Annotated in this window: 51 protein-coding genes, 4 tRNA genes and 1 pseudogene (2 of these 56 only partly in view); 24 read left to right on the forward strand and 32 right to left on the reverse strand. The window is 56.5% G+C overall.

The genetic code is table 11. The features are described from left to right. Positions 1–487: the start of a sodium-dependent transporter gene (locus QQX03_RS08470; RefSeq protein ID WP_285975315.1), read on the reverse strand. The gene continues 914 nt to the left of window position 1, outside the view; 487 of the gene's 1401 nt are visible here — the first part of the coding sequence; the start codon lies at positions 485–487; the stop codon falls past the left edge of the window. 131 nt (positions 488–618) lie between these two features. Between QQX03_RS08470 and panB the strand changes: the two genes are divergently transcribed. Both panB and QQX03_RS08480 read left to right on the forward strand, forming a co-directional pair. Then, positions 619–1491: a 3-methyl-2-oxobutanoate hydroxymethyltransferase gene (gene panB / locus QQX03_RS08475; RefSeq protein WP_285975316.1), complete on the forward strand. Its 873-nt coding sequence runs from the start codon at positions 619–621 to the stop codon at positions 1489–1491. A gap of 6 nt (positions 1492–1497) precedes the next feature. Further along, positions 1498–2580, forward strand: a complete 1083-nt coding sequence (locus QQX03_RS08480) for a DUF475 domain-containing protein (RefSeq protein ID WP_285975317.1) — start codon at positions 1498–1500, stop codon at positions 2578–2580. On the opposite strand, the gene QQX03_RS08485 is transcribed toward QQX03_RS08480, so the two are convergent. The 3 genes and pseudogenes from QQX03_RS08485 to QQX03_RS08495 all read right to left on the reverse strand — a co-directional run bounded on the left by QQX03_RS08485 (position 2555) and on the right by QQX03_RS08495 (position 5370). Continuing rightward, positions 2555–3517 (reverse strand): bile acid:sodium symporter, encoded by a 963-nt coding sequence (locus QQX03_RS08485; protein ID WP_285975318.1) that lies wholly within the window; start codon positions 3515–3517, stop codon positions 2555–2557. The two genes, QQX03_RS08480 and QQX03_RS08485, sit on opposite strands and share 26 nt — an antisense overlap. A 65-nt stretch (positions 3518–3582) precedes the next feature. Next, positions 3583–3747 (reverse strand): annotated as a pseudogene (locus QQX03_RS08490) (sigma 54-interacting transcriptional regulator); the annotation flags it as partial. 231 nt (positions 3748–3978) lie between these two features. After that, positions 3979–5370: a helix-turn-helix domain-containing protein gene (locus QQX03_RS08495; protein WP_285975319.1), complete on the reverse strand. Its 1392-nt coding sequence runs from the start codon at positions 5368–5370 to the stop codon at positions 3979–3981. A gap of 149 nt (positions 5371–5519) precedes the next feature. Here QQX03_RS08495 and QQX03_RS08500 point away from each other — a divergent pair, with 149 nt between their 5' ends. Further along, positions 5520–7118: an isocitrate lyase gene (locus tag QQX03_RS08500; protein ID WP_285975320.1), complete on the forward strand. Its 1599-nt coding sequence runs from the start codon at positions 5520–5522 to the stop codon at positions 7116–7118. 11 nt (positions 7119–7129) lie between these two features. Continuing rightward, the gene (locus tag QQX03_RS08505) at positions 7130–7297 is read left to right on the forward strand and encodes a hypothetical protein (RefSeq protein ID WP_285975321.1); all 168 of its coding nucleotides are present in this window, start codon (positions 7130–7132) and stop codon (positions 7295–7297) included. Positions 7298–7441: 144 nt separating this feature from the next. Here the strand turns inward: QQX03_RS08505 and QQX03_RS08510 are convergent, their stop codons facing one another. Next, the gene (locus QQX03_RS08510) at positions 7442–9244 is read right to left on the reverse strand and encodes an SLC13 family permease (RefSeq protein ID WP_285975322.1); all 1803 of its coding nucleotides are present in this window, start codon (positions 9242–9244) and stop codon (positions 7442–7444) included. Positions 9245–9362: 118 nt separating this feature from the next. On the opposite strand from QQX03_RS08510, the gene QQX03_RS08515 reads away from it, so the two are divergent. Next, entirely contained in the window at positions 9363–10412 is a 1050-nt protein-coding gene (locus QQX03_RS08515) for an alcohol dehydrogenase catalytic domain-containing protein (RefSeq protein WP_285975323.1), read from the forward strand. A gap of 13 nt (positions 10413–10425) precedes the next feature. Here QQX03_RS08515 and QQX03_RS08520 read toward each other — a convergent pair. The 3 genes from QQX03_RS08520 to efp all read right to left on the reverse strand — a co-directional run bounded on the left by QQX03_RS08520 (position 10426) and on the right by efp (position 11980). Further along, positions 10426–10510, reverse strand: a tRNA-Leu gene (locus tag QQX03_RS08520). 81 nt (positions 10511–10591) lie between these two features. Continuing rightward, on the reverse strand, positions 10592–11410 hold the full coding sequence (locus tag QQX03_RS08525) for an inositol monophosphatase family protein (RefSeq protein WP_285975324.1): 819 nt from the start codon (positions 11408–11410) through the stop codon (positions 10592–10594). A 6-nt stretch (positions 11411–11416) separates the two neighbouring features. Next, positions 11417–11980: an elongation factor P gene (gene efp / locus QQX03_RS08530; protein WP_285975325.1), complete on the reverse strand. Its 564-nt coding sequence runs from the start codon at positions 11978–11980 to the stop codon at positions 11417–11419. A gap of 126 nt (positions 11981–12106) precedes the next feature. Here efp and QQX03_RS08535 point away from each other — a divergent pair, with 126 nt between their 5' ends. After that, positions 12107–12454 (forward strand): elongation factor P, encoded by a 348-nt coding sequence (locus tag QQX03_RS08535; RefSeq protein ID WP_285975326.1) that lies wholly within the window; start codon positions 12107–12109, stop codon positions 12452–12454. On the opposite strand, the gene thiE is transcribed toward QQX03_RS08535, so the two are convergent. The 5 genes from thiE to tkt all read right to left on the reverse strand — a co-directional run bounded on the left by thiE (position 12451) and on the right by tkt (position 18312). Further along, positions 12451–13089 (reverse strand): thiamine phosphate synthase, encoded by a 639-nt coding sequence (thiE, locus tag QQX03_RS08540; RefSeq protein ID WP_285975327.1) that lies wholly within the window; start codon positions 13087–13089, stop codon positions 12451–12453. The genes QQX03_RS08535 and thiE overlap by 4 nt on opposite strands. Positions 13090–13098: 9 nt before the next feature. Beyond that, positions 13099–13989 carry a fructose bisphosphate aldolase gene (locus QQX03_RS08545; protein WP_285975328.1) on the reverse strand — a complete coding sequence of 297 codons (891 nt, stop codon included), beginning with the start codon at positions 13987–13989 and terminating at the stop codon, positions 13099–13101. 87 nt (positions 13990–14076) lie between these two features. Continuing rightward, complete coding sequence (locus tag QQX03_RS08550) at positions 14077–15276, reverse strand: phosphoglycerate kinase (protein WP_285975329.1); 1200 nt, start codon at positions 15274–15276, stop codon at positions 14077–14079. A 12-nt stretch (positions 15277–15288) separates the two neighbouring features. Then, entirely contained in the window at positions 15289–16296 is a 1008-nt protein-coding gene (gene gap / locus QQX03_RS08555; RefSeq protein ID WP_285975330.1) for a type I glyceraldehyde-3-phosphate dehydrogenase, read from the reverse strand. A gap of 15 nt (positions 16297–16311) precedes the next feature. Beyond that, complete coding sequence (gene tkt, locus QQX03_RS08560) at positions 16312–18312, reverse strand: transketolase (protein WP_285975331.1); 2001 nt, start codon at positions 18310–18312, stop codon at positions 16312–16314. A 231-nt stretch (positions 18313–18543) separates the two neighbouring features. Here tkt and QQX03_RS08565 point away from each other — a divergent pair, with 231 nt between their 5' ends. From QQX03_RS08565 to QQX03_RS08585, 5 genes are all read left to right on the forward strand, one after another. Then, a complete protein-coding gene (locus QQX03_RS08565) occupies positions 18544–18738 on the forward strand; it encodes a hypothetical protein (protein WP_285975332.1) in 195 nt (64 codons plus the stop codon). Beyond that, complete coding sequence (locus tag QQX03_RS08570; protein WP_285975333.1) at positions 18735–19223, forward strand: cell division protein ZapA; 489 nt, start codon at positions 18735–18737, stop codon at positions 19221–19223. The genes QQX03_RS08565 and QQX03_RS08570 overlap by 4 nt, the downstream gene beginning before the upstream one ends. A 312-nt stretch (positions 19224–19535) precedes the next feature. After that, entirely contained in the window at positions 19536–20105 is a 570-nt protein-coding gene (locus tag QQX03_RS08575; protein WP_285975334.1) for a 5-formyltetrahydrofolate cyclo-ligase, read from the forward strand. Continuing rightward, on the forward strand, positions 20105–20329 hold the full coding sequence (locus QQX03_RS08580; RefSeq protein WP_285975335.1) for a DUF2842 domain-containing protein: 225 nt from the start codon (positions 20105–20107) through the stop codon (positions 20327–20329). Before QQX03_RS08575 ends, QQX03_RS08580 begins: the two co-directional genes overlap by 1 nt. A 24-nt stretch (positions 20330–20353) precedes the next feature. Beyond that, positions 20354–21412 (forward strand): MBL fold metallo-hydrolase, encoded by a 1059-nt coding sequence (locus QQX03_RS08585; protein WP_285975336.1) that lies wholly within the window; start codon positions 20354–20356, stop codon positions 21410–21412. A gap of 14 nt (positions 21413–21426) precedes the next feature. On the opposite strand, the gene QQX03_RS08590 is transcribed toward QQX03_RS08585, so the two are convergent. The 5 genes from QQX03_RS08590 to thyA all read right to left on the reverse strand — a co-directional run bounded on the left by QQX03_RS08590 (position 21427) and on the right by thyA (position 26287). Then, a tRNA-Asp gene (locus QQX03_RS08590) sits at positions 21427–21503 on the reverse strand. 75 nt (positions 21504–21578) lie between these two features. Next, the gene (locus tag QQX03_RS08595) at positions 21579–22850 is read right to left on the reverse strand and encodes a dihydrolipoamide acetyltransferase family protein (protein ID WP_285975337.1); all 1272 of its coding nucleotides are present in this window, start codon (positions 22848–22850) and stop codon (positions 21579–21581) included. 4 nt (positions 22851–22854) lie between these two features. Then, positions 22855–23913 (reverse strand): alpha-ketoacid dehydrogenase subunit beta, encoded by a 1059-nt coding sequence (locus QQX03_RS08600; RefSeq protein ID WP_285975338.1) that lies wholly within the window; start codon positions 23911–23913, stop codon positions 22855–22857. Beyond that, a complete protein-coding gene (locus QQX03_RS08605; RefSeq protein ID WP_285975339.1) occupies positions 23910–25214 on the reverse strand; it encodes a 3-methyl-2-oxobutanoate dehydrogenase (2-methylpropanoyl-transferring) subunit alpha in 1305 nt (434 codons plus the stop codon). Before QQX03_RS08605 ends, QQX03_RS08600 begins: the two co-directional genes overlap by 4 nt. Positions 25215–25318: 104 nt before the next feature. Then, positions 25319–26287, reverse strand: a complete 969-nt coding sequence (gene thyA / locus QQX03_RS08610; RefSeq protein WP_285975340.1) for a thymidylate synthase — start codon at positions 26285–26287, stop codon at positions 25319–25321. A gap of 103 nt (positions 26288–26390) precedes the next feature. Between thyA and QQX03_RS08615 the strand changes: the two genes are divergently transcribed. Beyond that, positions 26391–26467 (forward strand) — tRNA-Pro (locus QQX03_RS08615). 1 nt (position 26468) lies between these two features. Here QQX03_RS08615 and QQX03_RS08620 read toward each other — a convergent pair. Further along, complete coding sequence (locus QQX03_RS08620; protein WP_285975341.1) at positions 26469–26921, reverse strand: DUF3429 domain-containing protein; 453 nt, start codon at positions 26919–26921, stop codon at positions 26469–26471. A 92-nt stretch (positions 26922–27013) separates the two neighbouring features. Between QQX03_RS08620 and QQX03_RS08625 the strand changes: the two genes are divergently transcribed. Next, positions 27014–27772 carry an SDR family NAD(P)-dependent oxidoreductase gene (locus tag QQX03_RS08625; RefSeq protein ID WP_285975342.1) on the forward strand — a complete coding sequence of 253 codons (759 nt, stop codon included), beginning with the start codon at positions 27014–27016 and terminating at the stop codon, positions 27770–27772. A gap of 63 nt (positions 27773–27835) precedes the next feature. Then, positions 27836–29170: an ABC1 kinase family protein gene (locus tag QQX03_RS08630; RefSeq protein WP_285975343.1), complete on the forward strand. Its 1335-nt coding sequence runs from the start codon at positions 27836–27838 to the stop codon at positions 29168–29170. Here QQX03_RS08630 and QQX03_RS08635 read toward each other — a convergent pair. Then, a complete protein-coding gene (locus QQX03_RS08635) occupies positions 29167–30963 on the reverse strand; it encodes a DUF885 domain-containing protein (RefSeq protein ID WP_285975344.1) in 1797 nt (598 codons plus the stop codon). The two genes, QQX03_RS08630 and QQX03_RS08635, sit on opposite strands and share 4 nt — an antisense overlap. 67 nt (positions 30964–31030) lie before the next feature. On the opposite strand from QQX03_RS08635, the gene QQX03_RS08640 reads away from it, so the two are divergent. Further along, the gene (locus tag QQX03_RS08640) at positions 31031–31504 is read left to right on the forward strand and encodes a low molecular weight protein-tyrosine-phosphatase (protein WP_285975345.1); all 474 of its coding nucleotides are present in this window, start codon (positions 31031–31033) and stop codon (positions 31502–31504) included. Here QQX03_RS08640 and recG read toward each other — a convergent pair. Then, complete coding sequence (gene recG, locus QQX03_RS08645; RefSeq protein ID WP_285975346.1) at positions 31487–33547, reverse strand: ATP-dependent DNA helicase RecG; 2061 nt, start codon at positions 33545–33547, stop codon at positions 31487–31489. The genes QQX03_RS08640 and recG overlap by 18 nt on opposite strands. 52 nt (positions 33548–33599) lie before the next feature. On the opposite strand from recG, the gene QQX03_RS08650 reads away from it, so the two are divergent. From QQX03_RS08650 to QQX03_RS08680, 7 genes are all read left to right on the forward strand, one after another. Beyond that, on the forward strand, positions 33600–33878 hold the full coding sequence (locus tag QQX03_RS08650) for an FAD assembly factor SdhE (RefSeq protein ID WP_285975347.1): 279 nt from the start codon (positions 33600–33602) through the stop codon (positions 33876–33878). 14 nt (positions 33879–33892) lie between these two features. Continuing rightward, positions 33893–37372 carry a transcription-repair coupling factor gene (mfd, locus tag QQX03_RS08655; protein ID WP_285975348.1) on the forward strand — a complete coding sequence of 1160 codons (3480 nt, stop codon included), beginning with the start codon at positions 33893–33895 and terminating at the stop codon, positions 37370–37372. A 66-nt stretch (positions 37373–37438) separates the two neighbouring features. After that, positions 37439–38227, forward strand: a complete 789-nt coding sequence (locus tag QQX03_RS08660; protein WP_285975349.1) for an NAD kinase — start codon at positions 37439–37441, stop codon at positions 38225–38227. Between the two features lie 104 nt (positions 38228–38331). Next, positions 38332–38406 (forward strand) — tRNA-Asn (locus QQX03_RS08665). A gap of 122 nt (positions 38407–38528) precedes the next feature. Beyond that, positions 38529–38708 (forward strand): hypothetical protein, encoded by a 180-nt coding sequence (locus QQX03_RS08670; protein ID WP_285975350.1) that lies wholly within the window; start codon positions 38529–38531, stop codon positions 38706–38708. After that, positions 38708–39202, forward strand: a complete 495-nt coding sequence (locus QQX03_RS08675; RefSeq protein WP_285975351.1) for a hypothetical protein — start codon at positions 38708–38710, stop codon at positions 39200–39202. Before QQX03_RS08670 ends, QQX03_RS08675 begins: the two co-directional genes overlap by 1 nt. A 1161-nt stretch (positions 39203–40363) precedes the next feature. Next, on the forward strand, positions 40364–40696 hold the full coding sequence (locus QQX03_RS08680) for a hypothetical protein (protein WP_285975352.1): 333 nt from the start codon (positions 40364–40366) through the stop codon (positions 40694–40696). Between the two features lie 86 nt (positions 40697–40782). On the opposite strand, the gene QQX03_RS08685 is transcribed toward QQX03_RS08680, so the two are convergent. The 4 genes from QQX03_RS08685 to QQX03_RS08700 all read right to left on the reverse strand — a co-directional run bounded on the left by QQX03_RS08685 (position 40783) and on the right by QQX03_RS08700 (position 46109). Continuing rightward, positions 40783–41568: a hypothetical protein gene (locus QQX03_RS08685; RefSeq protein ID WP_285975353.1), complete on the reverse strand. Its 786-nt coding sequence runs from the start codon at positions 41566–41568 to the stop codon at positions 40783–40785. Between the two features lie 627 nt (positions 41569–42195). Then, positions 42196–42954 (reverse strand): sulfite exporter TauE/SafE family protein, encoded by a 759-nt coding sequence (locus QQX03_RS08690; RefSeq protein WP_285975354.1) that lies wholly within the window; start codon positions 42952–42954, stop codon positions 42196–42198. A 32-nt stretch (positions 42955–42986) separates the two neighbouring features. After that, positions 42987–45737, reverse strand: a complete 2751-nt coding sequence (secA, locus tag QQX03_RS08695; RefSeq protein WP_285975355.1) for a preprotein translocase subunit SecA — start codon at positions 45735–45737, stop codon at positions 42987–42989. A gap of 96 nt (positions 45738–45833) precedes the next feature. Further along, entirely contained in the window at positions 45834–46109 is a 276-nt protein-coding gene (locus QQX03_RS08700) for a hypothetical protein (RefSeq protein ID WP_285975356.1), read from the reverse strand. 86 nt (positions 46110–46195) lie between these two features. On the opposite strand from QQX03_RS08700, the gene argJ reads away from it, so the two are divergent. After that, positions 46196–47425: a bifunctional glutamate N-acetyltransferase/amino-acid acetyltransferase ArgJ gene (argJ, locus tag QQX03_RS08705; protein WP_285975357.1), complete on the forward strand. Its 1230-nt coding sequence runs from the start codon at positions 46196–46198 to the stop codon at positions 47423–47425. 29 nt (positions 47426–47454) lie between these two features. Beyond that, positions 47455–48216, forward strand: coding sequence for an inositol monophosphatase family protein (locus QQX03_RS08710; RefSeq protein ID WP_285975358.1), 762 nt, complete (start codon positions 47455–47457; stop codon positions 48214–48216). Between the two features lie 6 nt (positions 48217–48222). Here QQX03_RS08710 and trxA read toward each other — a convergent pair whose 3' ends face one another. From trxA to QQX03_RS08745, 7 genes are all read right to left on the reverse strand, one after another. Continuing rightward, positions 48223–48543, reverse strand: a complete 321-nt coding sequence (gene trxA, locus QQX03_RS08715) for a thioredoxin (RefSeq protein ID WP_285975359.1) — start codon at positions 48541–48543, stop codon at positions 48223–48225. Positions 48544–48622: 79 nt separating this feature from the next. Beyond that, positions 48623–52090, reverse strand: a complete 3468-nt coding sequence (gene addA / locus QQX03_RS08720; RefSeq protein WP_285975360.1) for a double-strand break repair helicase AddA — start codon at positions 52088–52090, stop codon at positions 48623–48625. Next, positions 52087–55104 (reverse strand): double-strand break repair protein AddB, encoded by a 3018-nt coding sequence (addB, locus tag QQX03_RS08725; RefSeq protein ID WP_285975361.1) that lies wholly within the window; start codon positions 55102–55104, stop codon positions 52087–52089. Before addB ends, addA begins: the two co-directional genes overlap by 4 nt. Continuing rightward, positions 55097–55813 (reverse strand): nucleotidyltransferase family protein, encoded by a 717-nt coding sequence (locus tag QQX03_RS08730; RefSeq protein ID WP_285975362.1) that lies wholly within the window; start codon positions 55811–55813, stop codon positions 55097–55099. The genes addB and QQX03_RS08730 overlap by 8 nt, the downstream gene beginning before the upstream one ends. Continuing rightward, entirely contained in the window at positions 55810–56799 is a 990-nt protein-coding gene (locus QQX03_RS08735) for an aminoglycoside phosphotransferase family protein (RefSeq protein WP_285976991.1), read from the reverse strand. Before QQX03_RS08735 ends, QQX03_RS08730 begins: the two co-directional genes overlap by 4 nt. After that, positions 56796–57233: a tRNA (adenosine(37)-N6)-threonylcarbamoyltransferase complex ATPase subunit type 1 TsaE gene (gene tsaE, locus QQX03_RS08740; RefSeq protein ID WP_285975363.1), complete on the reverse strand. Its 438-nt coding sequence runs from the start codon at positions 57231–57233 to the stop codon at positions 56796–56798. The genes QQX03_RS08735 and tsaE overlap by 4 nt, the downstream gene beginning before the upstream one ends. Further along, positions 57230–57671: the end of a PAS domain-containing sensor histidine kinase gene (locus tag QQX03_RS08745; protein WP_285975364.1), read on the reverse strand. The gene runs 1898 nt beyond the window's last position; the window shows 442 of its 2340 coding nt (coding positions 1899–2340); its start codon lies off the right edge, out of view — the gene reads right to left on this strand; it ends in the stop codon at positions 57230–57232. Before QQX03_RS08745 ends, tsaE begins: the two co-directional genes overlap by 4 nt.

A 57671-nucleotide genomic window follows, 5' to 3' on the forward strand; every position in this document is an offset into this window, starting at 1 on the left:
CTACCATCAGCCCACCATTGCCGAATAATCCCGGCAGCAGACCTTCAACATCACTCGCTGCGCGACCTTCAAACGCACCGCCAGCAAGGCCGGTCTGGAATAGATCACCAACAAAAACGCCGATGTAATAGACAACCCAGCCGCCCACGACGCAGTAGAAGCTGAGGATCAGGAAAGCGCCGAGAACGCCCAGGGAAGCAAGAATACTCCAGCCTTCATGTGCATTGGAATCGCGCGCGACGCGGCGCACACTTTCCGGCGCATTTGCCTGGCCGTGTCGACCAATCAGAACTTCCGACAACAAAACCGGCAAGCCGATCAAAAGCACGCAGAAAATGTAGAACAGAACAAAGGCCCCGCCGCCATTCTCTCCGGCTTCTGCCGGGAAGCGCCACATATTACCAAGGCCCACGGCCGAGCCAACTGCTGCCAGAATGAATGCGCTACGCGATGACCAATTCTCGTGGGTCTTGCCTGTTGCTGCCATAGTTTAAGGATTTTCCCTCTAGCGCACGTTCCCCGACGTGCTCTCTTGTGGAATGCCTTCTGCAAGAAAATTACGCCCGCGCCAAGTGGCTTAGCTTTGCCTTATCCCCACAGCACCGCTAAAGCGGCGACATGTCTACGACTTTTCAACTCGATACGAGCACGAGCAGGGCAACGCCCACACCAAAGCCACGCAAGCGGCTGACTGTTCCAAAGATTCGCGATCACAAGAAAGACGGCCAGACTAAAGAGCCGCTGGTCATGCTGACCGCTTACACGGCGCGGCAAGCGCAACTGCTCGACACGTATTGCGACATTCTGCTTGTGGGGGATTCACTGGGGCAGGTGATTTACGGGCTTGATTCCACCTTGCCAGTAACGGTCGATATGATGATCGCACACGGCGCCGCCGTCGTGCGCGGCAGTTACCACGGCGTTGTCATCGTCGATATGCCATTTGGATCCTACGAAGGTTCAAAAGAGCAAGCATTCGAGACTGCAAGCCGCATCATGGCGGAAACAGGCTGCGCTGCTGTAAAGCTGGAGGGTGGTCAAGCGATGGCGGAGACGATTTCATTTCTGACCAACCGTGGCATTCCCGTGATGGCTCACGTCGGGCTGACGCCTCAGGCCGTGAACGTCTTGGGCGGCTATGCGGCCCGCGGACGTTCACAACAGGAACATGACAAGATCCTGGGGGACGGTAAAGCCGTTCAGGATGCCGGTGCGTTTTCTGTCGTAGCCGAGGGGGTTTTGGAGCCGATTGCAATCGCACTCACCAAATCACTCGAAATCCCGGTCATTGGCATTGGCGCGTCTGCACAATGTGATGGCCAAGTGCTGGTAACCGAGGACATGCTGGGCATGTTCGAACGCGTGCCTCGCTTTGTGAAGAAGTATGATGACATTGCAGGAATGATCGACAGGACGGTTGCGCAGTACGCAGAGGAAGTACGCGCACGTAAATTCCCGACTGCGGACCAGACCTATCATCCGAAAAGCTAAGAACTGATGCAGACCTTGCTTCGATATTACAGCTTCTCGCTGGCATTTTCAGCCGCCAGCCTTGCACTTGCGGTTTGGTACGGCTGGGCGAGCACGGGAAACGTAACCGCGACGTTGGGCATCCTCTGGATTGTTCTCGTACTTTCCATCCTCGAAGTCTCGTTGAGCTTCGACAATGCGGTCGTGAACGCCACAGTGCTGCGCAATATGGATCCGGTTTGGCAGCGACGTTTTCTAACTTGGGGGATCCTGATCGCCGTGTTCGGCATGCGGATCATTTTTCCGATCGCAATTGTCGCCATCGCGGCGCAAGTCGGTCCGGTCGAGGCGATCAATCTCTCCCTCAATAACCCGGACGAATACCAGCGTATTGTCTCTGACGCTCACGTCGGCATTGCCGGCTTTGGCGGCGCGTTCCTTGCGATGGTGGGCCTGACATTCTTCTTTGAAGAAGACAAGGAAGTGCATTGGATCGCAATGCTTGAACGCAGTATCAATCGATTCTCCAGTGCTCCCGCGATTGAGATCGGACTGGTGTTGAGCGTGCTCTACGGCGTGTCGACGCTGCTCTCGCCGGAGGACACGATCACATTCCTCACCGCAGGCATCCTTGGCCTTGTCACTTTCATCGGCGTGCAGGCAATCTCTTCCCTGCTGGAAGAAGCAGAAGCGAAGAAGCGCGCGGCAGGCATTGTGGTCAAGTCCGGCCTAGGCGGTTTTCTTTATCTTGAAGTGCTGGATGCCAGCTTCAGCTTTGACGGCGTAATCGGTGCATTTGCGCTTTCGAACAATATGGTGATCATCGCGTTGGGCCTGTCTGTTGGCGCGATATTTGTGCGTTCGATTACGATCCATCTGGTCCAGACCGGTACGCTCAACCAGTATCGCTATCTTGAACACGGGGCATTCTGGGCAATCATCGTGCTCGGCGGCATTATGTTGTTCTCGGCCAAATTCCATATTCCAGAAACAATCACTGGTCTGCTCGGCGCAACCCTGATCGGATTGAGTTTCTGGTGGTCCGTACGACACAATCGTCGCGAAGGCAGTGAGAAGATCGACCTCAACTCTGCGCCGCTAGACGGTTAGCAATAGGTGCCGCTATCACTAGCTGTATGAAGTGATATGCGATCAGCGGAATCAAAACCACGCCAGCTATTGCCGGGTCGAACATCAGCGTTGCCAGCGGCGCGCCCATAGCCAGGCTTTTCTGGGTTCCGGCAAACAGGAACGCGATACGGTCTTCGCGTGTCTTGGTGAGCAAGCCACCCGCGCTCCAGGAACCGACAATGGCATAAACGAGATAGATACACACAGCGGAGAGCGCAAACAGCCACGCTGTGCCGTCTATTCTGTTCCATATCCCTTCGCTCACCGCACCGCTCATCGCGACATAGACCGCGATGGCGATCGGAACTCTATCAGTCCATTTAGTCAGCGCTGGGTTCTGGGTAACAATTTCGCCAACGCGGGGCTGAAGGAGCTGACCCAAAGCAAACGGTAGCAGCAAGACCGTTGCGATCTTGACCAGCGCTTCGCTGTGAAATGCAACCACCTCACTGCCCGCAAGCAATGCGAACAATGGCGCGCTTAGGAATACGCCGAGAATATTGAGCAGCGCGGCTGCGACAACGGCATGTGCAACATTTCCGCCTGCCATTGAGGTGTAAACTGTGGCCGATTGAATCGTTGAGGGCAGTGCACCAAGGTAGAGAAAGCCTACTGCCAACAGGGCTGGAAACAGCCCTCCGCCCAGCTGCCAGATCGCCCAACCGCCAAACAGCATCGCACCAAATACCCATAGCGCCAAGGCACCGTGGAATCGCCAGTCAGCGGCGCCCCGCACAACCTGGTCGCGTGGCAGGCGCAAGCCATTGAGAAAGAACAGGACAAAGATCGCCGCGTTGGCAATCCATTGTCCCAATTCCTGGCGAGATTCTGGTACAGGAACAAGGATTGCCAGGACCAAGGCAAGGATCAGCAAGCGGACCATCGGGTCAAAAACACGGGCAAGCGGCGCAAGCATGCTTCGCCAGTGGCCTGCCAACCCGATTCTGTCGAGGGCGCGGTTTAAAACCTCCCCCGATCAGAGAGCTTTACCTGCGATGGCAGCGCGATATCGCTAACCTCATCGAGGAAAGGCGTGCCCCCGGCTGAGTTCTCGATCTTGCCTTCAGTCGTCTTCACGGCTTTCGCGAATGCGCCCTTCTCGTGACCGAATAACTAACTTTCCAACAGATTTTCAGGGATAGCTGCGCCACGATCTCATCGCTGGGCTTCTCCGTATTGATAGACCCAAGCAGCCGCAAGCACACGGGCGACGACGCCGGTGATCCCTGGGAACGTCCCGAATGCTTAATTCAAACTGGTCGAGAGACCGAACCTTGGACTACTCTTAATGAGCAGAAGTGAAATGTCGGTAAACTTTACACTAGCGCCCTAAATTGCAGAGATCGCGGCACTCCAGTGGTTAAGCAGTGATAATCGTTAACGTCGATCCAAGCCTTGAAACTCGAATGGTGTCACTCCTCGGGCAAGCCGATCAACCTGGAGCGGTGCCCCGCTTGGTGGAAGCGAACGCTGCCTGCAACCCTCCCGATAACATCTTGCGCACCCCAGACCGATTGCTTCTGCAGATTCAGGATCGAGAGACAGCCCCTTGGCGGCTGACAACTGGGCTGCGAAGCGCGCTTCCACACCCAGAACGATGACAAATCTAGCCTGATCACCTGCGCCAATCGCGTCGACAGTCCGCGCGATGGTTATCCAATGGGTGGGGCCAGCATCAACGCCCTCGACAAACACAGACTGCACGCAAAGATCGCCCCGACGTTCAAATGCAGTATGCACGATCCACAACGGGCAAGATACATCACTTTCCAACAAGGTAGCGCCGCTTGCACCTGAGAACCGTTTTGAAAACTGCCCGGCCCGATCGATCCGCGCCATGAAGAACGGCAATCCGCGCTGTCCGACGCGCTGCAATGTTGTGAGACGATGCGCTAGTTGCTCAAAGCTCACGCCAAACCGACGTTGTAGTACCGTGAAGTCATAGCCTGTCTGCTCGCAGGCCCGCAGGAATCGCCCATAGGGCATCAGCAAGGCGGCCGCGAAGTATGCCGTTACGTGCCGTTCAAACAATTGCCGCGCAGCCGCGTCATCGAATTGAGGACCCGCCACAAGGCTTGAGATGGCCTCTCGCTGCTCAAGTGTGACCAGTTGTGCAGCAATCTGGAAATTGCGCGAGGAACGGTCGAGCATTTCGGATAGCTGGAGTTGCCGTGCGTGCAGGTCCAGGCGACGCACCGCGTTGGGCATCACCTCCAATGGGAGTATGCGAACGCTCAACTGGTGCTTCTCGCGCAGTCTCTCAGTCAACGCTGCGCCAAGATCGCTATTGGATAGCCGCAGCTCATCAGCAAGCTTCTCTGCCACTTCATCGATATCGGCGAAGTGGTTGCGCCAACGCTCAATCTCGCGCCGCGATTCTACCAGGCTATCATTCACGCCGCCAACGTCCTGCCCGGACCTGTCATAAAGACGTGCTAATGCCGCAGCGGCCTGAGGTGCTGAGTTGAGTAGCTCGCTTACTTCTTCCCGGTCGATATTCAGATCAGCGAAACGCTCATCGGCCAATCTGCGGGCAAGCCCATCGATTCCGCCAATGCTCTCGTCTTCTCTAAGCGTGCGCGGATCAAAGTCGAAGCGGTCAATGACTTGGATCAGAACTCTTGCGGACAAGGGACGCTGATTGCGCTCGATCAGGTTGAGATAGCTTGGACTGATACCCAGCGTTGCGGCCATCGCGGATTGAGTCATGCCTTCGCGCTTGCGTAGCCGCCTCAATGCAGGGCCAGCCAAAAGTGTATTGTCGCTCATTTCTGTGAATATATTTACATCATGACAAAAGAAAAGCCAAAAATACGCTCAATGAGACACGAATTTTTGTAACATTTCCTGTTCTCTCGCGCGTTTTTGCCGCAAACCAGCATTCAAGAGGCACCTCCCCGCCTCCGCAGGAGATTCAGATGACGTACTCAAACACAATCGCAGAACTTCGCAACACCATCGAAAAGAATGGCCCATCTTGGGATGCGATTGACGCGGAGAGCACAGCTCGCATGCGTATCCAGAACCGCTTCACTACCGGCCTTGATATCGCGCGCTACACCGCGAAGATCATGCGCGAAGACATGGAAGCCTATGATGCAGACCCGGCAAACTACACCCAGTCGCTCGGATGCTGGCACGGTTTTATCGCCCAACAAAAGATGATCAGCATCAAGAAGCATTTCGGAAGCACCAAGCGACGTTACCTCTACCTGTCCGGCTGGATGGTTGCTGCGCTGCGAAGCGAGTTTGGTCCACTGCCCGATCAGTCAATGCACGAGAAAACCAGCGTTCCTGCCCTGATTGAAGAGCTCTACACATTCTTGAAGCAAGCCGATGCACGCGAACTGGGCGGAATGTTCCGCGAGCTTGACGTGGCCAAGGAAGCTGGCGACGCTGTTGCAACGCATCGCTTGCTGCACAGGATCGATAATTATGAAACGCATGTTGTGCCAATCATCGCAGACATTGATGCTGGATTCGGCAATGCGGAAGCAACTTACCTGCTTGCGAAGAAGATGATCGAGGCAGGTGCGTGTGCACTGCAGATCGAAAATCAGGTCTCCGACGAAAAGCAGTGCGGCCACCAGGACGGCAAGGTTACCGTTCCGCATGAGGAATTCCTGCAGAAGATCCGCGCGATCAGGCATGCATTCCTCGAGCTGGGCGTTGAGGATGGAGTCATCGTTGCCCGCACGGACTCGCTCGGTGCCGGCCTGACAAAATCTATCGCGTACACCAAGGAGGAAGGCGATCTGGGTGACCAGTACAACAGCTTCCTCGATTGCGAAGAAATTGCGCCTACAGACATCAATAATGGCGATGTATTCCTGAGCCGTGAAGGCAAGCTACTTCGTCCAAAGCGTTTGCCGTCAAACCTCTACCAGTTCCGCGCCGGAACAGGTGAGGATCGCTGCGTGCTCGACTGTATCACATCGCTTCAGCATGGCGCAGACCTGCTCTGGATCGAGACCGAGAAGCCACACATCGGCCAGATTGGCGGGATGGTTGATCGCATCCGCGAAGTCGTCCCGAATGCGAAACTGGTTTACAACAACTCGCCTAGCTTCAACTGGACGCTCAATTTCCGCCAGCAGGTTTACGATGCTTGGGGAGCTGAAGGAAAAGATGTCAGCGGGTTCGAGCGCGATAGGCTGATGAGCATTGATTACGACGGCACTGAACTGGCAGCGGAAGCGGACGAGCGCATCCGCACTTTCCAGCGCGACGCCGCTGCTCAGGCTGGCATTTTCCATCACCTGATCACGCTGCCGACTTACCACACGGCTGCGCTGAGCACCGATAACCTTGCAAAGCGTTACTTCGGCGAAGACGGGATGCTCGGCTACGTTCTCAATGTTCAGCGTGAGGAGATCCGCCAAGGGATCGCCTGCGTTAAGCACCAGAACATGGCCGGCTCTGACATCGGCGATGATCACAAGGAATATTTTGCCGGCGAAGCGGCTTTGAAGGCTGGCGGCAAAGACAACACGATGAACCAGTTTGAAGCAGCCTAAGGAGAGCGAAGATGAGCAACACCAACTCAAAGGAACCTGGCCGCGCACGCGCGCTGCTTTCGACTGCCGACTTCCGATTGCTGCGGCGCGCGCTGGAAAGCCATGCCAAATCAACAGAGGATCGGGAAGAATTAGCTAAGATCAACGCACTGCACCATCGCCTTGGCAATTACACCTAAAGGATTAGCGAAGCGGCCCTTCCCCCCGCTGCCGAGCTAGAACTTTTCTCCTGGGGAGGAGAAGTCGGCCGTCGGAGCTTCATTGCTTCGGCGGCCGAACCATTTGCGCGAGAGTGACGACGTGCCGGATCTTCGCCGGATGCTTCAAAGCATTCCGTAAGACCAGGCCAGCATAGCGGACAGGCTAGTCACCATAATCAAAACAAGCGGAACGCCAGTGCGGATATAGTCCTTAAAGACATAGCTGCCCTCACCCATAATCAGCATATTCGTTTGATAGGCAATCGGCGTGGCGTAACACAGGTTGCAGCCGAACAGCACAGCCAGCACAAGTGGTTCAGCAGGAACCCCCAACAGGCTTGCGATGCTGAAAGCAATCGGCGTACCCACAGTGGCCGCCGTCGCATTCGATGCGAAGTTCGTCAGCACCGTTACGAACAGCATGATTGCGGCAATAACACCGGCCGGCGGAAGAAACTGCAAGCCTAAGGACAACAACTCACCTAGCCACGCCGCAGCTCCGCTTTCCAATATTACGCGCCCGATGGCGATACTGGCCGCAATCAGCACGATGACCTGGGCAGACAAAGCGCGCCCAACACGTTCAAACTTCACGCAGCCGGTCAGGAACATAAGAATAGCGCCCGCCAATGCAGAGATCGCAATCGGAAAGATACCGACAGAAGCGGTAAAGATCGACACGCCCATGATAGTCGCAGCCAGCGCAGCCTTGGATTTGCGAGGCAACTCGCGTGCACCTTCCAGCATCAACAAGCTGTCGCTGGTGGCAAAATCCTGAAGATCCTCTGGTAATCCCATCACCAGCAGCACGTCGCCTTCACTGATCCGCAGATCGCCAACTTCGCTATAGTTTGCTTTTTCGCCCAGCAAACGGTCCGGCCTGTGAATACCTAACACAGCCACACCGTGGAGATCAGCGATGCCCGAGGTTGGCAAGGTACGGTTTATCAGACGCGAATCCGCGGTCACTGTCATCTCGACTACGACAATATCCCTCTCGCGATTGCCGGACTCGCGGCGGATCCGGTCGAGCACCCATGTCGGTGCGAGCTCGCCCTTCAACACGCGTACGGCATCTTCCAGCGCCTGGTGCGAACCGGACATATGTAGCCGCTGCTGAGGCTGTATCGGCCCGGTCATCTTGTCGTGAAAGCGAATACCCTCGGGAAGCTTTGGCAGGACTGCAGCCACTTCCTGACCGATCAGCTCACTGTCCCCACCGATCCGCAAACGTGTGTGGAACATGCGCGGGGCATGAGCCGCCGCGACGCGATTGTCACCCAGGAGCCTGGGCATCACCAACCAAAGATAAGGCAACGCAATCAGCGACGCACCCAGCACAATCGGAGTAAAGTCAAACACCCCAATCTCGCGCATCCCCAAGTCAACCGCGATCGAAACAACAAGTATGTTAGTGGAGGTACCAATTGTAGTGGCGAGCCCGCCCAAGAGCGAAGCCGCATTGAGCGGGATCAACGTTTTGGATGCGGGCAAGGCCCCACGTTCTGCCAATGCAACAAAGATCGGAATCATCAGCACCAGCACAGGGGTGTTGTTGACAACCATCGATAGCGTGAAGGCAATGAACAGCGAGAACAGCAATCCCAGCTGCAAATTGGCTTTGAATATTCGCTCCAGAACCCGCGCTGCCGGTTCAAGCGCGCCTGTAACCACCAATCCGCGCCCCATCACCATAAGCGCGCAAATCGTAATCAGCGCATAGTGACCGAAGCCTTCAAATGCGAGTACGAGCCCGTCCGTGGAGCTCGTGCCTTCGAGCGGGAAAAAATACAGACCGACTGCAATCACAGCGATCGTCAGCAGTGAAATGATCTCAATCGACATGCGGCCGCGCGCGAAGCCGACAAACATTGCGACGGTCAACGCCATTGCGGCGAATGCATGTAGGGAAGGCAGCGCGATCATTGCTGGCGCGAAGAATCATACACCTGCGACGAAAATACAAGCGAAATCACGCTGCGCCGGGTTGTGTTGATACTGAAATGCGCTGAAGGTGGAGGAGCTTAAACTGGGAGACACATAGATGAAGGCATTGGTTTTTAACGGCGCGCGGGACATCCGCTACGAGACTTATGCCGACCCTGAGTTGCGCAGCCCGAACAGCGTGATCCTGAAAGTAGAGAGCTGTTCAATCTGCGGAAGTGATCTTCACATGTATCACGGCGCGCACATTGGTGACAAAGACTACGGATCCGATGCTCCGAAGTTCTGTTGTGGACACGAGTTTATCGGTGAAGTCGTCGAAACAGGCCCGGAAGTTCACGGACACAAGGTGGGCGACAAAGTACTGGCCGCGGGCGGCACGGGTTGCGGGCAATGTCCGTCATGCCGGACCGGCAATGCCGGTTCTTGTGCCCATTCCACCGCCTTCGGGATCGGTCCGACTTTGGAAGGCGGCCAGGCTGAATATGTGTGCGTACCCAATGCCGATGCGACACTCTATTCGCGTGATGGCTTGTCAGACGAACATGCAATGCTGCTGACTGACGGCATGGCCACCGCCTATTTCGGCCTGACGCGCGCGGAACCAAAGCCAGGCGGCTCGGTGGCAATTGTCGGCTTGGGCCCGATCGGTTTGATCGGCGTGGAGCTGGCATTTTTACTTGGCGCATCGCAGGTGTTCGCGATCGACCCGGTCGAATCCCGCCGCAAAATGGCGGAGAAATTGGGTGCCGCCACTTTCGCACCTGGAGCGGACCTGGTTCCGCAAATCCGCGAGCTGACCGGTGGGCGCGGGGCACAATCTGTGTTCGAGGCCTCTGGCGCTAGCGGAGCAATCGCCAGCACACTGCCGCTGGTTGCCCCGCGCGGGAATGTCAGTTTTATTGGAATTCCAGAACCATCCGATACGCTGCCTCTGCCGCTTATCATGTTCAAGCATGTGACGGTGCGCGGCGGAATCTGCGACGTACCCAACATGTGGCAGCATCTTGTACCGATGCTGCAGCAGGGCCGCTTGAAGGCCGAAGGGCTTTTCAGCCACGACTTCAGATTGAGCGAGGGCGCAGAAGCCTACTCACTATTCGACAGCCGTGATGACGGGGTGATCAAAATCCGAATTGACGTGGACTGACGCGAAAAGAAAGTGGTGCCCCTGGCCCGACTCGAACGGGCACTCCGTTAGGAACTCGATTTTGAGTCGAGCGCGTCTACCAATTCCACCACAGGGGCTTCCTTTTCGGAAGGGCGCAGATAGCCGCGCCCGTTGGCATGTTCAACCCTTCAGTTCGTCCTGATTGGGTTATCGCTGCGCTATTTGAGCGCGCCAACCAACAACTTGTGAAGTTTCGAGTGCAAACCATCATTCGCAGCGAGCACCTGCTTTGAAAGCACAGGCTCCGAACGCCCGCGAAAATCGGTTACAAAGCCGCCTGCCTCACGGATCAGGAGACAGCCAGCTGCTGTGTCCCAATCGCTAAGACCAGTTTCCCAGAAACCGTCAAACCGGCCCTGTGCAACATAGGCCATATCGAGCGACGCTGCACCGAAACGGCGGATCCCGGCAACCTCGGGCCCGAATGCCGAGTAGATTTTCATCCATTCATTGGGATCACCCGCCCCTTGGAACGGGATACCGGTGGCAATCAGCGAATCTGACAGACGCGATCTCGCCGAAACGCGCAAACGCGCATCCTGCAGCCAGGCGCCGCGCGTCTTTTCCGCCCAATAGGTCTCGTCATTGATCGGATGATAGATAACCGCCGCTGTCACGTCGCCCCAGCCTGAACCGTCAAGCTTCGGCTCCTGCGCCGCGATCGAGATCGCAAAATGCGGAATGCCGTGCAGGAAGTTACTTGTCCCGTCGAGCGGATCGATGATCCAGCGCGGCTTGGTGGGGTCGCCTTCGATGACACCAGCTTCCTCCAGCACAAATCCCCAGTCGGGGCGTGCATGAAGCAATTCGTCATAGATGGTGCGTTCAGCGCGCATGTCCGCTTTGGATACGAAATCCGCCGGGCCCTTGCGGCTCACTTGCAAGTGCTCCACTTCGCCGAAGTCGCGGCGCAAACGATGGCCAGCCTTGCGGGCGGCTTTTTCCATTACGCGGATGAGGCCTGAAAACATCGACATGGGGGGTTAGCTCGCCTTCCCGACGTAGGTTTGCTCATACACATCAACGATGATGCGTGTGCCGCTGCCGATATGCGGGGGCACCATGATGCGCACACCATTGTCGAGGACTGCCGGTTTATAGCTGGAAGATGCAGTTTGCCCCTTCACTACTGCGTCGGCTTCGACGATTTCAGCTTCGATCTGCGCTGGAAGCTCAACACTGATCGGTTTTTCTTCCCACAGCTCGAGCTTCACCTGCATACCATCCTGCAAGAACGGTCGCGCATCGCCCAGCAAATCCGAAGGCAGAGTGATCTGCTCATAGGTTTCCTGATCCATGAAAACGAGCATGTCGCCATCTTCATAAAGGAATTGATACTCTTGAGTATCCAAACGCACCTTTTCCATCGTGTCGGCGCTGCGAAAACGGACATTGGTTTTGCGGCCATCCTGCAGGTTCTTCATTTCGACCTGCATATAGGCTCCGCCTTTGCCCGGCTGCGTGTGCTGGATCTTGGCAACTTTCCAGATGCCTTTTTCGTACTCGATGATATTGCCTGGGCGGATATCGACGCCGCTGATTTTCATGGGAACCAACCTTTTCAAGGAACCTGCAGAACACTGCTCTGCGTTGTGTTGCGCGCCCTTAGCCGAGCCAGCGATGCGGGGCAAGGATGCTGGCAAGTTCGCCGCTCGCATGATATCCGATAATCCATGAAACGGACTACTCTGATTGCTTGCACCGCTGCATTGGTGGCTTCAGCACCGGCAGCGGCGCAAATGCTGCGCACCATGCCTCATGGCCCCTATGAATGCGCCCTGCCCGGCGACGCCTCGAGAGAAGCCTGGATTCCGCAAGAGGATGAGAGCTTTCGCATCGCGCGCGCCTCGCGCTATCGCAATGATGCAGGCCGCGGTACATACATTCTCAAAGGTGACGAACTGACATTTACAGCCGGGCCCAAAAATGGCCAAAAACTTCGGCGTACCGGCCCGAATGAACTGCGCTCGATCAACGAAGACGGCTCGACCGGCCGGATGATTTGCGTGCGTGTGGGTTAGCTTGCCGCGCTGATTGCATCAGTAAAGGCGTTCACTGCCGCAACTTCATCGCTATTCCAGACCGCACCGGATACAGCCAGAAAATCCGCCCCTGCCTTTATCAGAGGCCCGCAGTTCTCTGGCGTAATCCCGCCAATTGCCACGCATGGGATTTCAAAGAGTGTGGCCCACCATTCGAGTGTTTCGATGCCGGGCCGTTCAGCATCGCCCTTATCCTTCGTGGTACTCTCGAAGAACGCGCCAAACGCAACATAGTCTGCGCCTGCTTCCCCGGCATCCATCGCCATATGTCGCGATGCGTGACAGGTAATGCCGATTTGCGCCTCGCGGCCCAATTCCTCACGCGCATCCCTTGGGTCGCCATCATCTTGTCCAAGATGGACGCCGTCAGCCTTCAAACGCTTGGCCAGCGCGACACTGTCATTCACGATGAACGCCACGTCGCGCTCAGCGCAGATCGCTTGCAGTGGCTCTGCAAGGCGCGCGGCATCATGCTGATCGAGATCTTTTACTCGAAATTGAAAGGCAGTGACGACGCCTTTGCCCGCATCCAGCGCTCTTTCAAGCCGCGCGGGAAAGTCACCTGAAACATCAAGCGGCGAAATCAGATAGAGCTGTGTTCCAGGTTCAGTCACGCAGGCGCTTTAGCCAGCACACGACGCATCTGCAATCTGATCAATGGCTTTGCCCAGAGCCGCATCAAATTCTGCATCACCCTGGCCTTTGCGAAGGTCTTGCAGCAGCCCACGGCTGAAACTTGCGATCATGCCAGGATTCTTTGCCAGATGCGCGCATGCATCATCGGTCGAATAACCACCTGACAGTGCCACAACGCGCAACACATTGGGGTGCGCGATTGCGGGTGCATATAGGTTCGGTTCAACAGGAATCGACAGTTTCAGCATAACTTTGCGTCCTTCAGGAAGCGCATCGAGAGCTTTCATGATTTCAGCCAGCAAGATCTGTTCACCTTCGCCGCGCTCATCTGCGTTGATGTCATACTCCGGCTCGATCATCGGCATCAGGCCTTTGTCCGCGATCCGGTTGCCGTATTCGAACTGTTGCGCGACGTTTGCGGCGATACCGCCTGCGTTTGCCGACTTGATGACCGAGCGCATCTTGGTGCCAAACATTCCAGCAGCAACTGCCTTCTCGAGCAGCGCGTCAAGTTTCGTCATGTCCTTCATCATCTGGACACCTTGGGCCTCATCTTCCAGCCCCTGATCTACCTTGATGAATGGCACGATACCGCGCTGCTTCAATGCATCCGGCGTGGGCACGCCTTCGACTAATCCGTCCATGGTTTTTTCGAACAGGATCGCGCCGATCACCTTTCCATTTGCAAAGCTTGGCGAGGTTATCACACGGCTACGCATCGCATGGATCGCCGCGAACATCTCATCATCGCCAGACCACTCGCTGTCTTCGACGCCATAACCACGCAACGCTTTGGGGGTGGAGCCTCCCGACTGGTCAAGCGCAGCAATAAAGCCGCTGCCCGTGGCGATTTTGGCGGTCATTTGATCGAGGTTCATGGATGTATTCCTGCTTGTTGCCATTTATGCATAGGTATGCACGCGCCCTTACCCAGCAGCGCGCTGCACTGCAACACCGACAAACTGCTATTTAGACAATGCGGCGACGCCAGGAAGATCCTTGCCTTCCATCCATTCAAGAAAAGCGCCCCCTGCGGTTGAGACGAATGTGAAATCATCCTTCACCCCGGCATGCGCAAGCGCAGCGACTGTATCGCCGCCCCCCGCAACCGATATGATCGAACCCTCTTGCGTCAGCGCCGCCGCCGTTCGCGCAAGCGCCACTGTTGCCGCATCGAAAGGCTCAGTCTCAAATGCACCTAAAGGGCCGTTCCAAACGAGAGTGCGGCACGTTTTCAAGACATCGGCCAAAGCCTCAACCGCTTGATCGCCGATATCGAGGATCATTTCGTCCTCGGCCACTTCGTGAACATTGCATGTGCGCAGGCTGGGTGGGTTCGCCGCGAAATCCTTGGCCACGACCACATCATAGGGAAGATGCACGGTGCACCCCGCGTGGTCCGCCTTGTCCATGATGGCATTGGCGGTGTCGGTCAGGTCATGTTCGCACAAGCTCTTGCCCACATCGACTCCGCGCGCGGCAAGAAAAGTGTTGGCCATCCCGCCACCGATGATGAGGTGCTGAACCTTGCCGACAAGGTTTTCCAGAACTGCGAGCTTGCTTGAAACCTTGGCCCCACCCACAACGGCCGCAACCGGCTGCTCCGGCGTTCCTAAAGCTGCATCAAGCGCTTTCAGCTCGGCTTCCATCGCGCGGCCGGCATAGGCTGGCAACAGATGCGCCAACCCTTCCGTGGTCGCATGTGCACGGTGCGCAGCCGAAAACGCATCATTGACGTAGAAATCGGCATTTGCCGCAATAGACTTGGCAAAGTCTGGATCATTGGCTTCTTCGCCTGACCAAAACCGGACATTGTCGAGCAGGCCGATATCCCCATTGCGCAGAATACCGATCGATTGCTCGACTACAGGGCCTGCAACCTCCGGAATGAACATCAGCTCTTTGCCCAACACATCTTCAACATCGCCCACAACCATGCTGGTGGACAGCACCGAGCTGCGATTGCCGCCGGGCCGCCCGAAATGAGCGAGCAAGAGCACTTTCGCGCCTTTGTCGCTCAATTCAAGGATAGTGGGCTTGGCAGCTTCGACCCGAGTGACATCGGTTGCTGACCCATCCTTCATCGGAAGGTTGAGATCGACGCGAACCAGAGCGACCTTGCCGGTCACATCGCCAAGGTCATCAAGGGTCTTGAAGGATGCCATTTTATTCGGTCCTTAAAGGAACTTCGCCATCACGCCCGACGTATCGATCATCCGGTTCGAGAAGCCCCATTCATTATCATACCACGAAACAACGCGGCAAAGCTTGCCTTCCATCACGGATGTTTCAAGGCTGTCGATCGTGGAGCTGGCCGGATAGTGGTTGAAGTCGCTGCTGACCAGCGGTTGATCGGTATAGTCGAGCACGCCTTTCATAGGGCCTTCAGCGGCCGCTTTGAGCGCCGCATTGAGCTCTTCTACCGTGGTATCACGGCCCGGCGTGAACACCAGGTCAACCAACGATACATTCGGCGTTGGCACGCGAACCGAGGACCCGTCCAGCTTGCCAGCAAGTTCTGGCAGGACCAGGCCAACCGCACGTGCTGCGCCGGTCGTGGTCGGGATCATGTTCTGCGCCCCGCCGCGTGCCCGGCGCATGTCACCGTGCATCTGGTCCAACATACGCTGATCATTGGTATAGCTGTGGATCGTGGTCATAAAGCCGCGCTCGATCCCAACTGTCTCGTTCAAAACCTTCGCCATCGGCGAGAGGCAGTTGGTGGTGCAGCTGGCGTTCGACACGATCACATCGTCAGCGGTCAGCGTCTCATGGTTCACACCGTAAACAATTGTGGCTGAAACATTCTTTGCCGGGGCGGAGATCAGCACCCGCTTTGCGCCCGCTTTTAGGTGAGGCTCAGCAGCCTCGTGGCTCTGGAAAAAGCCGGTGCATTCCAAAACAATATCGATCCCTTGCGCCGCATGCGGCAAATTGCCCGGATCACGCTCGCTGGTCACAGCAATAGACTTGCCATTGACGATGATAGCATTGTCGCCGACTTCCACCGTGCCGGGGAAACGACCGTGTGTGCTGTCATATTGGAACAACAATGCGTTCGACTTCGTATCTGCCAGATCGTTGATCGAAACCAATTCAAGATCATGATCGCTGCGTTCCAGAATGGCGCGCGCCACCAGACGACCGATACGTCCAAAACCGTTGATTGCAACTTTAGTCGCCATGGGGGAAACTCCTGCTTATGCGTTCAATTTGTTCAAGATTTGCGGGACAATTGCCTCCGCAGTGAAACCGAATTTGGCAAACAGATCGCCGGCAGGTGCAGATGCGCCAAAGCGATCCAAGCCAATATTAATGCCATCGGTGCCGGTATAGCGCTCCCAACCCAGGGTTGAGCCTGCCTCAATCGAGACCTTGAGCGCACCCGCCGGCAAGACATCAGCACGATAGTCATCCGACTGCGCTTCGAACAGTTCGGCACAGGGCATAGAGACAACATCGGCGCCGATGCCATGCCCTTCCAGAGCCTGTGCCACTTCACATGCCAGCGCAACTTCCGAACCTGTAGCAATCAGCACAACCTTGCGGTCAGCATTCGCGGAAACAAGACGGTATGCGCCCATGCCTGAACGGTTCGACAAGGCTGACCAATCCCCATCACCGTCTCCGCGCAATTGCGGCAGACCCTGTCGAGACAGGCACAAGACCGAAGGCGTTTCAGGCGTAGACAAGGCCAAGGCCCAGCATTCTGCAGTCTCGATTGTATCGCATGGGCGATAGACATTGAGATTCGGGATCAACCGCAGGCTCATGACCTGCTCCACCGGTTGGTGCGTTGGCCCATCTTCACCCAGGCCAATGCTGTCATGGGTCATGACATAGATAGCTTGCGTTTGTTGCAGCGCTGACAGGCGGATCGCATTGCGGCAATAATCGCTAAAGATCAGGAACGTACCGCCGTAGGGCACAACGCCGCCATGCAGTGCCATTCCATTCATTGCTGCGGCCATGCCAAATTCACGTATGCCGTAATAGACATAGCGACCCGCATAGTCTTGAGCGGTCAATGGCGTTGTGCTGGACGTTTTGGTGTTGTTGGAACCGGTCAGGTCTGCTGATCCGCCAATAAGCTGGGGCAAAGCCGCTGTAAGAGGCTCCAGCGCCATTTCCGAAGCTTTGCGAGTGGCAACCTTCTTCGGTTCTGCAGCCAGACCATGGATATAGGCCTCAAGTGCAGGCGACGCCAAATCGGCCACGCCCATCATATGGTTTTCGAATTTGGCCTTGCGATCCAGATCGGTCGCAAGCCGCCCCGCCCAGGCGCCATGTGCAGACGCACCGCGTTCGGCGGTCGCATGCCAATCGGCCAAAATGTCAGTCGGAACCTCGAACGGTTCGTAATCCCATCCAAGTTCTTCACGCGCAGCCGCGATTTCATCCGGGCCCAGCGGCGCGCCGTGCGTTGCACTGGTACCTTGCTTGTTCGGCGCACCTTTACCGATCACGGTTTTGCAAGCGACAAGCGATGGACGACCATCAGCAACAGCTTCATCGAGCGCGCGAGCGATATCAGCAAAGTCATGCCCGTCACAGCTAACCACGTGCCAACCAGTCGCCCGATAGCGGGCCTTGATATCTTCACTGGTGGAAAGATCGGTGCCACCATCGATGGTGATGTTGTTGTCGTCCCAAAGAACATTCATCCGGCCAAGGCCGAGATGACCGGCAAGCCCGATCGCTTCGTGATTGATGCCCTCCATCAAACAGCCATCGCCCGCGATAACCCATGTACGGTGATTGACCAGATCATCGCCGAAGACAGCGTTCAGGTGTCGCTCAGCCATCGCCATACCCACTGCCATGGCAAGCCCTTGCCCCAATGGGCCGGTGGTGCACTCGACCCCGGGCAGCAAGAAGTTTTCCGGATGGCCCGCGCACGGGCTGCCTAGCTGACGGAAGTTGCGGATGTCGTCCATCGTCGGAGCAGCGTATCCCGACAGATGCAGCAGGCTATAAATCAGCATTGAGCCGTGCCCGGCTGAAAGCACAAACCGGTCCCGGTCGGCCCAGTCGGGTGCATGAGGGTCAAACTTCAGATAATTGGACCACAATACTGTAGCGACATCCGCCATTCCCATTGGCATTCCCGGATGCCCCGAATTCGCAGCTTGCACAGCATCCATCGACAATGCGCGGATTGCGTTGGACATGGGTTGAAGACGGGCGGGATCGAGGCTCATTCGCAAACTGCTCCTGACAAGCATTGAGCGGTGCCGGATCAGCCACCGCCCGGCGCGTCGATTCGACGCGTTGGCGGACCCTTCGCGGAGGGCCGTTATCAGGTCAAGGCGAACAATCGAGCCTTCCACTGACTGTCGATTTTTCTAATGAAACAGGGTTCTTGAAGAGCAGTTATCAACAGGATGCGCCAAGGCTTTGCTCCTGCTGACGAATTTGGGTAAATCCCTGCTATGGAAAGTGATCGTATTTCGCAGGCGATCGAGAGGATCGAGGCAGCTGCCAACCGTATCAGCGCGGCGGGCGGCAAGCTGAGCGTTTCAGCGACGGGCGATAATGAGCTGGCAGCAAAGCACGAGGCGCTGCGTCACGAGGTCTCACAGACCCTTTCCAAACTTGACGAATTGATTGAGGGCTTCGAGCAATGAGCGAAGTCACACTCCGCATCGCCGGCAAGGCTTACAAAGTCGCCTGCGCCGACGGTGAAGAGGCGCACCTCGCCCGCCTTGGATCAATGATCGATGAAAAGCTGAACCAGTTGCAAGGCAATCTAGCCGGGACAGAAGCGCAGAATCTCTTGTTTGCTGCACTGTTTCTCGCGGATGAATTGCACGAAACACGCGAAGCACTTGGAGAAGATCCAAGGGATCTCGCCTCAAAAATCCAGGCCCTTGAAGAAGGTGCTAAAAACGCAGAGAAAAAGACCCGTGAACTTTCGCTGGAGCTCAACGCGCTTAGAGCTGAACGAGATGCAATCGCCAACGATCTGGCCAACATGAAGTCTGCTGCATCAGGGCAGGAACCGCTTTTTGCGACTGATAATATCAGTTCCAAACTGGAGCAGCTGGAGCAGCTGGCGGATTTGATCGAAAAATGTGCTGACACGCTTGAGGCACAGGCTGCGACACACTAAATAGACAATTGGCGGGACTGCCCGGCACGAGCCGTTCGAACATCCCTGAGGCTATAAGCAATTCCTAGGGAGCTGTCCCTGTCTTGGATTACGGGTTCGTCCTGGGGCCCAGGACATACGGCGCCCACCTGACGTTTAGGCGTCAGAGGATTTCTCGAGCAAACGACCCATGGTGGTTCCGCCACATCTTTCATTCCGCACGCTTTCCAGCGCGCGATTTCCTCGCTCACGCGACCTTACGGTCGCATCGCTGCGGGCGCCCGGTCGGGCTTGCGGCCATGCAGGCCGATTGATCGAGTAGGATACGTAGCAATGAAGAAGCCCGAACTTCGAAAGAAATTGCGCGCAGCTCGCCGGGAACATGTTGAGAAACTGCCAGAAACAATGCGCGGGCTGGTGTTCCGCCACCCCCCGTCCCAGCTTCTTCAAAAAATCGCTACAGACGCTGTGATAGGCTTGTACCATGCCGGCCCATACGAGGCTCCGACCGCCCACTACACAACCTATTTCCACGAGAACGGGCACACGATCACTCTACCGCGCTTCGCATCAAACAAGTCTCCAATGGAATTTGCTGTTCATGTGGACCCGTTCGGCGAAAGCGACCTGGTTACCGGTCCCTTTGGAATGCTTGAGCCCCGCACAGAAGCCGAGACCTTGATTCCGGATGTACTGCTAATCCCGCTGGTAGGTTTTACCGCCAACGGAGACCGCCTCGGTCAAGGTGGCGGGCACTATGATCGCTGGCTGGCGGAACATCCTGGACGGATAGCGATTGGTCTCGCGTGGGATGTGCAATTATGCGACGCCTTGCCCACAGAGCCACATGATCAGCGTTTAGATGCTGTGATTACACCAACGCGGATGTACGGACCTTTTTGATGCGCGAAACTCCAACCTGGCGAATCCCCGTTGGCATACTCGGTCTTTTCGCCGCCCTCATTGTCTATGGTATCGTGATCGCGCGCCACGCGCCTGATCTGATCGGCGGCTGGCCGATATGGGTACAGACGATCATCTACCTCGTGCTCGGGCTGATCTGGCTGCTGCCTTTGAAACGCTTCCTGATCTGGATGGAGACAGGGCGCTGGAACGCTCCAGATTAGGTTACCGTTTGAACCGGAGGGTCAATGACACGCAAACTACTGATCGGCTTGCTCCTTGTCGCAATTCTAGCAGGGAGTTTTGCCCTATTCGGAGGGCAATGGATTGGACAACGCGTGTTCGAACGCGCGGTAGAGCAGCGCGCTGGCGTAGATCAGACTGTCGATTTCGCCGACGGATTGCATGTCTTTGTTTGCGGTAGTGGGTCACCAATGCCTGATGCCAATCGCGCTGGCCCATGTCTGGCGGTACTGGCGGGCCGCGATGGATATATTTTCGACGTTGGTTCGGGTTCCGACCGCAAGCTTGGCGCTATGGGCTTTCCTATGGTTCGTCTCGAAGCGACATTCCTGACACATCTGCATTCGGACCATTTCGACGGGTTAGGCGCGTTAATGTTGCAGGCGTGGATGGCCGGCGGTCGCAGCACGCCACTGCCAGTCTATGGCCCGGAAGGGACCGACCGGGTGGTCGACGGTCTAATGACAGCCTACGGGATCGATCGCGGCTATCGCATCGCGCATCATGGCCCGGAAGCCGCAAGGCCAAGTGGATTCGGCGGCGTGGCGACGAACATTGATGAGAGTTTCACCTTCGAACGCAACGGACTGTCAATTCGCACCCTACGCGTAGATCACGCTCCAATCGACAATGCCTATGCCTTTCGGCTCGACTACAAGGGGCGTTCAGTGGTGATCAGCGGTGACCTGAAGTACTCAAAAGAGTTCGCGCGGTTCGCGCAAGGTGCCGATCTCATTCTGCACGAAGCGCTCAATCCAGCGATGGTTGGCAAGCTGGGCGAAACGCTGGCCGCACGAGGCAATACCGATGGCGCGAAAATCATGGCCGATATTCCGGATTATCACACCACGCCTGAAGAAGCGGCACGGGTTGCGCAGCTCGCCGGTGCGAAAGCGCTGGTTCTATACCATCTGGTGCCAGCACCGCCCGCGCGCCTGATCGAGCCCGCATTCTTGGGTGATGCCAAACAGAATTTTGATGGTCAGCTGGAATTGGCCAAAGACGGCATGTTGATCAGCCTACCGGCGCAAAGCCAGCAAGTCGAAATCGATCAGCTTCTCTAGGAAAATTCCCCAAGTGGCGCGAGTGACGGGACTTGAACCCGCGACCTTCGGCGTGACAGGCCGACACTCTAACCAACTGAGCTACACCCGCGCAGCCACTTGGGAGACGGGCAAATACGGCCGAGTCCAGATGCTGTCAACGACCGTTTGCGCGAAAAATCAAACTTTATTCGCTCAAAAGCAGGACAGGTGTTTCGATCAGTTTTTTGACCTCTTGAATGAAGCTGGCCGCGTCATATCCGTCGACTACGCGATGATCGCAACTGATCGAGATATTCATCAGCTTGCGCTTCTCGATACGTTCCTGTCCATCAGGACCAGTGACAAACATCGGGCGCTCGACGATGCGATTCGGGCCGATTATCGCGACTTCGGGGCGATTGATCACCGGCGTTGTTGCAACCCCGCCGAGCGGCCCAAGTGACGTGACGGTCAGCGTCGATCCAGACAGCTCGTCCGACTTGGCAGAGCCGTCGCGCGCTGAATTGGCAAGTCGTCCAATTTCGTTCGCAAGCTGCCACAGGTTTTTAGCCTGCGCATCCTTGATAACCGGTACCATCAATCCATTGTCGGTCTGGGTTGCCATGCCCAAATGTACAGAACCATGGCGCGTCACCACGCCTGCTTCGTCATCATAACGCGCATTGATCATCGGATATTCTGGCAGTTTCTTGCAGATTGCTGCGATCAACAGCGGCAGCATAGTCAGCTTGGGTTTGCTACCGCGTGCAGAATTCAGCTGCGCGCGCATCCGCTCAAGCTCGGTTACATCGCACTCTTCAACATAAGTGAAATGCGGGATGTTGCGCTTCGCAGCAGACATATTTTGCGCAATACGCTTGCGCAGGCCGATGACTTTGATGCTCTCGTCCGCACGCGCCACTCCGGCGGGAGCAAAACCTCCGCTCGCATTATAGGCTAGAAACTGATCCAGATCGCCATGGCGAATGCGGCCGTCTTCGGCGGGTTTTACTTCGGACAGATCAATTCCCAGATCGCGCGCGCGCTTGCGTACCGCAGGTGTGGCAAGGACCTTTTCCACGGCCTCAGCCGCAGCCGGAGCTGGCTTTGATGCTTGCTCAGGTTCTGGTGTTCGTTCAGGTTCTGGTTGACGTGCTGGCTCAGCTTGCTGAACCTCTTTAGTTGCCGGTTTAGCTTCAACTTCGTTCGCTTCCTCGACCTCGTCAGGCACTTCGCCTTCGACCTCGACAACGACCAGCATCGCGCCAACCGCGATCACATCGCCAACTTCACCGGCAACTTCAGTGACAACACCGTCAACCGGGCTTTCGATGTCGATCGTCGCCTTGTCGGTCATCACATCGACGAGATGCTGGTCTTCCGATACAGTGTCGCCAACCTTCACGTGCCATTCAACGATCTCGGCTTCGGCAACGCCTTCGCCGACGTCAGGCATATTGAATGTGAACTTTGCCATCGGGTCAGTCCTTCAGAATCTTGTCGATCGCTTCGCCAATACGAACCGGGCCAGGGAAATAGGCCCATTCAAGGCTGTGCGGATAGGGTGTGTCAAATCCGGTTACACGCTCAACCGGAGCTTCGAGATGATAAAAGCAGCGTTCGGTCACGAGCGCAGATAACTCGGCGCCGAAACCGGCGGTTCGAGTCGCTTCGTGTACGATCAGACAGCGCCCGGTCTTTTCGACCGAAGCTTCGATTGCTTTGATATCAAGCGGAACAATTGTCCGCAGGTCCAGAATATCGGCGTCGATACCCTTTGTTGCACACACAGCCTCTGCCACGTGTACCATCGTGCCATAGGCCAGCACAGTCAGTGCTTCACCCTCTGTCACTTGACGTGCTTTGCCAAGTGGAACCTTGTAGTACCCTTCCGGTACAACGCTATCGTTGTGCTTCTTCCACGGCTCTACCGGTTTATCATAATAGCCCGAGAACGGGCCGTTGTAGATACGCTTTGGCTCGAAGAAGATCACCGGATCATTGTCTTCGATGGCGCTGATCAACAGTCCCTTCGCGTCATAGGGTGTAGCCGGAATGACTGTCTTCAAACCCGCTACATGCGCAAAAATCGCTTCGGGTGACTGACTGTGCGTCTGGCCACCGAAGATGCCCCCACCGAAGGGAGACCTCACAGTCATGGGTGCGATATAGTCATTCGCCGAGCGGTAACGCAGGCGTGCTGCTTCCGAAATCAGCTGATCAAGGCCGGGATAGATATAATCGGCAAACTGGATTTCCGGAACGGGTCGCAGGCCATATGCCCCCATCCCCACCGCGACGCCAATAATGCCGCACTCGGAGATTGGCGTATCAAAAACACGGGTCTTTCCGTGCTTTTCCTGCAGACCAGCAGTGCAACGGAATACGCCGCCAAAGTAACCGACGTCCTCGCCCATCACGATCACATCGTTGTCACGCTCAAGCATAATGTCGAGCGCGTCATTGATCGCTTCAATCATGTTAAGGCGGCGCTCCGTGCCCGCGTCACCCGTGGCTTGATCTTTCACATCAATGCTCATGCGCCCGGCCCTCCCTTGGGCCATTTGACCTGGCGTTCGCGAATGGCTTGCTCAGCCTGTTCTTCCAGATTCCATGGCAGTTCTTCGTAAACATCTTCAAACATGGTGTGGAATGGGTGATGCATTCCATGCCCGAGGATGCCGTTCTTCTCGGCTTCCTTGGTAGCGGCCTTCACCAGCTCCGCACATTCAAGGTCCATCGCTGACTGGCGATCTTCGTCCCACTCGCCTAATTCGATCAAGTGGTTCTTGAGGCGCATCACTGGATCACCCAGCGGCCACTCCTCGCGCTCCTGCGCACTGCGATAGCCGGACGGGTCGTCCGACGTAGAGTGGCCCTCTGCGCGATAAGTGAAGTATTCTATCAAAGTCGGACCAGCATTCGCGCGCGCGCGGTTCGCGGCCCATTGCTGCGCTGCGTAACATGCTAGTGCATCGTTTCCGTCGACGCGAAGGCCAGCCAAGCCATATCCCAGTGCGCGTGCAGCAAAGGTAGTGCGCTCGGCACCTGCAAAGCCAGAGAAGCTGGAGATCGCCCACTGGTTGTTGATCACATTCAGGATGACCGGTGCGTTGTATACCGTTGCGAATGTACAGGCGTTGTGGAAGTCACCTTCGGCAGTTGAACCCTCACCAACCCATGTTGCGGCGATCCGGGTGTCACCCTTGATCGCGCTCGCCATCGCCCAGCCCACCGCCTGGGGGGTTTGTGTGGCAAGGTTGCCTGAAATCGAGAAAAAACTGTGTTCTCTGCTTGAATACATGATCGGCAGCTGGCGACCCTTCAACTTGTCGCCTTTGTTCGAGTAGATCTGGTTGATCATGTCGACAATGGGATAGCCGCGCGCGATCAAAATGCCTTGCTGGCGATAGCTGGGGAACACCATATCGTCAGATGCGAGCGCCATTGAGGATGCCACGCTGGTCGCCTCTTCACCGGTGCACTTCATGTAGAAACTGGTTTTGCCTTGGCGCTGGCCGCGGAACATGCGGTCATCAAAAGCGCGCACCATCGCCATGTTGCGCAGCATCGTTCGCAAGGTATCCGCATCAAGTTTCGGATCCCAGGCGCCATGCGCCTTGTTGTCGTCACCAAGAACGCGGACCAGACCATAGGCAAAGTCCAGCATGTCCTTTGGATCGCTTGTTTCATCCGGACGAGGCTGTGTACCCGCCTCAGGGATCTCGAGATGACTGTAGTCCACCTCATCGCCCGGCCTGTACTTCGGCTCTGGAACGTGAAGCTGTAGCGCCGGCTTGTTGCTTTTCGGCTCAGGTGTTGTCTCAGGCCTATTGGCCATGACTGGCTCTCCCCCTGCTAACAGCAGGTCTGTAGCATTCTTTTACGTTGGCGTTATTTTATTTCACGCAAAGACTACGGTCAAGCTGGTCTAGCCGCTTTCACTCATACCGCAACAGGTGCCTTGATCGGGGCCTGCGGTGCGTAATCATGCACTACAAAATCATCGATTGTGTAATCGAAAATTGTGTCCGGCTTGCGCGTGATTTCAAGCGTCGGGTTGCCTTGCGGCTCGCGCGAGAGCTGTTCGGTGATCAAATGCTCGTGGTTCAGATACAAATGAACGTCACCACCCATCCACACCAATTCGCCGGGTTCGAGGCCAGTCTGCTGCGCGATCATCCGTTGCAGCAGAGCCGCTGACCAAAGGTTAAACGGTAGGCCCAAGGCGACATCACAGCTGCGCTGATAGAGCATGCAATTGAGGCGCCCTCCCGCAACATGAAACTGATAGGTCTTGTGGCACGGCGGCAGCGCCATCCGGTCCAGCTCTGCCACGTTCCAGCCTTCGATAATGTGCCGCCGGCTGCCGGGATTATTGCGCAGGCTTTCGACGACTTCCGCAACCTGATTGATGCCCGGCCCGCGCTCGTAGAGCCCGTCCTTTCGATAGCGATAGGTCGGCCAATCAACCCATTGCTTGCCGTATACCGGCCCCAAATCACCCCACTGACGCGCAAACTCTTCGTCGTCGGCAATCCGTTGAACAAAATCATCAAGCGCGATGTTATCGCCGGTTTCCTTGACGTATCGCGCGTGCGGCCATTCATTCCATATCTTCACGCCCTGCAGTACAAGCGGACGAATGTTGGTCTCGCCAGTCAGGAACCACAGCATCTCGCGCGTCGCGGTTTTCCAGTAGACCCGCTTCGTGGTGAGTAGCGGCATCGCGCCATCGGCAAGATCGAACCGCAGCATCGCACCGGCAATCGAACGCGTGCCGATTCCGGTGCGATCAATGCGCTCGCTGCCACCCTCCCAGATGCGCCGCATTAGGTCGAGATATTGCCATTCAGGATGACCTGGGCCGGTGAGTTTAGACGGAATAGTTTCAGGAGACTCAAGCGTTGCCATTGGCGGACCCTAAACCTGCATTTGCTCGCTTGCCACCCTGCAAAAGCGCACTTATATCGCGCCTCCTGCCTCGACCCACAGTTTTGTGTGGGGCCGATCCGGTCGGGGAGTAGCTCAGCCTGGTAGAGCACTGTCTTCGGGAGGCAGGGGCCGGAGGTTCGAATCCTCTCTCCCCGACCATCTAAACTGGCTCGATGCCGATTATTCCTAGCGCAGCCGTGAGTGCACCCAGCCCTAGCGACAGGTGCCAGCGCAGCCGCATAAAGTCTTGTCTGCCAAGATCGAGCCATCGGTCGACCAGCGGACTGAGCGCGATCAATGCAGCAAGAAACATTAACGCCGGTCCGGGCCATTCCCAGCCGAAGGTCCATGGCAAAAACAAGGCCAGAGCAAGCAGGCTAGGCAGCACGGCGACAAGGTATGCCGCAGCATCTGCTCGCCCCGAAGCCAGCGACTGACCCCACCACACGCCGCCAAGAAAGCTGAAGATGAATGCCGCGTAGCCAAAGCCTGCGGCAAGCGCCACATACCCAAACTCTCCGCCTTGCAACACCAATGCAAGCGCGATGAATTGTGGGATCAGTCCCGCATAGCCCAACCCTTTGGCGGCGGGAGTCAATGTTTGTTCTGCCATTCCCGAACAATAGCCAAAACCATCATGTGTTCCCTCCCCCCTCGCATTTTGTGTGATTGCAGTCACAATGCTCATGGCGCAAAACAAAATACATGAACTTGTTTAATCTTAGCGGCAAAACCGCAGTCATCACCGGCGGCAATAGCGGCATCGGACTCGCCTTTGCGCGCGGGTTGGTGAAGTCCGGCGCGGACGTAGCCATCTGGGCGCGCAATGAAGCGAAGAACGCTGCCGCGGTGGAGGAGCTCAACGCCTTTGACGGCGGGAGCGCGGCAGCTTTCCCTTGCGATGTCGCCGAAGAGGAGCAGATTGCCGCAGCGATGGCCTCGGCACTCGATCGCTTCGGAAAGGTCGATATATGTTTCGCCAATGCGGGAATTGGCGGGGGCATGGCGCTGCCGGAAATGACCGCTGAGGCATGGGACAAGGTGATGGCCGTCAATGCCCGCGGCCCCGCCCTCACCTATCGCTATGTCACCGAACATATGGTTGAGCGCGGCGAAGGGGGGAAGCTGATAGCGACCAGTTCTGGCCAATCGATCATGGGCGTAAACCGCAGCTCGAACTATGCCGCATCGAAAGCCGCTGTGAACGGGCTGACACGCGCGGCAGCATTCGAATTGGCGAGATACCAGATTACCGCGAACGCTCTGCTTTTCGGTTTCTACGAAACTGATCTGACTGCTCAGGCAGATCCGCGTTTTGCCGAATGGATGACCAAGCGCATTCCCTTGCGGCGGTTTGGCGACCACGATGGACTGGAAGGTCTGGCGGTGTTCTTTGCTTCGCCGCACAGTGACTATATTACAGGGCAATGCCTGCCCGTAGATGGCGGGCTCTGTATTAGCTGAGGAACAGGCGATGCCGCCGATCATTGGTCTATGGTATGCAGCACCTGACCGGGCCAAATCTCAATGTCACATGACAACGATAGATCGCGATACCGCGCTGTACCCAGCTCGCGCCTGAGCCGCGTCGCGGGTTTCGGACGTTTGGCAAGCGGTGTCGCTGGCGGAATGCTGGCCGAGGGCGTGCGGCGTATGGCCAGCGGAAAGCGCATGTCCGCCCAGGATCTGCTGTTGACCCCGGGCAATGCTCGGCGACTGACAGAGCGGCTGTCGCATTTGCGCGGCGCAGCGATGAAGCTGGGCCAGATTATCAGTATGGACGCAGGCGACTTCTTTCCGCCTGAGTTATCGAACATACTTGCGACCTTGCGCGACCAAGCGAACTTTATGCCTGCGCGCCAGCTCGACAAAGTCTTGCAAGAAGAATGGGGACCGGATTGGCGAAAGCAATTTCGCTGGTTCAATCCGCGCCCGATTGCCGCAGCTTCGATTGGCCAAGTACACAAGGCCATGACCCGCGAGGGCGAGGAACTGGCTATAAAAGTCCAATACCCTGGTGTGGCCGACAGCATCAGCGCGGATGTCGATAATGTTGCCACATTGCTTCGGATGTCAGGCCTGTTGCCGGACTTTCTCGATATGGAACCCTTGTTAAAGGCAGCAAAGGAACAGCTTCACGAAGAAGCCGATTATGTCCGAGAAGGTGAGCAGATGCGGCTCTATGCCGCGCGCATGGCACAAGACGAACGCTTTGTGGTCCCTACCCTGCATGAGGGCCTGACCAGAAAACGTATACTCGCGATGAGCTTCGAAGATGGTATTGCGATCGAAGCCCTCACAGATGAAGCACAGGAGCTTCGCAACGAAGTCTTCGAGCGGATCGTGGAATTGGTGCTGCGCGAGCTGTTCGAATTTGGCGTCATGCAAACCGATCCCAACTTCGCCAATTATCGCTATCGCCGTAGCGATGGCGCAGTCGTACTGCTGGATTTCGGAGCGGCTCGAAACGTCGAACCGCACGTGGCAGAAGGCTATCGCCGCTTGCTCGGCGCAGGACTTACAGGTGAAGCAGACAAGATTCGCGCAGAAGCGCTCGCGATTGGCTTCATCAATCCGACTGTGATCGAGCGGCAAGGCGAGCGTGTCGACAGAATGATCGGCGTGATCACTTCAGAGATGAATCGCGATGCGCCCTTCGACTTTGGCGATCGCGCCTTCGTGCCGCTGTTGCGCGAAGAAGGTATGGCCATCGCCGAGGACAAGCAGAGCTGGCATATTCCGCCAGCCGAAACGCTGTTTGTACAGCGCAAGGTCAGCGGCACTGCTTTGCTTGGAGCAAAGTTGAAAGCCGTGCTCAACATTCGCCAGCTGGTCGAACGCAAGCTGGCGGAATTGGTTTAGAGCTTCGCTTTTTCAGCTGCGATCCAGCGCTTCACATGAGCCTCAAGGACACTGAGGGGCACTGAACCGTTCTCAAGAACCGTGTCGTGAAACGCACGCAGATCAAAAGACGCGCCAAGCTCGCCTTCCGCCAATATCCGAAGCTCGCGAATTTTTAGCTCGCCCACTTTGTAGGCCAGCGCTTGGCCGGGCCAAGTGATATAGCGGTTCACTTCGGCATCAATATTGGCGGGAGAAAGCGCGGTGTTGTCGAGCATGTAATCGACCGCTCTCTGCTTGCTCCATCCCTTCGAGTGGATACCTGTATCGACCACAAGTCGGGTGGCGCGCCACATCTCATAGCTCAACCGCCCCATTTGCTTGGCTGGAGTATCGTACAAGCCCATCTCGATTCCCAGACGCTCCGAGTAGAGGCCCCACCCCTCAACAAACGCGGTGAAAAATGTACCATTGGCACGCAGGGGGTGCAGATCCAGCTCGCGTTGCAGTGCGATTTGATGGTGATGCCCTGGAACAGCCTCGTGCACGCCCAAGGCCGGCAATTCCCAAAGTGGACGCTGGTCCAGCTCCGTCAGGTTCAAACGATAGATGCCCGCCTGCCCGGTCTCCAGCGAACCTGGCTCATAGTAGGCCGTCGTATTCCCGGGGGCCCGCTCGGCGGGGATTGGCAGCACAGTGTAGGGCTGGCGCGGAAGCTTACCGAACAGCTTCGGCATCCACCCGTCGATCTCTTTCGCAAGCGCCTGAGTGTAGCGCAGATATTCCTGTTCATCGGTCATGTAATACTGCGGATCGGTGCGCAGATGTTCGACGAAGGCTTCGCGCGTCTCGAAGCCAGCTTGAGAAGCCACCTCCTCCATTTCAGCACGAATGCGCGCGACTTCGGATAGCCCCAGCTGATGCACTTCATCAGCTGTCATATCCGAAGTGGTGAAGCTCTTGACCCGATAGTCATAGAATTCGGTCCCACCCGGCGTCCCCAAGATACCCGGCATACCAGTGCGACATTCAGGCTCGTATTCTTGCCGGTAGAAATCGGCAAAGGCTTGTAGCTCGGGAAAGACCGTTGTTTCCAGCGCAGCCTTGGCGCGCTCTTTCAAACTCGCCCACTCGTTATCACCAATGGTCGAAGGTTGAGTGGCGAACGGTGACCAATAGGGAGAGCTTTCCGCCTCTGAATAGACCATGCTTTGCATCCGTTCATGGAAGCCCTCCATCGGTCCGCACGCGTGTGTGAGCCCCTTTTCAATCGCAATTCGTGTGCGCGCCATCGCATCCTGATTGACCTTCGCATAGGCTTCCAGTCGGCCAACGTAGCTATCGTAATCTGCGCTGGTGAAGAAAGGTGATCCGTTCGGAAGCGATGCAAGTTGATTGAACCAACCGCCGCGGTTGGTGAATATCTGATACCAATCATGTTCGTGTAAAGACGCGGCAATGATGTCCGCCATGCTCACGCGCACGACATCGTAATCCACTTGAAGATCTGCGGTTAGTTCAGCCCGGTCAATTGCATCAAGCCGCGCCACGAACTGCCGGGCATCCACGATACTGCGTGAATGTGCTTCAACTGACCAATCGCCCAACTTGCCGTCACCGCGCCGGTCGCCCACGCTGGTTGCCAGGCCGGGGCTGTTGTCGAGCTGCCATTGCCATATTTCTGCGCGAACACTCTTGTAGCTTCCCGCCGAGGCATTGTCCGCCGTTTGAACCGAGTGATCATCCGCGATTGCAGAGCTAGGCAAAACCGTGGTGGCGGACGCCAAAAGTGCTGCGGCGAAAAGCTTGTGCATGGAAAATTCTCCTCTTGGCCCCGCTTCCTATTGCGCGGGCACCCCAAGGTCCAGTAGCCTTTCGCCAATGGCACAAACAGCATCCGTTTTGTTCGTTTGTCTCGGCAATATTTGCCGCTCACCTTTGGCCGAAGCCGCATTTCGCGCGGCTGCGGATGACGCAGGTTTGGCGGTGCATGTCGATAGCGTCGGGACAGCTGGCTATCATGTGGGCAAGCCACCAGACCCGCGCAGCATCCGTACAGCAGCATCGCGGGGAATCGACATCACGCACTATTGTGGGCGGCAGCTTGCGGAGAGTGACTTCAGCGAATTCACGCATATCTTCGCGATGGATCACGAAAACCTGCGCAATGTCGAAGCGCGCGCACCAGCGAACGCGACGGCTGAAATCTCGCTTTTGCTCGATGTGCTGCCCCATCGGGTGGGCGATCCAGTTGGCGATCCCTATTATGGCGGAGATGACGGGTTCGAACGGACCTGGGCTGAAGTCAGCGAAGCCGCACAGGCGCTGGTCGCGAAACTAGCCTCCGCGCAATAGCTGTACGCCCCAGTCGCGCTCAAACAGATAGAGCAGTGTGCGTGCCGCCTGGCCGCGTCCGCTGGCTAGACCCCTGTCGCGCTCCATAAGCAGACGCGCATCGGCATGGGCAGCTGGCAGTAGCCGCGTGATCTGTTCCAGATTGGCAACCCGGAACGGCGTGTCGCCTGATTGGCGCGTACCCAACAGCTCGCCGCCGCCGCGCAGTTCGAGGTCTTCTTCCGCAATACGAAAACCGTCCTGCGTCTCACGCATCAATGCAAGCCTTCTTCGTCCGGTTTCGCTTAGACCGCTCCCTCTCAGCAGCAAGCATACCGATTTCTCGCTGCCGCGCCCTACCCGACCGCGCAGCTGGTGCAATTGTGCTAAACCGAAACGCTCGGCTTGCTCAATAACCATCAGCGTGGCGGCCGGCACATCAACGCCCACTTCGATGACAGTTGTTGCAACCAGCAGCTTTGCCTGACCGCTAGCGAAGCGTTCCATCGCCGCATCTTTGAGTTCCGGTTTTAACTGACCGTGGACCAGCACCACGTCATCGCCGAAACGCTCCTTCAACACTGCATAGCGCGCTTCTGCCGCCGCGAGGTCAGCAACCTCGCTCTCGTTGACCATCGGACAAACCCAATAGGCTTGCTGCCCGCTGGCTACGTGCCGGGCCACGCCTGCAATGACATCCTCCATCCGGTCTTGCGCAATCACGCGGGTGTCGATCGGTTGCCGCCCAGGCGGCATCTCGTCCAGACGGCTCACATCCATTTCACCATACTGAGCAAGCGTCAGCGTTCGGGGTATCGGTGTCGCGGTCATGGCAAGTGTATGCGGTGTCCGCTTGCCTTTGCTGGCAAGTTGCAATCTTTGGGCAACGCCAAAACGGTGCTGCTCATCGATCACCACCAGACCAAGGTCTTTGTAATTAACCGTATCCTGAAAAATGGCGTGCGTGCCGACCACAATATCGATTGAGCCATCGAGCAATCCCATCAGAATACTCTCGCGCGCTTTGCCTTTGTCACGCCCGGTCAAGATCGCAACTTCAACGCCAGTTGGCGTAGCCATCTGACGCAGGGTATCGAAGTGTTGCCGCGCGAGAATCTCAGTCGGCGCAAGTAGAGCTGCCTGCTTGCCGGCTTCATTCGCGATCAGCATGGCATAGAGCGCGACCACCGTCTTGCCGGCCCCGACATCGCCTTGCAGCAATCGCAGCATGGGCGCTTCCTGTGCGAGGTCGCCTTCGATCTCGCGTACTGAACGCGCCTGTGCGCCAGTGAGAGAGTAAGATAGCTGCAACTTGCCGCGTAGCCCGCCGTCGCCCTGCAATGGCTGGCCCTTCCGGCTGCGATTATCCGCGCGAACCAGCATCAGGGCGAGCGAATTGGCTAGCAACTCGTCATAGGCCAAACGGTCACGCGCATTGGAGTTCTCGGACTTATGGGACAGCTGCAGAGCGTCACGCCATGCAGGCCATCCTTCTTTGTCGAACTGCGTCGGCTCGATCCATCCGGGCAATTCCGGTAGACGCTCCAGCGCCTGCTGGACCAATCCGGCAATGCGCGGCTGAGTTAGCCCCTCTGAAAGTCCATAGACCGGCTCGCACATCCTGCCGATATTGGCGCTGCTTTCTTTCTCGACATGATCCGGGTGGACGATCTGCAGCATGTCTCCATAGCGATCGAGCTTGCCCGCCACCCAACGCTTCTCGCCTACCGGCAGCTGCTTCTTTGCTGTAAAGGATGCGCGCCCGAAGTAAGTGAGGTTGCAAATGTTGCCCGCGCTATCTTGTGCAAACACCCTGTAAGGCCCGCGATTATTGCGCGCTGGCCTGTGTTCCGTGGGGGTCAGCGCGATGATCACATTCTCGCCTTCAGCTGCATCTTCCAGCGATTCAATTACGCGGCGAGTCACGAATCTCTCGGGCAAATGATAGGCCAGATCACGCACCCGTGTGAGGCCCAGCTTGGCGAGCGGCTTTTTTAGCTTCGGCCCGACACCATCGAGCGCATCGGTATCGATAAACAGCGGATTCAAAACATCAGGGCGCATTCGCTTGCTATAGCCGCTTGCGCGTCACGTGCGAGTCCCCTACCCGCGCCTTATGCCCGACGCATTGACATTCGAAGCCCGCCTTGCACGCGCCAAGTTTCGCGCATGGCACCGTGGCACTCGCGAAGCCGACTACATGATCGGTGGCTATTTCGACCGCTATCATGCCGAATGGGATGAGGCTGCGCTGGTTTGGTTTGAGGCCCTACTCGACCAGGATGATGTCGATGTGATGGCTTGGGCTCTGAAGACTGCACCTGTTGCAGAGCGATTTTCCGGCCCCATGATGGAGCGGATGCAACTGCTCGACTACGTCGACATTCCGCGCTGATCCAGCCTGTTTTAATGCCTGATCTTTCACGTATACTTACCGCCTCGGCGCCGCTGACACTCGCTTCGGTAGCGCGTGGCGCGCAGCCATTGGTGATGAGCGATCTGGCGCGGGCTGCCAAAGGTCGCGCGGTATTTATCGCCCCACACGAAGCTACAATGCACTCGATCGCGGAAGCTGCGAAGTTCTTCGCGCCCGAATTGGAAGTGATCGAATTTCCGGCGTGGGATTGCTTGCCATATGACCGCGCAAGCCCTGCGCTTTCCGTCAGCGCAAAACGTTTGGCCGCGCTGCATCGCATGCAATCGGGCAAGGCAGGCTCGCAGCTTCTGGTAACGACCGCAAATGCTGTGCTGCAACGTGTCCTGACTCCGTTTCGAATTCGCGAAAGCGTACGCGAGTTCAAGCAAGGCACCATAATCGGCCATGGCAGTCTTTCAGCGCTGCTGCAGCGTCAGGGGTATTCGCGTACGGATACAGTAGTCGATCATGGCGAATATGCATTGCGAGGTTCGATAGTCGACATCTTCCCGTCGAGCCTCGACCAAGGCTTGCGGCTCGATTTCTTCGGCGATGAGCTGGAAAGCCTGCGCCTGTTCGACCCCGGCACTCAGATGACCGTCGGCACGCTCAAACAACATTTGTTGCTACCCGCCAGCGAGGCATTGCTGGACGAAGAAAGTATCAAGCGTTTTCGCAGCCGCTATCGCGAAATGTTCGGCGCCACCGCAACCCAAGACCCGCTCTACGAAGCGGTAAGCGATGGTCGCAGGCTTGCGGGAATGGAACATTGGCTGCCGCTATTTGAAGAACGACTGGCGACAATCTTCGACTACATGGAGCCAGAGGATCTCGTGGTCATAGACAGCGGAGCCATTGGCGCTGCTGACGAACGACTGAAAGATGTGACCGATTACCACCAGGCGCGCGAAAAGGTCGCCGGGCAAGCCGCGGGCAGCTACCGTCCATTGCACGAACATTCACTCTATCTTGCCAAGGATGAGTTCGACGCATTGCTGAAGGAGCATACAGTCCATCGTAGCGTGATCTTTGCAGAGCCAGAGAGCGATCATGTTGTCGACTTCGGCTTCTCCTCTGCCAGAGACTTCGCTCCAGACCGCGCGCGCGGTGACAACATCTATCCGATTGCCGCCCAGCATCTCTCTGCGCTGAGCAAATCGGGAAAGCGCCCGATTATCGCCGCCTATTCGAGCGGTAGCCGGACACGTATCGCGTCGATACTGCAAGAGGCCGGCTGCAAGGTTACCCATGCCGAAACATGGCAGGAAACCTTGGGCGTTAGCTCAAAGGGCAATCCGGTCGCCACTGTCCTGCCGCTCGAAACCGGTTTTGCCAATGATCAGCTGGAACTGCTTACCGAGCAGGACATCCTTGGTGACCGTCTGGTTCGCCGCAAGAAGCGCCGCAAGGATTCCGACGCATTTCTGGCTGAGCTCCAGTCACTCAATCGCGGCGATCTGGTGGTTCATGTAGAACACGGAATTGGCAAATATCTCGGGCTGGAACCTGTGCCTGTCGGCAAGAGCCAGCACGACTGCGTGATGCTGGAGTACAAGGGCGGCGACAAGCTGTTCATCCCGGTCGAGAATATCGACGTTCTGTCGCGATACGGATCTTCTGAAGATGCTGTCATGCTGGACAGGCTTGGCGGTGAAGGCTGGCAGAAGCGCCGCGCCAAGCTGAAGGAACGCATTCGTGCGATTGCCGGCGAGCTGATGCAGATTGCTGCGCAGCGCGCGCTAAAGAAGGCGCCGGTGCTGGAGCCCGATGAATCTGCCTACAACCAGTTTGTCGAGAAGTTTCCCTGGCAGGAAACCGATGATCAGGACGCGGCAATTGATGACGTGTTGCGCGATCTGGAGAGCGGCAGACCGATGGACCGGCTGGTTTGTGGCGATGTCGGGTTTGGCAAAACCGAGGTCGCGCTTCGCGCGGCATTTGTTGCGGCAATGAATGGTCAGCAAGTCGCGGTTGTTGCCCCGACCACGCTGCTCGCACGCCAGCATTACACCAGTTTCGCGGAACGCTTTGCAGGTTTCCCGCTCAAAGTTGGCCGCCTCTCGCGGCTCGTGCCGCCAAAAGAGACCGCCGCGACCCGCGAAGGGCTTGAGAAAGGCGATGTGGACATCGTCGTCGGCACACATGCAATCCTGTCCAAGAGCACGAACTTCCGTGATCTGGGGCTCGTTATTGTCGACGAAGAGCAGCGCTTCGGAGTGACGCATAAGGAGCGCCTGAAGGCTTTGCGTGCTGATGTGCATGTGCTGACGCTGACTGCCACACCTATCCCGCGCACCCTTCAAATGGCGATGAGCGGGCTGCGGGAACTTTCCACGATCCAGACGCCACCCGTCGACCGCTTGGCCGTTCGGACTTATGTTATGGAATGGGACGATATGGTCATGCGCGAGGCTTTGCTGCGCGAACACCACCGCGGCGGGCAAAGCTTTATCGTCGTGCCGCGCATCTCGGACATGGCCGATGTCGAGGAATGGCTTCGCGAACATGTGCCGGAAGTGAAAAGCATTTCTGCACATGGGCAAATGTCGCCAAGCGAAGTCGAAGAACGTATGAGCGCCTTTTATGACCGTCGATATGACGTGCTGCTATCGACTACGATCGTCGAGAGCGGCCTGGACATCCCGACTGCCAACACGATCATCATCCACCGCGCGGATCGCTTTGGCCTGGCGCAGCTATATCAGCTGCGCGGCCGCGTGGGTCGGTCAAAACTGCGCGCCTATGCTTATCTCACCTATGCAAAGGATGTGCAGCTATCCGAAGTCGCGGAGAAGCGCTTGAAGGTGCTGGGCGATCTAGACTCGCTTGGTGCAGGCTTCCAGCTTGCCAGCCACGATCTGGATATTCGCGGTGCAGGAAACCTGCTCGGAGACGAGCAATCGGGCCACATCCGCGAAGTCGGGTTCGAGCTGTACCAATCCATGCTTGAAGACGCGATACTCGCCGCAAAGGCCGGCGAAATGGGTCTTGAGACGGCTCGCGACAAAGTGAGCCCACAAATTACCGTTGATGCACCGATAATGATCCCAGAGGATTATGTGCCCGATCTCGCGGTACGCATGGCGCTTTATCGACGTTTGAACGATGCCAAGGATAAGGCCGAGATCGAGGCTATGGCAGCCGAGATGATCGACCGTTTCGGTCCCCTGCCCGATGCAACCTCAAATCTTGTGCGACTGATCGAGATCAAACATCAGGCGATCGAAGCCAATATTGCCAAGATAGATGTCGGCGCTCGCGGTACACTGGTCAGCTTCCACAAAGACCACTTCCCCGATCCGGCCGGATTGCTCGCCTATGTCGACAAACTGCAAGGAACGGCAAAACTGCGCCCTGATATGAAACTGGTCATCAACCGGGCCTGGGGCGATCCGCAAAGCCGCCTCAATGGTCTGTTCCAGCTGACTAAGGGCCTTTGCCGTATCGTTCAAAAGGCTAGTAAAGCCGCCTGAGCGTTGAAAAGCGCAAGTTTCGCGCATAGTTGTTCAATCTAGCGCGGCGATGAAGGGGGCTGGGTTTTGCCCGATACGAATACATACGAACGGTTTGCCCTTCTGGCCTCGGACGCGCACCGCGCCAGAGCGGCCTATGCTGACCTTTTGCCGACGCATGATTGGGTGCCGATAGAGGAAGCTGACGTTGCTGTGGTGCTGGGCGGCGATGGTTTCATGCTGCAAACGCTGCACGAGATGCACGATCGCGGCAAAGTGATCCCTGCCTACGGCCTCAATCGCGGCACAGTCGGCTTCATGATGAACAAATACCGCAATGGCGGCAATGTGCTGAACCGGGTGCAGAAGGCCCGACCGTTTAAGTTTTCTCCCCTCAGAATGGACGCAGTCACTCAGGATGGGGAAGAACACACTTTTCTCGCCATCAACGAAGTCTCCTTGCTGCGTGAAATGCGGCAGACGGCCAAAATCGAAGTGTCGGTGAATGGTCGCGTTCGGATTAACGAGCTTGTCTGTGACGGTGTGCTGCTGGCGACCCCTGCTGGCTCTACCGCTTACAACTTGTCTGCCAATGGCCCAATCCTTCCGCTTGATTCTAAGCTTCTGGCGCTGACACCAATCAGCCCATTCCGCCCTCGCCGTTGGAATGGTGCCATCCTGCCAGATCATTTGCCGGTCAAATTTCGCATACTCGAAGCGGCCAAGCGGCCGGTTTCGGCCGTGGCTGATCAAACCGAGCTGCGCGACATTGCCGAAGTGATGCTGACGGTTGAGCGCGACACAGAATTGACGCTACTGTTCGACAAGGGCCATTCGCTGGACGAACGGATCGTTGCCGAACAATTTGCAGTGTGATCTGCCCGCCACCGGCTTGCATGAAAAAGTACGTAATTGGGGCGAGTCACCACTTGCCAAATAATTCCAGCCCCAATATAGCGCCGCTCTGCCTTTCGGGCTGCTCCCCGATAGCTCAGCGGTAGAGTAGGTGACTGTTAATCACTTGGTCGTTGGTTCGAATCCAACTCGGGGAGCCACTAATTCTCACAAAAATACAGATATTTAATAGGAATTGGGGTCTGTCCCAGTTACCCGTGACGGTAGGTCGGCTAGAAGGACCCGCTGTTGCAAGCGTTCGGCAGTGATTTAGTGTGCCCCCATGTCCAACCATGACCTCGCCGCCCGCGTTGAAGGCGCATACCGCAAGTGCTCGGACCTTCGCGAGCGCAACAATGGTGATGGCACATTCACGATTGACGCAGCTAAGATGATGGCGTTGATTGAACTGCGAAACCTTGCACCGGAGGTGGTGCTGGCACTGCTTAGGGAGGAGAATTGATGAAACCTTTTTCTATATTATTAGTCGGCGTGGCTTTGATCGGATGCTCGAGTGATCCAGTCGAAGATATTTCGAGTTATTTCCGCACTGATCGCAATTTTTGCTATGATCTTTTTTCGAATAATGAAGCGATTATCCCTGAGGGTCTTGAACCACAAGAAATTGAAATTGAGATCGGTAGCGCATATCCAGCAAAAAACTCTCTTTATCGCTTTGAAGCAAAATTAGAGGGGCTTACGGTGGTGGGCTACTCAAAGATTTTCGCAGAAGCGTATTATCCTATTACCATAATCTTCGATGATCCCATTGAAGAGGTCTTAGAAAGGCTTTCGCCAGTCTATTCACCTATTTTCCCAACGTCTCCGAGCAGGAATGCAAGTGTCGATTATATGGATGATGAGTTCTATTTGAATATCGAAGCTTTCGACCAAGAGGCAACACTGGCGCGCAATAGTTTTGGGCGTTCGAGCCTGAGCTGCTTTGTTAGGGATTAGGCTAATTTCGAGTTTTCGCATCCCAAGGCGAAGGCGAAACTTGGACAGATTATAGTTCCTACGAGCTTTCCGAAGACGGTCAAAAGTTGACAATCAAGACCGAGGATTATGAGTTCGAGAAAATTCGCTGTCCTTAAAGGCAGGCAGTACTTCTCTTTCAGGGCGACCTAACTCTTATCCTGGACAATGCCGACAAGTCTGGCTTTGAACGGATCGATCGCGAAGGCGATTGCGCCAGTCTTGCAGACTGATCATTTTTGAGAACCATTTGCGATAGAGTACTATGCCGCAACCCAGCCGCCTACGGCATGACCGTGTGCAGGTACCACGGGGCTAGAAAGCCAGAGACCATCCAGTCCGGCGAGGCACATTGGAACTATCGAAACGGGAAAGAGACGATGAAGGCAAAGTCAGACCGGAGCCTGCGGCTTATCGAGCTGCGCGAGCTGGAGGCACTATCTTTCTCGCTGGGATTAGCTTCTGGACCTAAATGGCGGGGCAGAAAGCCCAAGGTCCGCTAACGACCCAATTGCTGACGTTGCCGCCGACGGGCTTATTCGCCGTTGCGATAGCGCCATTCACCATCAGACCTAAGGTAGCTAATGAAAATAACGGCCGCAGTCAGTGGGATCGCCGCAATTACGAAAGCCAAGGTCGGAAGTAGCGATCCGGATAAGATCATGGCAGCCACGTATAGACCTAATGCTAACCATCCCTCCCAAGCGATGGGGAAACCTACCCCGTATCCATATCGCTTCACAGGGAACCATGGTTTTTTGCCTTGGGTTGGCATGACATCTCCTAGTCGGCAGAATCTCAGAATAAATTAGCCCTTCTAAGGCAGTTATTGGTCCTGTTAAGCGCACGGATTTTACGGTGCAACTCAGCGCGCTGTTGTTGGTTGGTCACGTAATTGATCCCCTGAACTTTCAAGCGCATGCCTAAACCCAATCTACAGATCATTAAGCAAGACGATGTCACGCTAAGACTATGATTTATATGGTGGACGCACTAGGGTTCGAACCTAGGACCCGCTGATGTCTAGAACTATTTTCAGGTATAACGGGGCCTAACTAATCACTTGTTTTCTCCATTCGTAAACCACAGAAAATCTTGCTTTAGTTAGTCGAATGCAGACGGGTTTTGGCGCCCCTCTAGCCAATGATAAAAATTGTGACCGTCCTCGGTTTGATCAACCCGCCACGTAAATTCAGCACCGAGGGTAAGCCATTGCCCCTTCTGTTTGTGGTAAAGCGAGCCCGAGCAAATAGCGTTAGAAAAATCCTGCCTGAGCGTAACTACTTCTCGAAACTGAAATTCAGTAGCATCAATAAATCCGCTCAGGGTTGCGCCGGTATCACCCTGACCAGCCAGCGGAAGAAAGGCATCCGCGATTTGTGCCACAAAGCCACCAAAGGGGTTAGAGGCTATCTGATCGATCGTATCATTAGCGATGACCTCAGCGGCCCCGTCTGCATCGCAACCCTGCTGTAGGGCCTCCGTACATCCGGTAACTAATAGGGTAAGGGCTATCGCTGCCGCGCACTCTACTCTTCTCACATCGCTTTCCTCAGCAGTGGTTATGGTTCTTTGTGCCCATTCAGGCCGTTATTCAACACCTGCCGTGGAGAGATCCAGATAGCTCTTTCAGCATGCCAAAATTTCTCATCAGCCAAGCCTGTCTTTTCGAGGTCTGCCAAGGAGCATTTCGAATTCAGGGGGTTGTCATCAGATAATACATCTCGAATCCCGATGTCGTTTATTTTGCCGCTAGTAACGATGTTCCCTCCATCACCGCTTATTTCCAATGACAACAAAGCTGCTGCTTCCTCGTTGTAGTGTTGCCCACTTAAAATGAACCCATCTAAGTCGATCCATTTTCCTTCTTTATTTGCCCAAACATCTGCGCTTTTGATAACCTCCCGACCGTTTTCGAAAACCTCATTTACATCTAAAATATATTTAGTTCCTTCCGCCCCTTCATATTCATATGCAGCCCTCGAAATAGTTCCCAAGCTATTCGTTTGCTTTGGATCTACCCAATTGGGGTATGCATAGTATACGCTGTCGGTCCTGGGCTTCATATATGAAAAGACGGCTCGATTATGTTGGCCGTGTATCGAAAACATAGCCGTATCTAGTTTCATCTGCTCATCGTATCTGAGTATTTTATCGCATTGATAAATCGAAGAAATATAGATGAGCCCATTAGGAACCGGCGTCCTCTTCCAAGCTGGATCCTTGAGCTTGATTTCGGAAAGCTCTCGAGTAATGCCTTCAATTTGTGTGTTCTGGAGATCCGGGTTTGAATTTTCGTCGCACCCAGCAAGAGCAATTAGCAGGACTAAGAAAGTTGGTTTTGTCATTGACCGAAAAGAAAGCCGCTTCGCTTAGCAGGGGTAGGCTTTGGTGTTGAAACGTCATAATCACACACCCACAGCAGCAATTCTACATCAGCCTCACTTCCAGTCCCATCGTCACCCCATGCAGGTTTAATCCTCAGGGGGCGAAAGTCTCCCACTGATCCTTCTCGTGTGGAGACAATCAAAGTCCGCCAACTGTACATCGTACAGTCAAACTCTCTGGTTCGCTGAAAATGGATACCATCTTCTACTCGAACCGTGAGCGTCCTTGCCTCTATCAAACCGTTATCTCTGAGAACTATGCTCGATATATCAATTGATACTTTTTCTTCGGGTGTTTGAATTATAGCAGTCCAGTCGGAGGCCATCAGAGGGCTGGACAGTGTGGCGGCAATCAGGGCGGCTGAGAGAGTTAGTATACGCATGGCCGCAGATTAGCGCGGAAACGGTGAGGGGCAACAGGTTTTGTTTCCCGTCGTTTGTTACCCCATTTGTTACCCCAGAGGCATTTTCCGGGTAACTGGGACAGACCCCAATTCCTATTAAACATCTGTATTTTCGTGGGATTTAGTGGCTCCCCGAGTTGGAGAAAATGCCTGGATTTGCCTGCCAAGCGCACAAAAGGGCTGGCTAACCGCCAAGCAGAAGCCGCGCGCCCACGATGGTCACCAATCCTGCGGTGAGCCACCGGATCCAGCGTGATGGCAGTAGCTTCAATGCCATCAAGCTGCCAAGCTGGCCGCCAATCGCAACCGCGATGAGCAGCGGGAGGCTCTCATAGAGAGCCCCCGTGAAGGCATCGGGCCCACGCTTCAACATTTGTCCGGCTAGGCCGAACACGGAATTTACCAGGATAAATAAGCTTGCCGTCGCAGCGATCGCGCGAGGCTCTCGCCAACGTGTAAGATGAAGTAGAGGCGCGAGGAATATCCCTCCCCCGATACCCACTAATCCTGCAAGATAGCCAAGCGGCGCTGCAAACAGCGGCATAAAGCGCACAAGCCGCGAAGGTTCGCCGCTGTCCTGGCGTTCAAACTGCGGCAACACCATTGTTCCGCCGGTCAAAAGCAAGCTCGCCCCTAACAGGTTGAAGAACAGACCTTCGGTAATTGGTGTAAGCCCGCCAAGCAAAGCCGCAGGGGCAGCTAAAGCTGTGACAGCGATAGCGCCGCGCCACGGCGTCACACCCGCTCTGGCAAATCGCATGGTGCTGCCCGCAACGACTACGATGTTGCACGCGAGTGCAATCAACGGAAGGACCCGGTAGTCGAGCCCAGACAATGCCAGCAAAGCGGCATAAGTTGATCCACCGCCAAACCCCACAGCGGCATACAAAACGGCCGCAACGAAGAATGCGGCAACCAGCCCGATTGGGACCAAGCCCGCCATCAATCGCTCCGGCTGCCTATCGCTCTAGACCGTTACGCAGCTGCACCGTGGCAATGCTTGTACTTGTTACCAGACCCGCACGGGCACTGTGCATTTCGGCTGATGTTCTGATTGGCATAGGGGTTGTCGGGGTTTCTGCCGCCCGGCCCAAACCCGGCACGCGGACTCCCCGCCAATGATCCGAACAGTTCTGGACGTTCCGCGGAGCCGTCACCATCATTCGAATTGTCCAGTCCAGTCAACGGATCGATATGTCCGGTCAGGAAATCAGGCAAATCTGGTAGGGCTTGCGGCTCGGGCATCTGCGTACGTAGCTGCGCGGTGGCGAGAATTTTCGTCACATCTTCGCGCAGAGTTTCCAGCATGTTTTCGAACAGCCCGAACGCCTCTTGCTTGTATTCATTGATCGGCTGCTTCTGCGCAATGCCGCGCATCCAGATCACCTGACGCAGCGCATCAAGCGTCGCGAGGTGTTCTTTCCAGTGGTAGTCGAGACGCTCAAGCAGAACTGACTTTTCAACCTGGCGCCAGATGTTGGGATCGGCCTCTGCAATCTTTCGATCCATCATCGCATCCGCTTCAGCCTGAATGCGCTCTTCAATAATTTCAGGCTCGACCTGGTCTTCATCAAGCCATTGATCGATCGGCGGTTTCAGGCCGAACACATCCTCGATCTTCTCCTTCAGGCCCGCAATATCCCACTGTTCAGGATAGGATCCCGGTGGGCATGCCTCGCTAACCAACGAATTGACCGTATCCTGACGCATGTCGAGCACGACATCGTCAACCTTTTCGGCTTCCATGATCTCGCCGCGCTGCTCGTAAATCACCTTGCGCTGGTCATTCATCACATCATCATATTGGACAACTTGCTTACGCGCTTCGTAATTGCGTGCCTCAACCTTTTTCTGCGCAGTCTCGATGGCTTTGGAGAGCCATTTCGAACCGATCGCCTCTCCATCGGCGAGGTTTGAGTTCATCATCTTGGAGAACAGCGTGTCCGGTCCAAAGATGCGGAGCAGGTCATCCTCAAGGCAAAGGTAGAAACGTGACAAACCGGGGTCACCTTGTCGCCCCGAACGGCCGCGCAGCTGGTTATCGATCCGGCGGCTCTCATGGCGCTCTGTACCCAGAACAAACAGGCCGCCCGCCTCCAGAACCTTCTGCTTCTCGGCAGCAACTTCGGCCTTGATCCGATCTTCTTCCATCTGCCGTTTGGGATCATCCTCAGCCATTTCACTGAGCTCGTCACCAATGCGGAAATCGGCATTGCCGCCCAGCTGGATATCGGTCCCGCGGCCCGCCATATTGGTGGCGATCGTTACAGCGCCAATCCGGCCAGCCTGAGCTACGATATGAGCCTCGCGCTCATGCTGACGCGCATTGAGCACCTCGTGCTTCACGCCTTCCTTCTCTAGGAACTGGCTGAGCAGCTCTGACTTCTCGATGGAAACGGTGCCAACCAGAACCGGCTGACCTATCTCGTTCTTGTCCTTGATCGCCTTCGCAATAGCGCCGAACTTGTCCATCGTGTTCTTGTAGAACTCGTCTTCTTCGTCGATACGCTGGACCGGCACGTTAGTTGGGATTTCGACCACATTCATCTTGTAGACGTCCCAGAATTCCGCTGCTTCGGTCGCTGCGGTACCGGTCATGCCTGACAGCTTGGGATACATACGGAAATAATTCTGGAACGTAATCGAAGCCATGGTCTGGTTCTCAGGCTCGATCTTGACGCCCTCCTTGGCTTCGACCGCCTGGTGCAAGCCGTTTGACCAGCGCCGGCCATCCATCATTCGGCCGGTGAATTCGTCAATGATCACGACCTTGTCGTCTTTGACGATGTAATTGTCATCGCGCTTGTACATGATGTTAGCGCGCAAAGCCTGCTCCAGGTGATGGACAACCTGAGTGTTCTCTACGTCATAGAGATTCTCGGTTGCGAGAAGGCCTTTATCCATCAGGATTTTCTCGATCTCATCCGTGCCTTCTTCGGTAAGCTGGACGTTTTTGGTTTTCTCGTCCTTCTCGTACCAATCCTCGGGAACTTCCTTCACGACTTCGTCGAGCGCGACATAGAGATCGGATTTGTCTTCAGTCGGACCGGAGATAATCAAAGGTGTCCGCGCTTCGTCGATCAAGATCGAGTCGACTTCATCGATAATCGCGAAATTGAACGGACGTTGGACCATTTGATCGCGCGAATGCTTCATATTGTCGCGCAGATAGTCGAACCCAAGCTCGTTATTGGTGCTGTAGGTAATGTCCGCATTGTAGGCCTCGCGGCGCTGGGCTTCAGGCAGATTTGGCACAATCACACCCACGGTGAGGCCAAGCCAGTTGTGAAGACGCCCCATCCATTCCGCATCGCGGCGGGCGAGGTAGTCATTCACGGTTACAACGTGAACGCCCTTGCCCTCAATCGCATTGAGGTATGTCGCCAGCGTAGCCACGAGCGTCTTGCCCTCACCCGTCTTCATCTCCGAAATTTCGCCGCGATGAAGCACAATGCCGCCCACCATCTGCACATCAAAGTGCCGCATGCCGAGAACACGGGAAGATGCTTCTCGAACAGTCGCAAAGGCCTCTGGCAGAATGTCGTCCAGGGTCTGTCCATCGTCTAGCTGACGGCGGAACTTGTCCGTCTGGGCACGAAGTTCATCATCGCTCAGCGCTTGAATTTGCAGCTCTAGTGCATTGATTTGATTGACGACTTTTCCGATTGATTTGACATAGCGATCGTTGGAAGAGCCAAAGAGTGACTTGGCAATTGTCTGAAACATGAAAACGGTCCTGTCGGGACTGGAAATATAAGGAGATCAGCCACACCAATAGGGTGCCGACTGCAAAATTAGCATGGGTATGGGATGTTTGCTGCCCTATTCGTGGGCGCGATCAACACCATAAAGTACCGGCAAACGCAGCACGCGTTTTGAGCGCTTGGCGGGTTTGCTGGCCTTGTCACCGTCATCGGCTTCGTCAGCCTCGTCGGGATTGTGATGACACGTCCGGTTATCATCAGCCTTATCGTCCGCTGCATCAATCGTGATACCAATCTCGCAATCGAGAAGATTGGAAACACTCGCATGTGCAGGCGAGGTGACGGCCACAAGACCGGTCAAAAGCGCAAAACAGGCAAGCAGACGACGTAACATCACCCCCTAAATACGCCCTCTTTTCTCAAACGTCCACCTCCCAAGGTGGATTTACTGACACGAAATGTATCGCTAGCGCGCAAGACATGGAACTTGAACGCTCTCCGCTTGCCTTTCCCTTCCCCGAAGAACTGCCTGAAATCGTGGGGGTGGAACTGCGTGTTGCCCGCGCACGCTACAAAAATTGGGACCGTGCAGACCTGACCTTCATTACTCTGAGTGAAAGCACGGCCGTTGCGGGCGTCTTCACGCAAAGCGCTTGCGCCTCATCCGAAGTCGAACTGGGCAGGGAACAGGTAAAATCGGGCACGGCACGCGCCCTGGTTGTCAATGCCGGCAATTCCAACGCATTTACCGGCTATCGCGGGCGCGAAGCGGTCGAGCAGATCATGGAGCAAGTAGCCGATCATCTTGGCTGCAAAGTTTCCGAGGTCTTCGTGTCATCGACCGGCGTAATCGGTGTGCCATTACCCAAGGACAAAGCCCGCGAAGGCGTTGCACAGGCGCTGAACGCGCAGCCATGCTCATGGCTGGAAGCTGCCGAGGCGATTTGCACAACCGATACATTCGCCAAGGCTGCTCACGCTTCCGCAATGATCGGTGGCCAGAGAGTAAACCTGGTCGGGATCATCAAGGGATCCGGCATGATTGCCCCCGATATGGCTACGATGCTGGGTTATATCTTTACCGATGCAGCTGTTGAGCCCGCATTCCTGCAACAGCTGCTATCAAACGCCAACCGCGAGACATTCTCTTGCATCACCGTGGATGGAGACACGTCTACCAGCGACACCGTGCTCGCCTTTGCGACCGGCAAAGCTGGCAATCCTGCACTTACAGCCTTTGACGATGCAGGTGCCGATGCATTTGCTGCGGCTCTGGCGGATGTCTGCCGCCAATTGGCGCAAATGGTGGTTCGCGATGGCGAAGGGGCGAGCAAGTTCATCACCATTCGCGTCTCCGGTGCCAGTTCGGATGACAGCGCGCACCGAATAGCGCTCAGCGTCGCCAACTCTCCGCTTGTGAAAACCGCCATCGCCGGTGAAGATGCCAATTGGGGCCGTGTTGTCATGGCCGTAGGTAAGGCAGGCGAGCCTGCGGATCGGGATAAACTGTCGATCGGGTTTGGCGGCATTTGGGCTGCACGTGATGGGCTGCCTGTCGAAGATTACGATGAGACGCCAGTTGCCGAGCATTTAAAGGGGCAGGAGATCGACGTCACAGTTGACCTGGGAATAGGGTCCGGACGCGCCACGGTTTGGACCTGCGACCTCACACATGGATATATCTCCATCAACGCCGACTATCGTTCATGAATGCAATCGACCGTCAAATTTGTGCCTTGATGCAACGCGTCAGCCAGGAGGCGATCCTTCCCCGGTATCAAAACCTGTCTTCTGCGGAAATCGACCAAAAGGCTGCGGACGATTTCGTGACTGTCGCGGACCACGAGGCCGAAGAGAAGCTGAGCGAGGGGCTCGCCGCCATTGAAGGCTCCCTGGATATTGTTGGTGAGGAAGCATCGCACGCAGACAGTAGCGTGATGGACCGGCTGTCCGGCGATTGCTGGATTATCGATCCGCTCGACGGAACGCACAATTTCGCCCATGGAAAACCGCCCTTCGGTATCATTATCGCAAGGGCTAGCGGGGGGCTCTGTGAAGCTGGCTGGATCTATGACTGCCTGTCAGGGCGCTTCTGCCACACGCAACGCGGCGCGGGCGCGTTTGTTGATGGCGAACCGATCAAATCCCGTCCGACCGGGCACGACAAGCCAGTCGCGGCCATTTCACGGATCTTTCTGACTGAGGAACAGCGCGCACTCGTCGATGCGAAGCTGGCGCCGTATTATGAACTTGCTGACATACCGCGCTGCGCGGCCGAGCAATACCCACGTCTGGCCTTGGGCGAAAACGATGTGTCCAGCTTTAAACGGACCCTTGCCTGGGATCATGCCGCGGGGGCACTCTGGCTCAACGAAGCAGGCGGAAAGGCATGTAGGCTGGATGGCAGCGCTTATCGTGTCGACGAAAGCGACAAGCCGGGCCTGATTGGTGCATCAAGCCCGGCCATCTGGGATGAATTTGCCCGGCGTGCGCTGGGCTAATATCTCTTAGAGTTCGCTCTCAAGCCATTCTTTAAGTGCGCTTTTCGGACGCGCGCCGGTCAGCGTCGCGGCGATTTCGCCATTCTTGTACAGCGCAAGATAGGGTATGCCCTGCACGCCCAGCTTACCGGGAACATCGGGGTTTTCCATGATGTCCATCTTCGCAATGGTGACTTTATCGGAAAGCTCTTCACTGATCTCTTCCAGCGATGGCGCGATCATTTTGCACGGACCGCACCAGTCGGCCCAGAAATCAACCAGAACGGGCTTGTCGGCATCGACCACATCGGCCTGAAAACTTGCATCGGTGACTGCTACTGTCGCCATGGGGAATCTCCTGATTTTGTGTTGCGGCATATCTAGGAATTTTTCGCGCTCACTCAATGTTTGAACGTGGATAGCTTTCTCACCCGTCCACAAAGGCGTTCTTGTGTAACGCGATAAGCTCTTGAGGTATTTCGATTAATTGTGGCGTTTGCGTGTAGAGCACTCCCGCGCGGATCGTGCGCCCCGGGTAGATCGCCTCAAGCGCAAGGGCATAGGCCGCCATTTGCTTGAGGATACTGTCGGGAACGCTATCTGCAGTAGAGGTCGGTCGCCGTGCTGTCTTGAAATCGACTATCGTGATCGCATCATCTTTGATGAGTATCCGGTCAATAGTGCCTGCAATCACTTGCCCGGCTACCGTTGCCGCCATCGGGACTTCCGCGAGCGAGTCAGGTCCGAACACATCGGAAAATTCAGGCGTTTCGAGCACACGCAGGGCCAGATCACGCATCTCGTGTTGCGCGACCTCGTCAAACTCGCGCCCATTGCGCGCTAGCCATTTCGTCGCCAATCGGGCGCGATCATCCGCTGGCACATCTGGCAGGCGCTCTAGCAATGCATGGATCAGAACGCCGCGCTTCGCCGCATGCTGCACCTGATCCAACGGGAGCGGAGGATCGCTGCCATGGTCTTCCCCGGCCGAAGAAGGAGCCAAAGGACGCGGTGGCTTGGGCTCAGGTCCGATGGGTGTCTTGAGCCATTGAGGTACCGCAAACTCAATCTCGGCGATTGCCTTGGCGGTCTCAAGAACAGGCTTGGCGCGAGTCCCATATTCCCTGCGGCCAAGCCAGATATCGTCCTCAAGCACGACATCCCCCATCAGCGGGGTCAGCCGGGCGTACCAGCTGTCAGGATGCGGTTCTTTGGTCTTTGGGCCTAAAGAGCCGCCAATGAACAACGCCTCTTCCGCGCGGGTCATTGCTACATAGAGCAGTCGCCAATGCTCCTGAAGTTCCTTCGCCTTAGCCAACTCATGCGCTTCTTCCAGGCGCCCCTTCCGCTGCTCAGACTTGACGCCCGGCAACGGAATGCGGCGCACGTCATCGCTTGCGTCCAGTGAGGGCGCATTCTCTTCCAGCTCAAGTTCACGCACATCGCCGGGCTTGCTGGTCGCATCGGCCAAAATCACGATCGGCGCTTGTAGCCCTTTGGAACCATGCACTGTCATCACGCGGACCAGGTCGGGCGCACCATCGGGATCGCGTTTTAGCTCGCCCTCGCCCACGTCGAACCATTGGATGAAGCCGGCAAGGCTGGGAGTATTGCCGCTTTCGTAGGCGAAGGCAGAATTCACCAGCTCGTTGATCGGGTCGTTGGCCTCTTGCCCAAGGCGCGAAACAAGCTTTCTGCGGGCTTGCCATGGCCCTACCAATATCCATTCGAGCAGAGCTTGAGGGGTTTCATAGTCAGCCAGAGCCAGAAGTTCGCGAAGCCGTTCGACCGTCGCATGCACAAAGGGGGCCTCATGGCCGCGTAAATGGTGCCAGAGACGCTTTTTCTTCTCGCGCGGCACATAGGCGAGAAGATCATCCTGGGACCAACCGATCAATGGGGACGACAGCAGATTGGCCAGCTCCAGATCATCCAACGGCTGTGATGCGAAACGCAGTGCCGACATCAGATCCTTGACCGCCAACGGCTCGCCCAGCCTCAACCTATCAACGCCAGCAACAGGAACTCCGCGGGCGTGGAGCCGCGCGACAATCAGGCCGGCCAGATCCTTGCGGCTGCGAACGAGCACCATGATATCGCCCGGGCGCACATTGCGATGCTCGCCCTTCTCCAAGGCAAAGGGTTCGCTTCCGTCGAGCCAGCGCTGCACCTGCCGCGCGATCCGTTCCGCATTCTTGCGATCGTGCTTTGCAAGCCAGCCTTCTTCTCCGCCTTCACGATCGTCGCTCTCGCCGGAATCCCGTGTGTCGTGCACCGGGTTCCACAATGTTACCAGCCCGGCACGTGTTTGACCTTCATGATGCTTGTAATCGTCTTGCAGCCCCAATGCCGTCGGCCCGATTGCCTCAACCGCGCGGTCCACGAAATCAAGAACAGGATAACTGGTCCGGAATGACTGGCCCAGATCGAGGTCTTGCAACTCTCTCTGGCGCGAATTGTGCCGCGTCTCTGCTGCGTTCTGCACCGCGCTCAAGATCGATGCCTTCACGCGTTCCTTTGCCTTGCGGAAGTTCTCCGGACTTGTGCCTTGAAAGCCAAAGATCGCTTGCTTGTAATCGCCGACCGCGAAAATCGTGCGCAGCTTATCGCCCGATGCGCCGAGCCCGGAAAAATAATCATCGATCAGTGCATCGATGATTCTCCATTGTACTTCATTGGTGTCCTGCGCCTCGTCGACAAGGATATGATCGAAGCGTCGATCCAGTTTGAAGCGGATCCAGTCGGCTGCATCCTTTTGCCGAAGCAATGCGGCGGCTTTCTGGATCAGATCGTCAAAATCGAGTAGGCCTTCGCGCATCTTCGCCGCATCCCAGCGCAGGGCAAAAACACGCCCAAGCTCCAGTGCTGGTGCGAGGAATTCGGAAAGCTCCAGCAGTGATCTGCGCTCGTCGAATATGGCCAATGCTTCGGCTATCTCTTCCTGCCGACCGGGCAGAGAAGGATCCTCTTGCGCGGGCTTTTTCATTTGGCGCGGTGCGCCATTCGCCGTCAAAACGGTTTTGTAGAACTGATCGTACCGCTCTGCTCTTCCCGTAACGCCAAGAGGCAACCATTCACGGATAAAAGCGGCGGTTTCTGCCCCTGTCTTCGCACTCCAAGACTCCATCACAGGCAACATCGTCTGCAACTGGTGATCCGGAAACACATCCGGGGAAAGCGCATCTTGGGCCCACGCTTCATCCGCATCGCTTGGAATGCCCAGCAATTGCCTTACCTGCGGCGCCATTGGCGGCTGCCATGCGCCGGGCCCATACCAAAGCTCGGTCGAGTTTGCGCAGCGCATCAGCCATTTCTGCAGCGCATCCTGACCCTTGCCGAGAGTAAACTCCGCAACCGTTTTGAGCGTTGCGGTGTCATTATCGCGCTCGGCCGCGACCAGCATATCGGTCAGCACGTCTCGCGCCAGCAACACCCGTTCACGATCCTCTATCGGGCGCATTCCGGGCATCATCCCGGCCTCATTGGGGAAATTTGCAAGCAACCATTGCGAGAAAGCGTGGATGGTGTCGATACGCAGTCCGCCACCCGGACAATCGAGCACACTGGCAAACAACGTCCTTGCGCGATCACGTTTTTCCGGACTGTTCGAAGCCCCGATATGCTCAAGCTCTTTGCCAAGTTTCGCGCTGTCGATCTGCACCCAGCGTGCCAACACCGAATTGATCCGGTTTGCCATCTCCGCCGCGCCCGCTTTCGTGAACGTCAGACAAAGTATCTGCGAAGGATCAACATGGGGTTGCAGCAGCAGCCGCAAAACGCGCGCGGAAAGAACCTGGGTCTTTCCTGTGCCGGCAGAGGCGGACAGCCAGACGCTGTCCTCGGGTGCAACCGCCGCGCGCTGGTTGTACTTGAGGGGGAAGACTGCACCGCTCATGCCGACGCCTCCTCATAGTCATCGACCAAGTTGGCCTGCCACTCATCCAGACGCATCAATTGATCATAGTCATTGTAGCCTGGATAATCCGGGTTCAGCTTCGCAGTGAAAGGATTATCGCCTTTGACAAATTGAGTGATGGCTTTGCGCAGAAACTCTTCATGTTTGGGCAGGAACTCGGCGGGTTCAATGCCACTCCGTTTCTGTCCGTCCTTCCAAGGTGTAGACACAAATCCGAAATCGCCATCGTCCTTGGCCAGCGACCAATACTCGAAACGCGACGTGACACCACTGTATCCAGCAAAGTCGCCATCCCGTGCGATCAATCCCATCGTGCCCATCTGCAGGGCATAGCCTGCTTCAACTTGAGCGGCCGAAGGTGGCTTGCCTGTCTTGTAGTCAACAATCGCAAGTGAACCATCGTCCATCCGGTCAATCCGGTCAGCGCGCCCATAAACCCGCACGCCGTCAAATGTCATCGAGCCTTGGGGTTCAACCGCTACAATCGCCCGATCTTCCAGAACGGCGACCTCTCGCTCAACCCACTCAAGCCCGGCCAGCAGACGCGGCTGCCACAACCCGCGCAAGAGCGGGTGAATGTTAGCCTCATCCAGAACCTTCGCTACAATCCCGGCAATGCTGACGGTATTGCCGTTCAAATTTGCCTCATGCCAACGCTGAAGAATCGTATGCGCTTGCGTGCCTTGCCAGGCGAAATCACGCGACGGATCTGCATCCAGCGGATCAAGCTTGCGCAATGCCAGAATTTTGTCCGCATAGAACTGGTATGGATCACCCAGCAGCCGGTCGAGACCCGTTACATTGATTGCGACATTGCGCAGCTCCAACGACGGTTTCGGTTCGGGTCTCGGGTAGGCATCCCGTTCGCCAGCGTCGCGGTCGATCGCATCGACCAATTGCGCGACCTCGCTAAATTCATGCGCTTTCGCGTTTTCGCCCAGCAGCGCTTCGATACGCAGGAGAAAACGGGACGGGATCGTAGGCCCGTCCATGTCGCGTATAGCGCGGGTCAAAACGACGTCAGGCGCGCCCAGCGCACCCGCCAGATCATGCGCCGCTAGACCAATTCGGAATTCCGGGCCGGGCATTCCCAATGCGCGCAAAATAGCTGGCGCCAGCAGTGGATCAGGCGACGGAGCTTGCGGCCACGTCCCCTCATTCAAACCGCCACAAATCACCACATCAGCACGCGTCATGCGGGCTTCAAGCAAGCCGTAAATGGCTACGCGCGGATGGCCGCCATAGGGTGGGCGGACGGACACTTGCTCCATCGCATCGCGCAAAGCGGAGTGCAGCTCTTCCAGCGATATCTTTGTCCCCACGTCACGCGCATGGAGGCGCAGTTCTTCAACCAGCCGAGACAAAGCGCGTCCGTCTTCATTTCGCCAGACCGCTTCGCCTGCCATCGCTTCTGCAGTAGCGGACAACACATCTATGGTGTCCGCGAGCCCGATCAGGTCACTTTGCCCGGCAAGGTCGATAATCGGCTGCAGCAAGTTTTCCACCTCACTCCACCAATCTGCAACACCAGCGTCACTCGCGACCTTTCGCAGGCTTTCCAGCCCGGGTGCAGGCCGCGGCCCACGCAGCTTTCTTTCGAATGCGCGCAACGCCCTGAGCCAATCCGCGCGTGCATCATCTTGCTTCACCAGCGGGTGGCCAAGCGCGGCAATCAGCTGGACTGGCGCTAACTCCTCAACCGCAAGTTCCGCCAGTTGCAGAGCGAAGCGACCAGCAGGCGTGAGCGACAATGGCATGCCTGCGGTATCGTCCGCTTCGATGTTCCAGCGCGTCAAATGCTGCACCACGCGCCGCGCCAATGTGCGATCGGGTGTGACGACCGAAACGCGCTTCTCAGGCTGTTCCAAAGCTTCACGCACCAGAATGGCGATTGCTTGCGCCTCGTCCTCCGAAGTCGCGCAGGCAAGCGTCTTCACGCCCGAAAGCCTGCGTTTGTCAGCAGGCAAATCGACCCAGGCTTTGCTCGCTTCCGGTGGCAGGAATAGCGAGGAGATCGCGTGACTGCGCTCTGGCGGGGCCGCGCTCATGCCCTTGCGATGCCATTGCCGAACCTCTTCCCGCGCTACGCCCATCCGGTGCAGCAGGAGCTTCAAGTGATACTGCGGGTGCGTAGCCGCTTCACGCGCTGAGAATGGCAATTCGTCCGGCTCGGGCGAACGCCCTGCCCGACCCAGTTCATCCCAGCCATTATCTGGCATCGAAAGATCAAGATCGGGCAGAATAACGGCGCCGTTCGGCAAGTCCGCGATCCGGCGCAGCATCCGCGCCAGAGCTGGCGAAGCGCTTGTCACTCCGGCGGCCACAATGGGCGTTTCTGGTGGAGCATCTTTCCATCGCCGTGAAGCTTTATCGAACAGCATGTTGCGCCGTGTCGCCAGATCGACTTCGCCGCGTTCGTCCAATTCCGCCTGCCAAAGCGTTTGCACCAGCTTGAACAGTTTGGTGTTGCGCTGCCAATGTTCGGATAGCTCTGTATGCGCGCCCAGAACACGCTCACTAAGAAAGTCATTAAAGCTGATTTCCTCTGCGATCAGCCTATCCATGGTGCCTGCCAATTCGCGCGACATGCGGAGCAACGCCGCATCACCCGAAATGTGTTGCCCCTCGCGTTCCATGGCGGTGCGCAAATGGCTTGCTAGAACCAGCCATCGCCGCGTCGGATCAGCAGCCGCCGGGATGTCTGACGCACCCAAAGGATCGAGCAAGGCGCCCAGCGCTTCATTGAGGTCATGATCGCCGATCATGACCATGCGCGGCATCAAGAGGCCGTTCGCATCGCCTTGCATTCCATAGTGACGGATGAAGGCTTCACTCACGCTGCGGGCGGTCCTGCTGGACGGCAAAAGCAAGGTCAGACGGGCAAGGCCCACGCCCTCCTCGCTATAGCGCGGGACAAGACCCGCCACGAGCGCATCCGCGAAACCGCGATGAGCGGCAATTGAATAGATACTTGGCTGTTTCGCTTCAGCCACGCTGCAGCGCTGCTTCTGTCGGCGCTATCGCTTCTGGCGTGCCGACTTCAAACCATTGTCCTGTGAAAGATGCCCCAAACAGGCGTCCTTCCTCGATCGCGCGGTTCCAGAGGAGGTTGGTTGAGAAAGCGCCCTCTGGCGCTTCACGCATCAAGCGATGCGAGACCAGCTGGATTCCCGTATAGATAAAGGGTGCAATGCGACCGCTGATGCGGCGGCGAAGGCGACCGAGCGGATCCATGTGGAAGTCACCCGCGCCACTGAAATTGACCGCGCGCGCATGCGGCACCACAAGCAGCAAAGCGTCCATCTCGTCCGGATTCCAGCGATTGGACAGGTCATGGAATGCGCTGCTCGGCCCATCCAGCCAGATATTGTCCGAATTGAGCGAAAAGAACGGATCGGGCAGCCGCGGCAATGCCTTCAACATGCCGCCACCCGTTTCGAGCAGCTCCTCACGTTCATCGGAGATAGTCACCGCAGGAGCAGCGCGCCCGACGATATGCGCTTCCAGCGCATCCGCGAGATAATGCACATTGACCACAGCTTTAGCGACCCCTGCATCTTCGAGCCGGTCCAGCGCATGATCGATCAGCGGTTTTCCAGCCACGCGCACCAGTGGCTTGGGCTGACTAGCGGTAAGCGGACGCATCCGCTTACCCATCCCGGCCGCCAAAATCATCGCAGTATCCGACGCCAGTTCGCTCATGCGATTGTCCCTCCGCCGCTGCGGCGAATTTCATCGGGAATGTTCGCATCAAACCAATCGGCAACGGGTGAAAGAGCCGGATGCAGAAGGTCGCGCTCCATCAACGCCCAAACACGCGGGATGTAATCGAGATATTTCGGCTTGCCATCCCGCTTGCATAACCGTGTGAAGATACCGACGATCTTGGTGTTCCGCTGCGCGCCGAGCACGGCATAGTCCGCCTCGAAATCTTCTCCCGCATGCGCAGCAGAAACGTATCGGTCCAGCATCGCGCGCTCTAACGCCGGCGCAACATCGCGGCGCGCATCCTGCAATAAAGAAACCAGATCGTAGGCGGGATGGCCCACCAAAGCGTCCTGGAAATCGATGAGGCCTTGCTCGCCCTCTGCACCGCCAGCCCCGTTCAGGATCATGATGTTCTCGGCGTGGTAATCCCGCAGAACAGTGACCCCCGGTTGCTGCCGCGCCAACACCGGTGAAAGAACCGCGTCCCAGGCTTTGATGAAGCCGGCTTCATCCACGTTCAAACCAGCCGCCGGGCAATACCATTCGGTCAACAGCCCAACTTCGCGTTGGTACACCGACATATCGTATGACTCGAGCGGGCCGGCTTTGTGCTGATGCAGCTTCACCAAAGTGTCTATCGCCTGCGCATAGATTGCGGTCTCTGTCTCTGGTCTCGCCTCGATCCATTCACGCATTCGATCGTTGCCAAAGTCCTCGATCAGCAACCACCCAGCATCCAGATCCTGCGCCAACAATTCGGGCGCGCGCATATCGTTATCGAGCAACCATTCGGCCACAAATACGAACGGTCTCGGGTCCTCGTGAGGCGGAGGTGCGTGCATCAACATTGCGGTATTTGCACCATTGCGCAGCCGGAAATAGCGCCTGAAAGACGCATCCCCCGGGATCGCCTCAATCGACGCTTCACCCCAACCCGCACCAGTGATGAAACCTTGCAAACCTTCAGGCAGAACAGTCATGGCAAACGGCTTAGCCACTCCCTGCCGCCTTGAACATTCGCACGGCGTGATTGGCCCACAATTTCCAGCTCGATCGCGAGGCAGGCTAGTTCATTCGAAAAACCACCAGCCTTTTCAGGCCATTCAGCGATCAACGCAGCACCTTCGCGATAGTCATCCAACCCAAGCTCGAGGACTTCGGCCGGGTTTTCCAAGCGATAGAAATCCGCATGGACGATTGGCGGTGATAGCGCATCATAAACCTCGATGATTGTGAAGGTTGGTGACGGAACCTCCCCCGTATGCCCCAAACCTGCGATGATGGCACGTGCCAGTGTCGTCTTCCCGGCGCCCAAATTGCCCGTGAGCGCAACGACATCACCGGCTTTCAGCTTGCGCGCAATCACCTGGCCAAACTCGGTCATGGCCGGCAGATCAGGTAATTCACGAATCACGGCAGCATGATCAAGGCGGTGGTGCCAACGCCCTTCCTGCTTTCGAGTGTCAATTTGCCGCCGTGCGCTTCAACAAACTGGCGGGCCAGGGGAACGCCAAGCCCGTCGCGCCGCTCGACCTTGCCGTCTTCGGTCACGCGCAATCCATCGAGTAAACGTGCCAACTCCTGTTTGCCCATTCCGGATCCATTGTCCGAAATCACAATCCGCGCGCCATCCTTCGTACGGGCAACGTCAACCAGGATTTTGCCGCCGCGATCTGTAGCTGCGATGGCATTGTCGAGCAGGTGACCAATCGCACGGCTCAATTGCCTGGGGTCAGCATCAATCGCACCGCCCGCATTTCCGCGCAGGTCCAGGCTAAGTCCCTTGTCGCTGATCGCCTGCTCTCGCTCACGCACAATGCCGGTCACAAAGGGGAGCAGTTCGAGCCGCTTC

Source organism: Altererythrobacter rubellus, assembly GCF_030284385.1.
GTDB classification, from domain to species: Bacteria; Pseudomonadota; Alphaproteobacteria; order Sphingomonadales; family Sphingomonadaceae; genus Erythrobacter; species Erythrobacter rubellus.

What these genes read in the sequence shown, in the direction of transcription:
- QQX03_RS08730 (WP_285975362.1), bottom strand. Translation starts at nt 55,813, where the DNA reads ATGAGCGAACTGGCGTCGGATACTGCGATGATTTTGGCGGCCGGGATG.
- QQX03_RS08575 (WP_285975334.1), top strand. Translation starts at nt 19,536, where the DNA reads ATGAAGAAGCCCGAACTTCGAAAGAAATTGCGCGCAGCTCGCCGGGAA.
- QQX03_RS08685 (WP_285975353.1), bottom strand. Translation starts at nt 41,568, where the DNA reads ATGACAAAACCAACTTTCTTAGTCCTGCTAATTGCTCTTGCTGGGTGC.
- QQX03_RS08515 (WP_285975323.1), top strand. Translation starts at nt 9,363, where the DNA reads ATGAAGGCATTGGTTTTTAACGGCGCGCGGGACATCCGCTACGAGACT.
- QQX03_RS08735 (WP_285976991.1), bottom strand. Translation starts at nt 56,799, where the DNA reads ATGACTGTTCTGCCTGAAGGTTTGCAAGGTTTCATCACTGGTGCGGGT.
- QQX03_RS08595 (WP_285975337.1), bottom strand. Translation starts at nt 22,850, where the DNA reads ATGGCAAAGTTCACATTCAATATGCCTGACGTCGGCGAAGGCGTTGCC.
- QQX03_RS08500 (WP_285975320.1), top strand. Translation starts at nt 5,520, where the DNA reads ATGACGTACTCAAACACAATCGCAGAACTTCGCAACACCATCGAAAAG.
- QQX03_RS08700 (WP_285975356.1), bottom strand. Translation starts at nt 46,109, where the DNA reads ATGTTACGTCGTCTGCTTGCCTGTTTTGCGCTTTTGACCGGTCTTGTG.
- QQX03_RS08620 (WP_285975341.1), bottom strand. Translation starts at nt 26,921, where the DNA reads ATGGCAGAACAAACATTGACTCCCGCCGCCAAAGGGTTGGGCTATGCG.
- QQX03_RS08570 (WP_285975333.1), top strand. Translation starts at nt 18,735, where the DNA reads ATGAGCGAAGTCACACTCCGCATCGCCGGCAAGGCTTACAAAGTCGCC.
- secA (WP_285975355.1), bottom strand. Translation starts at nt 45,737, where the DNA reads ATGTTTCAGACAATTGCCAAGTCACTCTTTGGCTCTTCCAACGATCGC.
- QQX03_RS08580 (WP_285975335.1), top strand. Translation starts at nt 20,105, where the DNA reads ATGCGCGAAACTCCAACCTGGCGAATCCCCGTTGGCATACTCGGTCTT.
- QQX03_RS08625 (WP_285975342.1), top strand. Translation starts at nt 27,014, where the DNA reads ATGAACTTGTTTAATCTTAGCGGCAAAACCGCAGTCATCACCGGCGGC.
- QQX03_RS08640 (WP_285975345.1), top strand. Translation starts at nt 31,031, where the DNA reads ATGGCACAAACAGCATCCGTTTTGTTCGTTTGTCTCGGCAATATTTGC.
- recG (WP_285975346.1), bottom strand. Translation starts at nt 33,547, where the DNA reads ATGCGCCCTGATGTTTTGAATCCGCTGTTTATCGATACCGATGCGCTC.
- QQX03_RS08565 (WP_285975332.1), top strand. Translation starts at nt 18,544, where the DNA reads ATGGAAAGTGATCGTATTTCGCAGGCGATCGAGAGGATCGAGGCAGCT.
- QQX03_RS08480 (WP_285975317.1), top strand. Translation starts at nt 1,498, where the DNA reads ATGCAGACCTTGCTTCGATATTACAGCTTCTCGCTGGCATTTTCAGCC.
- tkt (WP_285975331.1), bottom strand. Translation starts at nt 18,312, where the DNA reads ATGAGCCTCGATCCCGCCCGTCTTCAACCCATGTCCAACGCAATCCGC.
- QQX03_RS08630 (WP_285975343.1), top strand. Translation starts at nt 27,836, where the DNA reads ATGTCACATGACAACGATAGATCGCGATACCGCGCTGTACCCAGCTCG.
- efp (WP_285975325.1), bottom strand. Translation starts at nt 11,980, where the DNA reads ATGAAAATCAGCGGCGTCGATATCCGCCCAGGCAATATCATCGAGTAC.
- QQX03_RS08550 (WP_285975329.1), bottom strand. Translation starts at nt 15,276, where the DNA reads ATGGCATCCTTCAAGACCCTTGATGACCTTGGCGATGTGACCGGCAAG.
- gap (WP_285975330.1), bottom strand. Translation starts at nt 16,296, where the DNA reads ATGGCGACTAAAGTTGCAATCAACGGTTTTGGACGTATCGGTCGTCTG.
- trxA (WP_285975359.1), bottom strand. Translation starts at nt 48,543, where the DNA reads ATGGCGACAGTAGCAGTCACCGATGCAAGTTTTCAGGCCGATGTGGTC.
- QQX03_RS08545 (WP_285975328.1), bottom strand. Translation starts at nt 13,989, where the DNA reads ATGAACCTCGATCAAATGACCGCCAAAATCGCCACGGGCAGCGGCTTT.
- QQX03_RS08710 (WP_285975358.1), top strand. Translation starts at nt 47,455, where the DNA reads ATGCAACGCGTCAGCCAGGAGGCGATCCTTCCCCGGTATCAAAACCTG.
- QQX03_RS08635 (WP_285975344.1), bottom strand. Translation starts at nt 30,963, where the DNA reads ATGCACAAGCTTTTCGCCGCAGCACTTTTGGCGTCCGCCACCACGGTT.
- QQX03_RS08495 (WP_285975319.1), bottom strand. Translation starts at nt 5,370, where the DNA reads ATGAGCGACAATACACTTTTGGCTGGCCCTGCATTGAGGCGGCTACGC.
- QQX03_RS08675 (WP_285975351.1), top strand. Translation starts at nt 38,708, where the DNA reads ATGAAACCTTTTTCTATATTATTAGTCGGCGTGGCTTTGATCGGATGC.
- QQX03_RS08525 (WP_285975324.1), bottom strand. Translation starts at nt 11,410, where the DNA reads ATGTCGATGTTTTCAGGCCTCATCCGCGTAATGGAAAAAGCCGCCCGC.
- QQX03_RS08505 (WP_285975321.1), top strand. Translation starts at nt 7,130, where the DNA reads ATGAGCAACACCAACTCAAAGGAACCTGGCCGCGCACGCGCGCTGCTT.
- QQX03_RS08510 (WP_285975322.1), bottom strand. Translation starts at nt 9,244, where the DNA reads ATGATCGCGCTGCCTTCCCTACATGCATTCGCCGCAATGGCGTTGACC.
- mfd (WP_285975348.1), top strand. Translation starts at nt 33,893, where the DNA reads ATGCCTGATCTTTCACGTATACTTACCGCCTCGGCGCCGCTGACACTC.
- QQX03_RS08680 (WP_285975352.1), top strand. Translation starts at nt 40,364, where the DNA reads ATGATAAAAATTGTGACCGTCCTCGGTTTGATCAACCCGCCACGTAAA.
- QQX03_RS08585 (WP_285975336.1), top strand. Translation starts at nt 20,354, where the DNA reads ATGACACGCAAACTACTGATCGGCTTGCTCCTTGTCGCAATTCTAGCA.
- argJ (WP_285975357.1), top strand. Translation starts at nt 46,196, where the DNA reads ATGGAACTTGAACGCTCTCCGCTTGCCTTTCCCTTCCCCGAAGAACTG.
- panB (WP_285975316.1), top strand. Translation starts at nt 619, where the DNA reads ATGTCTACGACTTTTCAACTCGATACGAGCACGAGCAGGGCAACGCCC.
- QQX03_RS08600 (WP_285975338.1), bottom strand. Translation starts at nt 23,913, where the DNA reads ATGAGCATTGATGTGAAAGATCAAGCCACGGGTGACGCGGGCACGGAG.
- QQX03_RS08485 (WP_285975318.1), bottom strand. Translation starts at nt 3,517, where the DNA reads ATGCTTGCGCCGCTTGCCCGTGTTTTTGACCCGATGGTCCGCTTGCTG.
- QQX03_RS08535 (WP_285975326.1), top strand. Translation starts at nt 12,107, where the DNA reads ATGAAACGGACTACTCTGATTGCTTGCACCGCTGCATTGGTGGCTTCA.
- QQX03_RS08670 (WP_285975350.1), top strand. Translation starts at nt 38,529, where the DNA reads ATGTCCAACCATGACCTCGCCGCCCGCGTTGAAGGCGCATACCGCAAG.
- thyA (WP_285975340.1), bottom strand. Translation starts at nt 26,287, where the DNA reads ATGGCAACGCTTGAGTCTCCTGAAACTATTCCGTCTAAACTCACCGGC.
- QQX03_RS08605 (WP_285975339.1), bottom strand. Translation starts at nt 25,214, where the DNA reads ATGGCCAATAGGCCTGAGACAACACCTGAGCCGAAAAGCAACAAGCCG.
- addA (WP_285975360.1), bottom strand. Translation starts at nt 52,090, where the DNA reads ATGAGCGGTGCAGTCTTCCCCCTCAAGTACAACCAGCGCGCGGCGGTT.
- QQX03_RS08690 (WP_285975354.1), bottom strand. Translation starts at nt 42,954, where the DNA reads ATGGCGGGCTTGGTCCCAATCGGGCTGGTTGCCGCATTCTTCGTTGCG.
- QQX03_RS08650 (WP_285975347.1), top strand. Translation starts at nt 33,600, where the DNA reads ATGCCCGACGCATTGACATTCGAAGCCCGCCTTGCACGCGCCAAGTTT.